Origin of the sequence: Pseudomonas citri (assembly GCF_025336485.1) — a bacterium.
Taxonomy (GTDB): Bacteria; Pseudomonadota; Gammaproteobacteria; order Pseudomonadales; family Pseudomonadaceae; genus Aquipseudomonas; species Aquipseudomonas citri.
This window is the reverse complement of record NZ_JAODAB010000037.1, coordinates 1-43751: the sequence shown is the minus strand read 5'-3', so window position 1 is coordinate 43751 and position 43751 is coordinate 1. Positions and strand designations below refer to the sequence as shown.

At 61.3% G+C, this 43751-nt stretch carries 34 protein-coding genes and 1 pseudogene; 8 read left to right on the top strand and 27 right to left on the bottom strand.

The window, feature by feature from the left end; all coding sequences use genetic code 11:
• Positions 1 to 2600, bottom strand: a 2600-nt coding sequence (locus N4Q37_RS26080) for a DUF5801 repeats-in-toxin domain-containing protein (RefSeq protein WP_260963072.1), incomplete at its 3' end; no start/stop codon positions are given.
• A gap of 247 nt (positions 2601 to 2847) precedes the next feature.
• Between N4Q37_RS26080 and N4Q37_RS26075 the strand changes: the two genes are divergently transcribed.
• Positions 2848 to 3651: a DeoR/GlpR family DNA-binding transcription regulator gene (locus N4Q37_RS26075; RefSeq protein WP_260963071.1), complete on the top strand. Its 804-nt coding sequence runs from the start codon at positions 2848 to 2850 to the stop codon at positions 3649 to 3651.
• Between the two features lie 43 nt (positions 3652 to 3694).
• Entirely contained in the window at positions 3695 to 4621 is a 927-nt protein-coding gene (locus tag N4Q37_RS26070) for a Gfo/Idh/MocA family protein (protein ID WP_260963070.1), read from the top strand.
• 56 nt (positions 4622 to 4677) lie between these two features.
• Here the strand turns inward: N4Q37_RS26070 and N4Q37_RS26065 are convergent, their stop codons facing one another.
• From N4Q37_RS26065 to N4Q37_RS26030, 8 genes are all read right to left on the bottom strand, one after another.
• The gene (locus tag N4Q37_RS26065) at positions 4678 to 5376 is read right to left on the bottom strand and encodes an outer membrane protein (RefSeq protein ID WP_260963069.1); all 699 of its coding nucleotides are present in this window, start codon (positions 5374 to 5376) and stop codon (positions 4678 to 4680) included.
• An 80-nt stretch (positions 5377 to 5456) separates the two neighbouring features.
• The gene (locus N4Q37_RS26060; protein WP_260963068.1) at positions 5457 to 5933 is read right to left on the bottom strand and encodes a polyketide cyclase; all 477 of its coding nucleotides are present in this window, start codon (positions 5931 to 5933) and stop codon (positions 5457 to 5459) included.
• 59 nt (positions 5934 to 5992) lie between these two features.
• Entirely contained in the window at positions 5993 to 9415 is a 3423-nt protein-coding gene (locus N4Q37_RS26055; protein ID WP_260963067.1) for a beta-ketoacyl synthase N-terminal-like domain-containing protein, read from the bottom strand.
• A gap of 75 nt (positions 9416 to 9490) precedes the next feature.
• On the bottom strand, positions 9491 to 10594 hold the full coding sequence (locus N4Q37_RS26050) for an acyl carrier protein (protein WP_260963066.1): 1104 nt from the start codon (positions 10592 to 10594) through the stop codon (positions 9491 to 9493).
• A gap of 112 nt (positions 10595 to 10706) precedes the next feature.
• Complete coding sequence (locus tag N4Q37_RS26045; protein WP_260963065.1) at positions 10707 to 12470, bottom strand: FAD-dependent monooxygenase; 1764 nt, start codon at positions 12468 to 12470, stop codon at positions 10707 to 10709.
• A 3-nt stretch (positions 12471 to 12473) separates the two neighbouring features.
• Positions 12474 to 13085 carry an HAD-IB family hydrolase gene (locus N4Q37_RS26040; protein ID WP_260963064.1) on the bottom strand — a complete coding sequence of 204 codons (612 nt, stop codon included), beginning with the start codon at positions 13083 to 13085 and terminating at the stop codon, positions 12474 to 12476.
• Complete coding sequence (locus N4Q37_RS26035; protein WP_260963063.1) at positions 13075 to 14595, bottom strand: class I adenylate-forming enzyme family protein; 1521 nt, start codon at positions 14593 to 14595, stop codon at positions 13075 to 13077. Before N4Q37_RS26035 ends, N4Q37_RS26040 begins: the two co-directional genes overlap by 11 nt.
• Positions 14596 to 14676: 81 nt before the next feature.
• On the bottom strand, positions 14677 to 15690 hold the full coding sequence (locus N4Q37_RS26030; RefSeq protein WP_260963062.1) for an SDR family oxidoreductase: 1014 nt from the start codon (positions 15688 to 15690) through the stop codon (positions 14677 to 14679).
• Positions 15691 to 16216: 526 nt separating this feature from the next.
• Here N4Q37_RS26030 and N4Q37_RS26025 point away from each other — a divergent pair.
• On the top strand, positions 16217 to 16813 hold the full coding sequence (locus N4Q37_RS26025; protein WP_260963061.1) for a TetR/AcrR family transcriptional regulator: 597 nt from the start codon (positions 16217 to 16219) through the stop codon (positions 16811 to 16813).
• Positions 16814 to 16845: 32 nt separating this feature from the next.
• On the opposite strand, the gene N4Q37_RS26020 is transcribed toward N4Q37_RS26025, so the two are convergent.
• Complete coding sequence (locus N4Q37_RS26020; protein ID WP_260963060.1) at positions 16846 to 17661, bottom strand: helix-turn-helix transcriptional regulator; 816 nt, start codon at positions 17659 to 17661, stop codon at positions 16846 to 16848.
• 93 nt (positions 17662 to 17754) lie between these two features.
• Between N4Q37_RS26020 and N4Q37_RS26015 the strand changes: the two genes are divergently transcribed.
• Positions 17755 to 18711 (top strand): threonine dehydratase, encoded by a 957-nt coding sequence (locus N4Q37_RS26015; protein ID WP_260963059.1) that lies wholly within the window; start codon positions 17755 to 17757, stop codon positions 18709 to 18711.
• 279 nt (positions 18712 to 18990) lie between these two features.
• Here the strand turns inward: N4Q37_RS26015 and N4Q37_RS26010 are convergent, their stop codons facing one another.
• The 12 genes from N4Q37_RS26010 to N4Q37_RS25955 all read right to left on the bottom strand — a co-directional run bounded on the left by N4Q37_RS26010 (position 18991) and on the right by N4Q37_RS25955 (position 34829).
• Entirely contained in the window at positions 18991 to 20046 is a 1056-nt protein-coding gene (locus N4Q37_RS26010) for a hypothetical protein (RefSeq protein WP_260963058.1), read from the bottom strand.
• A 32-nt stretch (positions 20047 to 20078) separates the two neighbouring features.
• On the bottom strand, positions 20079 to 21896 hold the full coding sequence (locus tag N4Q37_RS26005) for a hypothetical protein (protein ID WP_260963057.1): 1818 nt from the start codon (positions 21894 to 21896) through the stop codon (positions 20079 to 20081).
• Between the two features lie 3 nt (positions 21897 to 21899).
• Complete coding sequence (locus N4Q37_RS26000) at positions 21900 to 23201, bottom strand: hypothetical protein (protein WP_260963056.1); 1302 nt, start codon at positions 23199 to 23201, stop codon at positions 21900 to 21902.
• An 18-nt stretch (positions 23202 to 23219) separates the two neighbouring features.
• A complete protein-coding gene (locus N4Q37_RS25995; RefSeq protein WP_260963055.1) occupies positions 23220 to 24140 on the bottom strand; it encodes a hypothetical protein in 921 nt (306 codons plus the stop codon).
• 61 nt (positions 24141 to 24201) lie between these two features.
• Positions 24202 to 26580 (bottom strand): hypothetical protein, encoded by a 2379-nt coding sequence (locus N4Q37_RS25990; protein WP_260963054.1) that lies wholly within the window; start codon positions 26578 to 26580, stop codon positions 24202 to 24204.
• A 12-nt stretch (positions 26581 to 26592) separates the two neighbouring features.
• The gene (locus N4Q37_RS25985) at positions 26593 to 27732 is read right to left on the bottom strand and encodes a hypothetical protein (protein WP_260963053.1); all 1140 of its coding nucleotides are present in this window, start codon (positions 27730 to 27732) and stop codon (positions 26593 to 26595) included.
• Entirely contained in the window at positions 27711 to 29156 is a 1446-nt protein-coding gene (locus N4Q37_RS25980; RefSeq protein WP_260963052.1) for an alkaline phosphatase family protein, read from the bottom strand. Before N4Q37_RS25980 ends, N4Q37_RS25985 begins: the two co-directional genes overlap by 22 nt.
• Positions 29146 to 30375, bottom strand: a complete 1230-nt coding sequence (eboE, locus tag N4Q37_RS25975; RefSeq protein ID WP_260963051.1) for a metabolite traffic protein EboE — start codon at positions 30373 to 30375, stop codon at positions 29146 to 29148. The genes N4Q37_RS25980 and eboE overlap by 11 nt, the downstream gene beginning before the upstream one ends.
• A complete protein-coding gene (locus N4Q37_RS25970; RefSeq protein WP_260963049.1) occupies positions 30372 to 31256 on the bottom strand; it encodes a TatD family hydrolase in 885 nt (294 codons plus the stop codon). Before N4Q37_RS25970 ends, eboE begins: the two co-directional genes overlap by 4 nt.
• 44 nt (positions 31257 to 31300) lie before the next feature.
• The gene (locus tag N4Q37_RS25965; RefSeq protein WP_260963047.1) at positions 31301 to 32065 is read right to left on the bottom strand and encodes an EboA domain-containing protein; all 765 of its coding nucleotides are present in this window, start codon (positions 32063 to 32065) and stop codon (positions 31301 to 31303) included.
• Positions 32062 to 32961, bottom strand: a complete 900-nt coding sequence (locus tag N4Q37_RS25960; protein WP_260963045.1) for a UbiA family prenyltransferase — start codon at positions 32959 to 32961, stop codon at positions 32062 to 32064. The genes N4Q37_RS25965 and N4Q37_RS25960 overlap by 4 nt, the downstream gene beginning before the upstream one ends.
• The gene (locus tag N4Q37_RS25955; protein WP_260963044.1) at positions 32958 to 34829 is read right to left on the bottom strand and encodes a 3-dehydroquinate synthase; all 1872 of its coding nucleotides are present in this window, start codon (positions 34827 to 34829) and stop codon (positions 32958 to 32960) included. Before N4Q37_RS25955 ends, N4Q37_RS25960 begins: the two co-directional genes overlap by 4 nt.
• A 405-nt stretch (positions 34830 to 35234) precedes the next feature.
• Between N4Q37_RS25955 and N4Q37_RS28015 the strand changes: the two are divergent.
• Positions 35235 to 36002 (top strand): annotated as a pseudogene (locus N4Q37_RS28015) (PAS domain-containing protein); the annotation flags it as partial.
• A complete protein-coding gene (locus N4Q37_RS28010) occupies positions 35976 to 36590 on the top strand; it encodes a methyl-accepting chemotaxis protein (RefSeq protein ID WP_390897964.1) in 615 nt (204 codons plus the stop codon). The pseudogene N4Q37_RS28015 and the gene N4Q37_RS28010, both read left to right, overlap by 27 nt.
• Before the next feature lie 33 nt (positions 36591 to 36623).
• Here the strand turns inward: N4Q37_RS28010 and N4Q37_RS25945 are convergent, their stop codons facing one another.
• Together N4Q37_RS25945 and N4Q37_RS25940 are read right to left on the bottom strand one after the other, a co-directional pair.
• Positions 36624 to 37625 carry an NADP-dependent oxidoreductase gene (locus tag N4Q37_RS25945; RefSeq protein ID WP_260963040.1) on the bottom strand — a complete coding sequence of 334 codons (1002 nt, stop codon included), beginning with the start codon at positions 37623 to 37625 and terminating at the stop codon, positions 36624 to 36626.
• Positions 37626 to 37663: 38 nt separating this feature from the next.
• Positions 37664 to 38446 carry an SDR family NAD(P)-dependent oxidoreductase gene (locus tag N4Q37_RS25940; protein ID WP_260963038.1) on the bottom strand — a complete coding sequence of 261 codons (783 nt, stop codon included), beginning with the start codon at positions 38444 to 38446 and terminating at the stop codon, positions 37664 to 37666.
• A 137-nt stretch (positions 38447 to 38583) separates the two neighbouring features.
• On the opposite strand from N4Q37_RS25940, the gene N4Q37_RS25935 reads away from it, so the two are divergent.
• Together N4Q37_RS25935 and N4Q37_RS25930 are read left to right on the top strand one after the other, a co-directional pair.
• Positions 38584 to 39186, top strand: a complete 603-nt coding sequence (locus tag N4Q37_RS25935; RefSeq protein WP_260963036.1) for a TetR/AcrR family transcriptional regulator — start codon at positions 38584 to 38586, stop codon at positions 39184 to 39186.
• A gap of 420 nt (positions 39187 to 39606) precedes the next feature.
• Positions 39607 to 40236 carry a glutathione S-transferase family protein gene (locus N4Q37_RS25930; protein ID WP_260963034.1) on the top strand — a complete coding sequence of 210 codons (630 nt, stop codon included), beginning with the start codon at positions 39607 to 39609 and terminating at the stop codon, positions 40234 to 40236.
• A 183-nt stretch (positions 40237 to 40419) separates the two neighbouring features.
• Here the strand turns inward: N4Q37_RS25930 and N4Q37_RS25925 are convergent, their stop codons facing one another.
• From N4Q37_RS25925 to N4Q37_RS25915, 3 genes are read right to left on the bottom strand one after another with little or no spacing between them, the layout of a single operon-like run.
• The gene (locus N4Q37_RS25925; RefSeq protein WP_260963032.1) at positions 40420 to 41211 is read right to left on the bottom strand and encodes a transporter substrate-binding domain-containing protein; all 792 of its coding nucleotides are present in this window, start codon (positions 41209 to 41211) and stop codon (positions 40420 to 40422) included.
• Between the two features lie 35 nt (positions 41212 to 41246).
• Complete coding sequence (locus N4Q37_RS25920) at positions 41247 to 41879, bottom strand: response regulator (RefSeq protein WP_260963030.1); 633 nt, start codon at positions 41877 to 41879, stop codon at positions 41247 to 41249.
• A 28-nt stretch (positions 41880 to 41907) separates the two neighbouring features.
• The gene (locus N4Q37_RS25915; RefSeq protein WP_260963027.1) at positions 41908 to 43269 is read right to left on the bottom strand and encodes a cache domain-containing protein; all 1362 of its coding nucleotides are present in this window, start codon (positions 43267 to 43269) and stop codon (positions 41908 to 41910) included.
• Between the last annotated feature and the right edge of the window lie 482 nt (positions 43270 to 43751).

The following is a 43751-nucleotide window of genomic DNA, read 5'->3' as shown; positions in this document are numbered from 1 at the left end:
GCGGCCACACTGACGGTGAACACCAGCAGGTTGGTGGTCGCCGTGCGGCCTTCCACAACGCCGCCGTTGAGCGACAGATTGACCGCTTCGCCCGTAGCCGTGTCGACCAGCCCCGAGGCGCCCGCCACTACACCGAGGGCATAGGTGAGCGTACCGGCACCGTCAGCACCGAATGCCGAGGTGAAGTTCGCCGCAAAGTTCTGCGTGGCATCGGTCGCCAGCACGGTTTCATCGACCGTCAACGTCGGTTCCGTACCGGTGGTGCTGATGCTCGGTCCGTCGTCCTTGAACACCAGGTTCTGGCCAATGTTCAACGTGGCCTGGGCGCTGTCGCCGTCCTTGTCGGTCTTGGTGGCGACCAGGGTGACCAGGATGTCCGAGGTCAGGCTCGTGGCGTCATCCGGATTGGTCGCATCGGGATGAACCACCGCGCGGAGTTGATCGAGGGTGACGTCAGCGTTGGCGGCCACGGTAACAGTGAACACCAGCAGGTTGGTGGTTGCGGTGCGGCCTTCCACCACGCTGCCGTTGAGCGACAGATTGACCGCTTCGCCCGTAGCCGTGTCGACCAGCCCCGAGGCGCCCGCCACTACACCGAGGGCATAGGTGAGCGTACCGGCGCCGTCAGCGCCGAATGCCGAGGTAAAGTTCGCTGCAAAGTTCTGCGTGGCATCGGTCGCCAGCACGGTTTCATCGACTGTCAGCGTCGGTTCCGTGCCGGTGGTGCTGATGCTCGGTCCATCGTCCTTGAACACCAGGTTCTGGCCGATATCGAGGGTGGCGTGGACGCTGTCACCGTCGCCGTCGGTCTTGGTGGCGGTCAGGGTGACCAGGTTGTCGGCGCTCAGGCTTGTGGCGTCATCCGGGTTGGTCGCATCGGGATGCACCACCGCGCGGAGTTGGTCGAGGGTGACGTCAGCGTTGGCGGCCACACTGACGGTGAACACCAGCAGGTTGGTGGTCGCCGTGCGGCCTTCCACAACGCCGCCGTTGAGCGACAGGTTGACCGCCTCACCGGTGGCCGTGTCGACCAGCCCGGAAGCCCCCGCCATCACACCCAGCGCATAAGTGAGGGTGCCGGCGCCGTCGGCACCGAATGCCGAGGTGAAGTTGGCGGCATAGTTTTGCGTGGCATCGGTCGCCAGCACGGTTTCATCCACCGTCAACGTCGGTTCCGTGCCGGTGGTGGCGATGCTCGGGCCGTCGTCCTCGAAGATCATCTTCGAGCCGATCTCGGTTTTGGTCACGGACGCCTCGACCAGCGTGAAGCCACCGATGTCGAAGTCCGCGTGTTCATTGCCCCTGGCATCGACGGCCGCGCCGTTCTCGACCAGTACGCGGTTGTGATCCTGGGTGGTGGTGTATTCGATCTGGTAGCCGGCCTTGACGCCGGTAACGGTCGCAACGCCGCCGTTGAAGCTGATGGTGATGCTCGGATCGTTCACCGAACCGTCCGAGTTTTCGATCACCAACCCGGTGCTGATGTTGGTGACGCGCACATTGCTGATGGCAATCGATGTGTCATTGGCATAGCCGTTGATGAAGTTGACGCCGGGTTCGGGGTCAGTGCTGAAGGCGCTGATTTTCACCACGGCGCTCTTGCCGCTCTGCAACTGCACAATGTCGAAGTTGGCCACCTTCGTATTGAACATGGCAGTAAAGTCGACGTTGGCTTCAACGTCGGCTTCGTTCTGGTCCAGGTTGGGAATGGTCACGTCCTGCCGGGCCCCGGTGACGAAGGTGAAGCGGATGCCTTCCTGTTCCACGATCATCTGGTTGTTGGTGCCGAAGGTCGTGGGACCTCCGGCCTGGCTGGTGTTTACGGTGTCGCCGGTGTTGATGTTCGCGCCGCTGGACTGGTCGGCCGGGTCTTTACCGGTGGCGATGATGGCGGGATCGGTGATCCGGGTCACGCCACTGACCACTTCGGTGTTCGGGTTGGCCTTGGTGAACATCAGGAACAGGTTCTGCCCGGAAGGCGCGTTGGCGAGGCTGAATTCCAGGTCCTGGCTGGTGCCGATGAAGACCTTGTCCTGCAGGTTCAGCGGGTCATCGGGGTTGCTGGTGTCCGGGTTATCCAACGGTTGGTATTGCACGGTCCAGAGTTTGCCGCCGGAGGCGGGCGAACCGGTTTCTTCGATGTAGGCGGCGAACACGATCGCGCCATCCGGGCCGCCGGCCCGGCCCAGCACGATGTTGTCGTTGGTGTCGGTGTAAAGCAGGATGCTGGTGCCGTCGAGGGTATCCAGGCCGCTGTCCACGCCATCGAGCGGTGCGCCAGTGCTGTCGACGAAGCTGATGTTGGTGATGGTCGCACCGGGCGCGGCGTTGATGGTGAAGGCATTGCTGCCCGTATCACCCACGGCACCGGTGTAGCCACTCAAGGCCGCACCCATGGCGGTGCCCGCCCCAAGCGCCGTCAGGCGGGTGGAGAAGGTCGAGGGCAGGGCGGCCAGCAAAATGTCGTTATCGTCGGCGTCGCCCGCCGGGGTCGGCGTGGCGGTGGCGTTCTGCAAGCCGGCGGTTTCATCCAACGTCACATTGATGCCGGTGGCGACGACGCCGGATGTCGTTAATGAGGTTTGCTCCTGGATTGTCATGGTGCTCTCCTGGGCAATTGCGGTCATCGAGGCCTGACCGTTGACCTTTTGGTGGCCCACTATGGAAAAGCATCACTGATTGCGCATCGGCCGATACTCCCAGGCTGGCTAGGAGTTTTGGCCTATTCGGTGGGAGCTGGCGGGGGATGATGTGTCCTTCCTCCTGCGCGGTTTGACGGTTCGCGACTTAATCGGCATATTTGTGCTCGTTTGTGATTATTTTTGCTTATTTGTGCGAGTTTTAAGCATGACATCTTCCCACGAAGCGTTTCCCGGCGAACGCCAACGGCTGATCAGCGAACGCCTCGCCCTGTATGGGCGGGTGATCGCGGCGGATCTGGCCAGCGAATTCAACGTTTCCGAACACTCGATCCGCCGCGACCTGGGCGCTCTGGCCGCCGCGGGCTTATGCAAGCGGGTCTACGGCGGTGCCATACGCCTGCCCTCGGCGGAACGACCGTTGAGTGTGCGCGTCGGGCAAGACACCGCGCGCAAGGACACCCTCGGCCAGACGGCCGCCTCACTGTTGCGGGCCGGCCAGCATGTTTTCATCGACGCCGGCTCGACCAACCTGGCCATCGCTTGCGCCATCGACCCTCTGCTCACATTGACCGTGGCCACCAATTCGCCATTGATTGCGGTGGAACTGATGAAGTTGCCCGGCGCCGAAGTGATCCTGCTGGGCGGCCGGGTGAATCCGGTCTCCGGCGGCGTGATCGGGTTGACGGCTGCACGGCAGCTGCAGCAGTTCAGTTTTGACCTGTGCCTGCTCGGCGCCTGCGCCATCGATCCGGACAACGGCATCACCGCGTTTGGCCTGGACGACGCCGAGTTCAAGCGCGCCGTGGTCGCGGCGAGCGGTCAGGTGGTGGTGGCGGTGACCAACGAAAAACTCTCCAGCGTGGCGCATTACCAGGTAGCGTCGTGCGAAGAGGTCACCGCCCTGGTGGTGGAGCCCGATGCGCCCCATGAGCGACTGGCGCCGTTCTCCGGCAGGATCGGCACGATCATGTATGGCCGACCCATTGTCCGCCACTCAATTAACGTCTAGTTTGCTGCTCCAGCACTCACTACAAAAAAAACAGGAGTCATCGATGCAACCGATTCGTCTCGGTCTGGTGGGCTACGGCAAGATTGCCCAGGATCAACACGTGCCCGCCATCCGCGCCAATGCCGCATTCGAGCTGGTGGCGGTGGCGACCCAAGGGCAGCCTTGCGCTGGTGTTGAGAACTTCCGCTCGTTGGCCGAGCTGCTTGAGCGCGGCCCGCAGGTCGATGCGATCGCCTTCTGTACACCGCCGCAAGGCCGCTTCGGCCTGGTGCAGCAGGCGCTGGCCGCCGGTAAGCATGTGCTGGTGGAAAAACCGCCGTGCTCCACTTTGGGCGAAGCGCAGGCCCTGGTCGATCAGGTGCAGGCGCAAGGTGTCAGTGGCCTGTTCGCCTGGCATTCGCGTTACGCACCGGGTATCGAAGCCGCTCGCGACTGGCTGGCGAGTCGTACCCTGCAACGCGTGCGGATCGACTGGAAGGAAGACGTACGCAAGTGGCACCCCGGCCAGACATGGATCTGGCAACCCGGCGGCCTGGGCGTGTTCGATCCCGGTATCAATGCCTTGTCGATCGTGACGCATCTGCTGGCATTGCCGCTGTTCGTCGAGTCGGCCGAGCTGCGGGTTCCCGCCAACTGCCAGTCGCCGATTGCCGCCAGCATCCAGCTGTCCGACGCCCGTGACCTCGATGTCCGCGCCGAATTCGATTTCGACCACGGCCACGATGAGCTCTGGAGTATCGAGATTCGTTGTGCTGAAGGCGTCTTGCGCCTGGACAACGGCGGGGCGCTGTTGAGTATCGATGGCGTGCGCCAGGTTGTTTCGCAGGAGGGGGAATACGCAGCGGTGTACCGGCATTTTCAACAGCTGATCGAGGGCAAGGCCAACGACCTGGATTTGCAACCGCTGCGACTGGTCGCCGACAGCTTCTTTGTGGGCAGCCGCGTACCGGTCGAGCCGTTCCATGACTGACGGGTCGGTTGCCTTGCCCTGGCAAGGCAACCGACCTTTTCATTACAGCCAGTAACTTACAACCAGTAACGCAGGCCCAGCATCAACGACTGAGCGTTGTACTTCGTGCTCACGTCGCCCTGGGGCAGGTTGGGGATGTCGCCGAAGTGCGCTTCGCGCGTCTTGAAGTAGCGATAATCCACCGACATGGACCAATGCTCACTGAGTTCGTAGCCGACCCCGGCGCCCAGTTGATAGGCTTCGACGGTGTCGCGGTGAGTACCGCCAAACTGGACGCCGCCCGCTTCCAGGCCACTGATCGTCAGGACTGCGTAGCCCAGGCCACCGCCCACGTAAGGCGTGACGTGATTCAACGGGGCTGGCAGGTCCAGGACGTTGTACCAAAGGTTGGCCATGACGCTGCTGGCTTCCTCCTTGCCTTCACCGTCGATGCTGCCGCCGCCTTCGTAGACCCGGTGATTGAACTGGGTCAGGGTGTTCTTGCGGTAGCTGACTTCCAGTTCCGGCCTCAATCCCGTCGAGAACTGCCAACCCATGGCCAGCGCGGTGGCATAGCCGGAGTCGACAGGTTGGTTGTACTGCATCTCGACAAAATCGAGACCGTTCTGGCTGAGGTCCTGATCATCGACCCAGTTCACCCCGCCCAGGACGCCGACGTAAGGGCCGAGTGTGTCGGCGAAGCTGGACGCAGGGGCGAACAAGCCCATGCCAATGAGGCTCATAACCAGGTACTGAGTATTTTTTTGTAGATTCATGCTCGTTCCGAAGTGTCCCTTTATCAGTGAGTAGCAGAGTTTCCGAAAGAGGCCATTGAATGGCCCGGTCCCGGAAGGATTCACACAAGGTGCAAATGCGTCCCGGGTTTTTCCAACCCAGGGGGGGTGAGCGCATTCGTTCGTTGTTCTGCCAAGGTGCACAGGTTGTCCAGTGCTGTTGTCATGGCCGCGGTCAGTGCTTTGCGCAGCAGCCCACGGTAGAGGAAACTCAAGGGTCCAGAGATCTTGGCGCTATGGATCACTTGGGTTTCAAGCGGGGAAAGCCGGCGCATCTGGTGATCGAATTCGAGATCGATCCAGAGCAGCCGTGCAGTGTTTCGATAGCTTTCATGCAGGTGCACCGCTTCCAGTTTCAATGGCATGTTCAAGCCATTTCGCAGGATGCACTTGCCTCGGGTTCCGGGCTCGAACGGGCCATTGAGCTCACAATGGCGAACGTCGGTGTCCCATAGCGGCGCTTCTGGAAAATTGCTCCAGATCTTCCAGATTTCGGAAGGCGCTGATTTGACGATAACTTGTACTTTGACATCGTTCACGGCGACACCTTGGTGGTTAGGGGCTCGGTCATGGCGAAAGGGAAGGTCCATGGGTTGCCTCAGGCCGCGGGCGCGGATTGACTCAGCACCTGGGCGGTAATGCTGGCCTGGCCCATTTTTTCGCCCCGGTTGAACAGGTCGATGTAGATACGGTTGGTTTTGAACGCCTGCAACTGCGCATCGAAGCCGGCTTGCGGCGCCAAGGACAGTGGGCTGTTCCGCGGAATCGGCCGATCCAGCGTGAAGCTCAAGGACAGCAGGTTCATCGGGGTGTTGAGTGGAATCCGCAGATGGCTATGGGCAATCTGCATGTAGCACTGGCGGGCCACTTCAAGGAAATACACCATTGAATAGTGCACCGGGTCACCTTCCTGGAAGATGTGATCCGGCGGCACTTGCACCGTGTCCACGCTCAAGCCCTGGGCGACGCTGCTCATGTCGCTGACGATGACGTTCTGTGCCCTGGCCTTGTGCAGCAGGGCCTTGTCGCGGCACGGGGTGGCAGTGAACTCGCCAGCGGGCGCTATCTCGAACGCCGAGCTGTAGGCCATCCCGATGACGCAGGTGCACATCAGCTTCCCGCCTTGCATGACCTTGGCATTGAACACTTGCGGGTCCTGGCCTTGCTCGACATGCAGCTCGATCACACCTTCCTTTTGCACGTACTGCTGGAACTTGATGTTCAGGGTCTTGGCATAGGCGACCCGTCCACCCAGCGTGGGCATGGCCAGCTCGATCAATTGCAGGACGCCTTCAAGCAACAGGATGCCCGGAACGTGATCCAGCGGGTGATCGAAGAAGTAGGGGTGCGCTTCGTTGACCACCAGTTGGGCATGCAGGGATTGGCCGTTGCGCCGAGGTTGGCTGATCACGGTATTTTCCGCACGCCGCTGCCAGGGCGCCGGGCGCTGGGCTTGCGCGCCACGGTGCAAGGCGAAAAGCCCTTCCATTGCACGGACCCTGACCCGCAGTCCGGAAAGCATGGTGCTGGTCAGCATGTCGCTGAGTTGCAGCACATCGACGCCGTCGTGTTGCGGCTCGCGCACGATGCTGACCGGCCGCTCAGGCGTGACGACCGGTTGCAGTTCGTGGGACGCCGAGTGGGCAAAGCGCAATACGAACGGGTGCTTGATGGGCGCGGTGCTTTCATCCGCCGCGGCACTCCATTGGCGCAGTTTTTCGGTGGACAGCCACATCACCGGTTTGCCGCCGTCGCGCACTTCGATCACGGAGTGGGTCGCGCCTTGCAACATCACCGCCAGCAAGGTTTCGATGCCACTGGCTTCGGCGAGGAAGCCGGTTTTCTCCCGCAGGGATCCGCTGGCAGGCTGGGCTTCGGGTTGCAGCTCGCAGACGGCGACGTCGTGCAGGCCCGGTTCCTGGCCCAGTAGCTGACAAGCTTCCTGCAGCGAGTGGGCGGCATGGGCGAAGACCGCTGCGCGGATCACCAGCAGCGGCTTGTCGTCAGCGCCGGGGCGGTAAGGGCGCAGTGCAACCAGGCCGAGGCCTTCGCCTTGCACGGTGGGGGAACGTTGGGCGCGTTCGACTTCGATTTCACCACTGAGGAAACGCCCGGCACCGAGCAACAGTGTGTCGATGCCTTCGTTGAACCATTGCGGCGAGGCCAGCAAGGTTTGCCAGAACAGGCCGGCGGTGCCCACCAGGGTCTGGTGGAAACCCTTGAAGTCGAAGATCTGCGTCGGGTAGCCGGACAACATGTTCGGCAACATGGTCGCCACGTCCGTCACTTCCACGCCCGGTGCCAGGCCCTGGGACCGCGAGTAGAAATGATGGGCGCTGCTGTACGCGTTACTGAAGCGCTCGCCACCCATGTTGCAGCACATGACCATCGCGGTGCCGGACGAACCGGCCACACCGGGCAGGCGTCGGAGCAAATGGTTCACGCGATCGGTGATCAGCAGCTTGAACGGATCGACGTGGGCCAGGGGTTTGGGGCCCATGCCGAAACCGTCGATGTCGATGACGTGATCCTGCGCGAGGAATTTCCCCACCAGCGGTCGCGTCGCATTGGCGGTGTAATCGACGAAGCGGCCATAGGGGAAGACGACGTTGGGCGTTGCCGGTTGTTCGAGCTGCTGCTTGAACGACTGCAACGAGCGGTGGTTGCCCATCGCCGCTTCCGCCTCGACGACGGCCAGGTCCAGTCGCAGCACGCCAGGACTGGCTGAAGGCGTGGCCATGGCAGTGGCGGGGCGCTCGTCGGCCACGTACTCATCCACCACCAGGTGCGCGTTGGCGCCACCAAAGCCAAAGCTGGAGATGCCAATGCGGATCGCGGATTCGCGCTTGGCCAGCGGCTGCACGTGTTCGGTGGCGAGTCGCAGGCAGGTCTCGTCGACCTTGGTGCTGGGGCGGTAGCCGGGCTGTGGCGGGACACCCTTGTGTCGCAAGATCATCAAGGCCTTGGCAAGCGATGCGCCTCCGGCGGCGGCCAGGGGGTGGCCGATGACGGACTTGATCGAGCCGATCATGACCTTCTCGCCGTCCGCCCGATGGGGGCCGAAGAAACTGTCCAGGGAAGCCAGTTCGGTGGCGTCGCCCAGCGGCGTGCCGGTGCCGTGGGTCTCGATGTAGTCCACGTCCTTGGGATCCAGGCCCGCGTAGGCGCGTTGATAGGCCGAGTACTGGGCCTGTTTGCCCGGTGCGAACACCGAGCCCTCCGCACCATCGGCGGAAAGCCCCAAGGCCCGCAGCACACCCAGTGGTTGGCGTTGCGCGGTCAGGGCCTGGGCGAGTGGCTCGACCAGGAAGGCCACCGCGCATTCGCCCGGTACGATACCGTCGGCGTCCTGGCCGAACGCTTCCATCTGCGCCCGGGCGGAGAACGCCGTCAGTTGCGAGAAGCCCAGGAACAGGGCCGGCGGCAGCACGGTGTTGAGCGCCATGACGATTGCATTGTCGGCCTGTCCACTGTTGACCAGCGCCTGGGCCATGTCCAGGGCATAGGGGAACGAACTGCACGCGGTGTCCACCGACAGCGCCGGGCCGCCCAAGGCAAACGCCGAGGCCAGTTCCGCCACTTGTTCACCTGGGGTAAAGCCGATAGGGGTCTGCGCCTCTGCGGACATGCCGGTGACGAAATAACTCTCGTCACTCCAGGACGTCGCCACCACCAGGGCGGTGCGCTGGGTAGCCAGTGGCGAGCCTTGACCGGCCAGTTGGGTGAGGAGCGTCTTGAGCACCTTCTTGCCGATGGCGACCTGCCGTCCTTCATGCCGCGAAGGGGTCGACGGGTCATCGCTCAGGCAGAAGGCACTGTCCAGGTAGACGCGATCCTTTTCGCCGGCCTTGGCCGAATAAATCGAGTTCTTCTCCAACTCCCAACGGGTCGGCATCGATTCGATCGGAGCGATCTGCCCCTGGGAGAGCAATTGCCAGAGCGCATCCGTTGACGGCGCGCCTGGAAACTCGCCCGCCATCGCGCTGAAGCAGAAATCGCCCGCCATTGTTGTACCACTCATACCCTGTCTCCTGATCGCAAAATGCTGGGTGATCTCTCGATCACCCGGATTCCATTCCTTCTCCTGCCGCCCGGCTTAGCTCAGCCGGGCCAGCAGCGACAAGGCGTCCTGGGGCGTGCGACGGGACATCAGCGCTTCGCCGGCGAACTCGCTGGCGGCGCACTGTTGCGCCATGGATTGGCAGAGGGCTTCGCGGGCAAAGCCGTTGAGCCCCAGTTGGGCGAACGGTGTTTGCACGTCGATCGACTGAGTCGCATCGGCGATCAGGGGGGTGAGTGTATCGAGCAGCAGGTTGCTTTCCTGCGCCTGGGCCTCGGTGGTCGTCGGAGCGGGCGTTTCACAAGGCGCGGCACACGGCGCGGGGGCGGCCAGTGCGGCATTGATCAAGGCAATCGTTGCCTGCGGGGTCTTGGCGTTGGCCAGCTCGGAGCTCTGCGCCTTGAGTTGTGGCCAGAGGGCGACCACCGCCTCCAGGAAGTCCAGCTGCACCAGCGAGTCCAGGCCCAGGCTTTCGTAGGTCTGTTCGACGTTGATGTGCTCGACGGTAAAGCCGGTGATGGTCGCCAGTTGTTCGAGTACCCAGGCCTGGACGTCCACCGCCGGTGCCTGTGGATCGGCTTCAAGGCGCGCAAGCAGGACGGTCGGGGTGGGCGCGTCGAACAACTGCGAGGTAAGCGCTTTCTTTTCCGGGAAGTGCTGGGCCAGGGATTCGAAAATATCGACCAGACCGAGCGAATCGATGCCCATGCTCTCGAACGTCTGGTCGAAGTCGATCTGTTCCTTCTTGAACCCTGTCACGGTGCTGATTTCGGCGCGCAGCCATTGCCCGTAGCTCGGTTCCGACGCAAGTACCGGGGCGGCGACAGCCTCCGTTTCGGCCACCGCGACCGGGGCGAGTATCGCCGTGTTCGACGGCACCGATTCCAGCGCGACAACGCTTTGGTTGGCGGCCTCGAGCCCATGGCTGTAGACGCCCTCGAGAACTTGTTGGTGGGCGTTGAAATAATGGGCCGTGACGGTTTCGGCCTGCTCCAGCAAACGCAGCAATATCGCTTCCTTGGCGACATTGGATTCGCACAGCGAGTCGATGATTTTTTCCGAGAGAGAGAAATAGCTGTGGGCTATTTTTCCATTGGACGCGATGAATTCCTGCACGACATCGTTCAGTTGCAAGCGCATGGTGTTTCTCCTAACCAAGGTCGGTCGATCCTTCCTGGCATCAAGAAGGATAAAAGTCCTGGCCCCATGAGGGGCCTTGTATGAGTCATTGATTCAAACTGGCAGTAGCCATTCAGACTTGAAGTTGGAGTTCCACTGCGTCGATCTCGGAAGATGTTGTTTTTCTTGCTCCTTTGAGCAGCCCGGACCTTACGTTCAGATAAGTAACGAGTGTGACTGCATCGGCGCCCTGGAACGCGATGTAGCCGTCAGGACGAATCAGCATCAGGGTGCCTTCCTTGGCGTGATAGCGCTTGTGCAGGCGCCAATCAGGGTCCAACAGCGTCGGGCCAGGCAGCCCGGCACTGCTCAGGGCATCGACCACGCAATACGCCTTGATGCCCGGGTAGTCATTTGCCACCGATTCGGCCAGCGAGTAATAGCCTGGCAGCAACGGCGAGAACTGATCGGCCGCGCTGAAGATCAGCAACGTGAATGTTCCGTGGAACAAGTCGATCAAGCGTTTGGGCGGCAGACCTTGCAACTGCCACAGTTCAACGTCGGGTGCCAGTTGTCCGGCATGCGGTACCGGTGACTGGAACTCGGGTTTCTTACCTTTCTTGTCCCAGTTCTTGCGCTGCTTTTTGCTCAGCGATTCCTGGATGTAATCACTCTTGGCGTAGTGATACTGGTGGCCGGAGATCATCGATGGCAGCTTGCGCTGGACTTTCTTGCGGTTGCTCAACAGGGGCAGGACGTTGTCGCGCAGCCAGACCAGGGCGGGGTGCCGGAGGGTAATCAGGCTGGTCAGTCGGTGGGCGGTGTTTTCGACTTCCAGCGCCACTGGATAGCGTTCATCGTTATAGCTCTCCAGCAGCGACGGGTCCGCCAGCCCCTGGTCGACATAGGCCATTTTCCACGCCAGGTTGTAGGCTTCGGACACGCCCAGGTTCATCCATTGGCCGCCAATCGGGCTGCCGATATGCGCCGAATCGCCCACCAGGAACACCGAGCCTTGTTGCAGCGATTGCACACGGCGGTGCTGGAACGAGGCGATGGTGGTCGAGGAGATGTTCGACAACGTCATCTTCTGCCCGCGCCCTTCGCACAGGCGCTGGAAGTTCTCCAGGCTCAGGGACGGACGTTCACCTTCCGGCGGCAGGTTGTACGGCATCTCGATGAACAACCGGTAACGCGATTGGGCGCTGATCGGTGCCACGGCGACGTAGCCGTCCTGCGCGCCGAGGAAGAACGCGCCTTCATCCTTGCTTCCGGACCATTGGATATCGGCGTCGGCGAGCATGAAGAAGCGGTCATAGGACGATCCTTCGAAAGACATGTCCAGGCGTTTGCGAATGTTGCTGCGGGCGCCATCGCAGGCCACGACCCAGCGGCTGGTGAACGACTCGTCGTCACCCTCGGCATGGTGCAGCGTCATGCGCACGGAGCCTGGCTGGTTCTCGATATCGACCAGCTCCGTGTTCCATTCGACCTCGATCCCCAGCTCGTTCAGCCGCTCAAGCAGGATCTTTTCGGTCTGTGGTTGTGGCAGGCTCAGGAGCAGGGGATAGGTCGCGTCCAGGTAGGAAAAGTTGTAGTTCAGCACCCGTTTGGCGTTCGACTGCACGGAGAACTGGTTGATGGTGAAACCGTCGCTGACCGCTCGCTCGGCCACGCCCAGGTCCCGGAAGATTTCCAGGGTTCGGGAATGGAGAGCCATCGCCTTGGTGGCGGTGGAGGGGCCGGCGTTCTTTTCAATGATGCGAAACGAGACGCCCCATTTTTTCAGCATGATTGCCAGGGACAGGCCAATAGGGCCGGCGCCGACGATCATCACGGTCGGGGTGCTGCCAGGTCGCTTGAAGTGCTCGGGGGCCAATGTGCTCAGAGTGTTCATTGATCAGTACCAGTTTCTGTAGAAGGGAGAGTTGGCAATGCCGAGCAGGGCATCGTCGCCTGACGAGTCGCCGTAGGCATAAATGTAAAAGTCATCGAGGTTGCTCAGGCAGCCCTTGAGCCGGGTGACTTTCTCTCTCTCAACGCAGTTGGTACCGGAGATCCCACCGGTCAGTTTGTTTTTTGCCGTTGCCAGGCGGGTGCCGCAGACATAGTCGAAACCCACGGCCTGGCCCCAGGGAATCAGGTAGTTTTCCGGGGAGTTGCTGACCAGCGCGGTGACGTGCCCCATCGATTGGTGCCATTGCAGTCGGCGCATGGCCTCGGGCCGGAGCCAGAGCGGCAGCAATTCGCTGATGAAGTATTTGGCATGCTCGCGCTCTTGTTCCACCGACAGCCCGCCCAGGTAGCACTTGATGAAAGCCAGGCGGGCTTGCATCAACGGCGTGATGCCGACGATCACGCTGAGCATCTTGGGCAGCAGGGGAATGATCCTCAGCCAGAACGAGCGGGTGCCCACGATGTAGCGCATGTAGCGCCAGAACGTGTGCCGGTCGGTCAGTGTGCCGTCAAAGTCGAAAACGGCCAGGACGGGCCGTGCGTTATCAGCTTGCATGGGTTTCTTCCTTGAGGGGGATGATCTCGATGGTCTTGGGCAGTTTGAAACCCGAGAGGTAACGGGCCAGCAGTGTCGAGACCGTGTTCTGGGTCAGTTCGTCGCTGCCCTCGACACTCAGGTGCAGGACGTTGACTTCCTTGTTGTCCGGGACGATATAGGCCTTGGCGCGCTTGACGTCGGGGTGCCGCAGGGCGATGGACTCGATCTCCGTCAGGTCGACCATCTGGGCCTTGATCTTGGAGATGCGCAGGCGCTGGCAATAGAAGAACACATGCCCCTCGTCGTCGCGCCAGACCAGGTCGCCGGTGTGGAACCAGCCATCGCGGAAGAACCGTGCATTGGCGTCGTCAGCGTCGCTGTATCCGTCAATCACCATTGAGCCGCGTATCAGCAACTCGCCAATGCGTCCGGGGGCCACATCCTCTCCCTGGGCATCGACCACGCGCAATTGAACACCGCTGATCGCGCGTCCCATGGCGCCACGATGGACCTCGCCAATGGAGCTCTGGACGATCACCGGCATGCTTTCGGTGAGGCCATAGCCTTGCAGTACCGGATTGCATCCGAGCAGCTTGCCCAGTTTCTCCGCGTCGTCGGCCGGCAGATGGCTGCCGCCGGAATAGATCATCAACTGAGGGTGCAGGGGCAGCGGCGCGCCTTTGCGCTTGGCCAGTCGCGTATTGAAGTAGCGAATAACGTCGGGCACCAGGCAAGCAAACGTGACCTGATGTTCGGACAGCACCTGGGCCAGGTCCCGATTGAGCAGGGTGTTGGTCATGAGCAGGGTCGCGCCCACGCTCAAGGGAAACACCATCATCACCGACAGTCCGAAAATGGCGTACAGCGGCAATGTCACCAGATGAACCGATCCGACACCCTGGAGATGGAAGTGCTCATGCAGCCCATCGCTCGATTGTGTCAGGTCGAGGTAGCGGTGTGAGACGGCCAGGGGCCTGCCCATGCCTCGATAGGTGAACTGCACCGAGACGATAGGGTTGCCCTCGGGCAGCACCAGCGGTTCGCGCTCCCGGGGCAGCGCGGACACCGCCGTTGCGTGGGTGGGCAGGGTGGCTGCCGACGCGTTTTCGCCGGGCAATACCAATACCTGCCGAACGCCGTGGGTCGGCTGGAACAGCTCGTTGTGTTGCTCCAGCAGCGTGTCGGTCGTCACCACCTGCGTCGGCTTGGCGAGGCTGATGACGTTAGTCATTTCGAACGACGTCAGTTTGTAGTTGAGAATGACCGGAACAGCACCACGCCCGATAATTGCCAGGTAGTAAGCAATGAAGGCCACGCCATTGGGCAATATCAGCGCTACTTTGTCACCCGGCAATACATTCAGTGCTGTTAATGCACCGTTGCACTCTTGCGCCATGATGTGCAGTTCGCGGTAAGTGACGGTGTCTTCTTCCGCGTCCAGATGCTTAATAGCAATCTGATCGGGAAAAGATTCCGAAAAACCGACAAAACGATGCAGAAAACCTTCATTGCTTGAAAGGCTTTTCATTTACCAACCTCTCTCAATCCTTGGAAGTGTGGCCAGTCAAAAAAAGTACTACAGAGGCAGGCTATATATGAAATGTTTCAATTAAGCATCTGTGTAGTTATTGGTCCGATACCATGCCAGGGTATCGGTAAAGGTTTCGGCCACCGGACGGAACTTGCACTCCAGTTCTTTTGAACTTTTATGGTGGCTGAAATGTGTGCGGCCTTGCTCTTGTTCCATGAGCTTCACCGTGGAGGTGCTGATCAGTACCGGTTTTTTGGTGATCCGGTAATAAGTTTCATAGATGAGCGCAATAATACGCAGCATGATCAATGGCACTTTTCGCTCCGGCGCCTTTACGCCGCTGACACTGGAAAGTGCCTGGAAAATGCTCTTCATGTCCATGTGATTGCCAGCCGCCAGGTAGCGCTCACCGGACCGGCCACGGGTAATGGCTGCGATCTGATGTTCGGCCACGTCTCGGGCGTCGACCACGGAAAAGCTTGCCGGAAGTATGCCGGGCAGTTTTTTACCAACAAAATCGAGCAGGAACTGTCCTGACGACGTCGGACCGATATCCCCCGGTCCAAACATCCAACCCGGCAAGACCATGGTGATAAACATGTCCGGGTGGCGTAGCAGGAATTCCTGTACCTTGCGCTCGGACAAGATTTTGCTCAGGTAGTAATCGTCAGCCTCTGCTTCACTGCGAGACATGGTTTCGTCGATCACTTGATCCCGATTACCTTTCAGCACGGCAATGGAGGAAGTGTGGACCACCCGGCGAATACCGGCGGCGTAGGCAGCCTGCAACAGTCGCTCGGTGCCGGTCACATTGGTGTCATAGAGCATTTGCCAATGTTTGCCGCCCTTGTAGCTATCGCGGAAATACGCAGCGGTGTGGAACAGGGCATCGCAGCCGCGCAGTGCATGGCTGAAGGCGTCGACGTCGAGCATGTCACCTTCCACCAGCTCGACAGGCAGGTCGCCAAATTGTTTCCTGGCTTTTTCTACGGAGCGAACCAGCGCTTTTACCTTGATGTTACGTTTTAAAAGCGCGCGAACGACATTATTCCCGAGCAGGCCAGTAGCGCCTGTAACGAAGGCATATTCCATTAAAGTACCGCTCCCTTGAGGTAACCTGTCGCTGCGTCGAGATCGATTGCTGACTCGACGCTCCTTGATCAGGCGTTGGGCTTCACCAACGGCGCAAGTAGAAACCATTCGGTATCTGAAAATCAAGCGGTATTTCGTCGGGATTCTCGGTAAAGCCCTCTGGATCGGGCGTTGAGGCCAGCATTTGCGGGACTTCAGGCTATCCAAGGGAGGAGAAAAATAGCTTCGATCAGCTCAAGAACGATGCAGGACAGCCGATGTCCGATGATCTGACAGCGCTCCGACCAAGGGCCAGATCGCACGCAATAACAAGAAACGCTTTGCGGTCGAGTCCGTTTGCATTCGTCATCCTTGCGCCCCATATATGGGGGACATACAGGGCACTGTTGAAAGTTTAAATGCAGATGATTGTGTCGGACGCATATAAGATATGATGCGCACCGAAACGGGATCTTACACAGTGAGAAGGCCGATTGTTGCATCCAGTTACAAATAGAGGTTTTGTTTGGCCAGAGGAGCCGAGGGCGTGATTAAAAGAAGACTGGGTCGAGAAGAGAGCCAACAAGTAACCAGGGATAAATTGTTCGACACGGCCGTCGATCTGATCATTAGAAAGGGTTTTCATGCTGCCAGCGTCAACGCCATTTCCGAGGAGGCCGGTTTTTCCAAGGGTGCATTTTTTTCAAACTTTACCAGCAAGTCAGACTTGCTTCTGCAATTGGCCCAGCGCTTCAAGCGCGTCGAGCTCGAACGACTGAGCGCGACCCTCACGTCGGGCTATTCCTCGGAACAGTTGACCCACGGCTTGAATGCTTATATCGACACGCTCAAGGACAGTAGCAATTGCGCCGTCCTGGATGCTGAATTACAACTGATTGCTTTGCGCGACGAAGAGTTCGCTCCGCATTACTACGACTTGCACAAAGAGAACTGCGAGGCCTTGGGCAAGTTGATTGCCATCATCTTCAATCATGCTGGCAAGAAGCCGCCCTTGCCTTATGCTCCGCTTGCCAGGACATTTACCGCCTTGTCGGAAGGCTTGATATTACAAGGCCACAAAGATCCGGCGGTAGAAATAAAACTGGTATTGAACTCGCTTATCCAGACAGCCGAGCCGTTGTAAAGATATGGATGGAGTTCAGGCCTGGCTAATATCTACGCGCCCGAATGACGGCGTAATTGTGCCGGGCTGACACCAAGTCGCTGCCTGAAAGCCGCCGTCATGTGGGCCTGGGAATTGAAGCCACAGGCTTGGGCGATGTCTGACAACCTGGCGCTCGAGTCGCGCATCAAGGCTCGGGCCCTGGCCAGGCGCCGGTCGAGCAGGTAGCCGTGGGGGCTTTTGCCTGTCGCGCTTTTGAAGGCCCGCATGAAATAGCCTTCGGACAACCCAAGCAGCCTTGCCATCGCCTGGACGCTCAATGGATCGCCCAGACCTGCCTCAATGAACTCGTCGAGCAGGTGCATCCGGCGCCCGTTGAGGGCATTCGAGGCGATTGTCGATGGTATGGCGTCTCCCTCCAACCGTGCCGCCAGTTCCAGCGCCCAGGCCTCCCAATCGTCCTCTACGGTGGCGCGCAGCAACGCACCGCGCATGCGATGCGCCAGGACAATGGCCAGCGGATCGATGCGATTGTTGAACGCATGGTGACCCGCCAGCGCAACGGCATCGTTGCGCACCACCCGCAAGTACTCACCGCCCACAGGGGATTCGGAAAACACGTCGCACCCGGCCGGTACGAACGCCAGGCCGTTGGGCATCGCGTGGAAGGGCTGGATGCGATCGCTACCGATGGCGTGCACACCGCGCTGGCTGTCGAAGGCAAAGCCAATCGCCGGCTGGGACGCCACATAGCGGGCCGCGTAGGCGCGACCGGGCAACAATTCGATCGTCCATGGCCCGGCCTCGATCCGGCGGATCGGTTCGGAGGGAGGCGATGGCGGGCGGTTTCGAGGGTTCATGAACGCCATAGTAGTGAAGAGAGGGGGTGAAAGTCAGGTCAGTTTTCTGAAAGCCGACGTCAGACGTCGCGGGTTAGATTAGGGAAAACCTGGAGGCCACTCATGCATAGACTGACTCGCGACGATATCGAACAAGCTGCCCGCCACGTATACCAAGTCATGCCCGCCACCGCCCAGTACGCCTGGCCGCTGCTGGCGCAACGACTGGGATGCACGGTGTGGGTCAAGCACGAGAACCACACGCCGACGGGCGCTTTCAAGGTGCGCGGCGGCATCACCTTCATGCACTGGCTCACGCGCGCTCATCCAGAGGCGCAAGGCGTCGTCACGGCGACCCGTGGCAACCATGGCCAGAGTCTCGCGCTGGCGGCGGCGACCTCGGGTTTGAAGGCGTTGATCGTCGTGCCGCAGGGCAATTCGCAGGAGAAGAACGCGGCCATGCGCGGCTTTGGCGGCGAGGTGATCGAGTACGGTCGCGACTTCGATGAAGCCCGCGAAGAAGCGGCGCGCCTGGCCGACGTACATGGCCTGTACCTGGTGCCGCCGTTCCATCCCGAGTTGGTCAAGGGCGTGGCGACCTATGCGCTCGAACTGTTCAACGCGGTGCCGGACCTGGACACGGTTTATGTGCCGATAGGCTGCGGATCAGGCATCTGCTCGGTTATCGCCGTCCGTGACGCCTTGGGCCTGAAGACCGAAGTGGTGGGCGTGGTGTCCACCGAGGCCGCCGCGGCGAAGCTGTCGTTCGAGACGGGCGCGCTGTGCGACACCGCGTCGGCGAACACCTTTGCCGACGGCCTGGCGGTGCGCAGGCCGATTGCCGAGGCTTTTGATATTTACGGGGCCGGTGCAGCGCGGATCGTGTCGGTCAGCGATCCTGAAATTGCCGAGGCGATGCGGGTGTATTACACCGACACCCACAACCTGGCCGAAGGTGCGGGCGCTGCGGCGCTGGCTGCGCTCATGCAAGAACGTGAAACGATGCAGGGAAAGCGCGTGGGGGTGATTCTGTCCGGTGGCAATATCGACCGGCCGCTGTATGCGAAGTTGATCGGGTGAGGTGGGGGGCGCAGGCAGGCGGAGCGCTCATAAAAAAGGGCTGCTACGCCCGAGCGCGGACCGGCCCAGCGGGATCGGTTTGAGGTGTGAGTGCGGGGTGAATGGCAAGATGGCTATCGCGAGCAAGCTTTGCTCCCACAGGCGATTTTTGGGTGAATGCGGGATTTGTGAACACCAGGGATCCTTGTGGGAGCTGAGCTTGCTCGCGATGACGCCAGCCCAGGCACCCCGTAGCAAGAGAGGTCAAGTGCGCCCCATTGGCAGCGCACTGGCCGCTGTTCAGAACTGCACCCGCCGCAGCCTGCCACTGAGCGCAACGCTGTCGTGGCCGTGCGTGGGCAGGCGCCGACCGGTCAGGCCCATGCCTTCGCTGACCAGCACCGCATCCTGCACCAGGCACAGGTTGGACGGCGTGTCCAAGCCACGGGCGAGCACACTGACGTGGTGCGTTTGCAGGTTGCAATCGAGCAGTCGTCCGCTGAAACGGGTGAAACCGCCATGCAGGGGCTCGCCGTGCCAATCCGGCGGCAGGGGTTGTTGCAGGCGGTCGCAGAGTTCCAGGACCAACAGGTTGCCCTCGGGCCGCAGGGCCAGGCCGGTGGGCAGTTGCAGATCGCGAACCAGCACGTCGATCCTGCCGCTGGCGGGATCGACCCGGATCACCTGGCCGGCCTTGTCGGCGAAGTCGATGCCCTTGCGTGCCGGATCGCCGTGCAGTTCTCCGGAGAACAGGCTGATCAGCACCGCGTCGGTCGCCGGTTCGTACACGAGGGTCACCGGGACGGCTTCCTGACCGCGGTCCAGGCCAGGCAGTTGGACCAGTACGCGTTCCTCCTGGCCTGTGGTGAATTCCACCAACTGATTGGTGTCGGGCTTGACGGCCAGCCAACTGCGGCGGGTCGGGTGGTAACACAGCGCATTCAGGTTGCCGCGACCGTGAAACACCGGTTCTGGTGGCGTGTAGCGAAGATCCAGTAATTTGGAACCCCCGACGTAATCGGTCTGGCTGGCCAAACAGCGTCCATCGCCGCAAGCGATGTCCGACAGCCCCATGATTTCGTCGCGCAGCATGCGGGCCTGCATGTTCATGGCGCGAAAACCATCGGCTACGGTCTCGCGGGGCAAGTAGGCGCCGGGGCTTTCGGGATCCGGGCGCAGCCGGCTGATGCGACCGCTGAAGGTCTGGTCCGGCAGGCCCGAGCCGGCTTCGGCCAGCAGCAGGCTGCCGTCGGCCTGCAAGCACATGCCCCGAGGGTTGAGCAGGCCTTCGGCGATGACGGTGCTGGGACACAAGTTCTCAGCGGGTTGTGCAGGGATATGAATGGGTATGGGCATCAGTGTTTCTCCTGGCACGGGAAGAGTCGCGGTCATTGCGGCGGCTGCCACGGTTCACCGGTGAGATAGGCCCTCAGCAGTGCCCGCTGGCAGGGCGACATCGAACGCACCACGGGCATGAACAGCGTCGTGCCCTTGTAGGCGTCCGAGGTGCGAGCGAGGATCGGGTTCTTGGCGCCCATGACCGCGTCCGGCTGGTTGAGCGGGATGTAGCGCGACATGGCGGGGAAGGCCAGGTAATGAAAGCGCAGGACGTTGGGGTACATCAGCGGCCAGGTGATGGTGGTGCCCGCGGCAATGCCGAAATCGGTCTGGGCGTATTTGCGGAAGTTGGTGAAATAGGCGCTGCTGTCCAGGCCATTGGCAGTGCAAGTCAGGGCGACGAAACCCGCCTGGGCCGCAGTGCCCGACTTGACGGTGACTGGGAAGCTGACCGCCAGTTGACCGGCGTTTATCGTCAGCGATTTGGGGTAGTCGAGGAAATCCCAGTATTGCGGTTCTTTATAGGTGGGGGGATTAGCTGCCGGTATTGCCTGCAGGTCGATTTCGGTCGTGCTGGGGACCGCTCCGCCCAGGTACCTGACCTGCAACGTGATCGACACGCCATCGGGATGGTCGTCCAGGTAGACGTTGCGCTGGTCGGCGTAGATCCGATAGGTCGATTCGGTGGCACTCAGGGTGGTCCCGGCGACCTTGTCGGGGGCGCTGATCGCCAGGGCCGAGGTGCGTACCGCCTGCTGCTGGTTGGCGGTCATGGGCAGGTCGACGATGCCGCCGTACACGTAGTAGTCCACCAATGGGCGGCTGGTCGGGTCCAGTGTGCCCAGCGTTGTGGTGCCGGCGCTGATGGTCACGGTCCCATAGTTCGCGTTGGGCCCGATAGGGCTGGTGATGTCGTCCCTGACGGCCCTGAAGGTTTCCTTCGGAATGACGTTGACCATGTCGATGCTCAAGTAGCCGGTGTTGCCCAGGTCGGCATAACCGGCATTCCCCGTGGCCTGGTTGACCAGTTGCCGGCCCGGCTGGCAATTGAGCGGCTCGTCGGCGAACGCCGGAGCCAAGGTGCCGATGACCCGGCCGATGCTCGGGTTGGGCGTGTACTTGCCGGCGGCGTAGTCGGCGTCCAGTTGTTCGGTGGTCATCGTCGGGCACATTTCGAACATGACGAAACGCAGGACGATGCCCGTCGCTCCTGGCGCCTGGATGATCGAGCGCAGGCCGGCGCTGTTCTGGTTCCAGCTGACGATGCTGCTCATGGGAAAGGTCAGCTGGAAGGTGCCGCTGGCATGGAAAGACCCCGGCGCATCCATTTTCGCCGGCAACAGCACACGGCCCGCCATGTCGAAACTGCTGCACACGGTGTTATTGCGGATCAGCAGTTGGATGTTGTCGTTGCCGCCGATCTGCAAACCGCCGACGAAGATCTGGGTGGTCGTCGAGGAGGTGGGGTCCAGGTCCACCATCATCGGGCCCGACACCGGGCCTTGGCCGGTCACCGGGTCCACCGAGCCGAGCAGGTAGACGGCCTGGCCCACCAGATCGCCAGTGGTGCTGATGGTACCCGGGACGCCCTGGGAGCTGATCAGGGCGTTCTGCATGTCCACCACATGCTGCCCGTAGTGATTCCAGCCGCCGGCGGTGTAGTAGTTGCCGGTGGGGGCATTGATCATGTTGTTCAAGTCGTCGTCAGTGTAGGACTCGGCACTCGGTGCCAGGGTCGAGGTGGTCAGGTCGAAGAGCGGCCAGTCATCGTTGCCATCGTAGGGAATGGTTGGCGAGTTGTTTGGCAGGCTGACGTCCGTGCGGATGCCGCCCCAGAAGTTCAATCGTGGTCCATTGAGGATGCTCATGGTCTATTCCTTGTCCTGGGTGGTTTTGCCGGCCGGTGCGTTGGCGAACTTGAACATGTAGGAGAAGTCGGCCTTGTAGGGGCTCTTGACCGGTGTCGCCATGGAGTGGCAGTTCATGCAACTGCTGTTGGGCTGGATGTAGCTCTCCATGGTCACGTTGGCCGACAGTGCGGGTGTCGGCTGGCCGAGTGGGTTGCTGGGGTTGTCCGGCATCAGCGGACGCTGGGTGGTGATGAGCTGGTAGTACTTGAGCACGCTTTTTTGCAGGTCCGGGTCGCTGCGGTAACGGTTGTTGACCTCGTTGGTAATCTCGGCGATCGGAGTGACCCGGTTCAGCGGGTTCGGGGTCTGGAACGTGGTGCCGGGCTTGGGCACGCAGACCAGGTGTCCGGCCTGGGTCTGCCAGTCGCAGGGCGATTGGTTGAGGGCGGCGACCGGGGTCGCGGCGTTGAAATAGGAATAGGCCGTGCCGGGTGTGGGCTGGTCGACCCATTCACCGTGCGCCATCACCTTGGGCGGCACGTTGTCCACCTGCTCGAAGGTCGACCAGATCCACTGCGGATAGCCGCTGACCTTGGTGATGACGTGCAGGCCCACCAGCCCCAGGTAGGCTTCGGTGACCCCGGTGCGCTGGCCCTGGTCATCGAAGGTCGCGACGCGAGCGAGCATGGTCAGGTAGTGGCTGGCGTTGTCGTTGGAGGTGAGGATGCGCCAGCTCGATTTGATCTCGATGACGCCGTTGGGGAAGTTGATGTTGTTGGCTTTGGAAACCACCTCAGCGTTATAGAAATCGTTGGCGACGATGTAGTTGTAGGAGGCCTCGTTGGAGGAAATGTCGTAGTAGGTCGGGTTGCCGGCCTGATCGATCAGCCAGCCGCCCACCGCCTGGTCGACGGCGTTGACCTGGGTGCTGTTCTTCAAGGCAGCGATGTTGATGATGCCCAGGCTCTTGGCCCGCTGCGGGCTGTTCCATGGCCCCGGATTGACCGCGCCCGGCAGGAAGGTTTCCTCCACGCTCTTGTAGGTCTGCCAGACGGTGTAGCCCGGGTCCCCCGGTTGCTTGGAGCAGTCGGGATCGCCACGCTGCCCGGCCTGGGCGGGCCAGTTCATGGCGATGAACAGCTGCCAACTGTATTGATCGAACTGGTCCTGGCTGGCCGAGGCGGCGGGCGCCGTGGTCGGAGGCTGACAGTTCAGGCTCGTGGCCTGGGACGCCGGTCTGGCCTGTTCCGGGGTTTGCAGGGCCAGGGCCGGAAGGCTGGCCAGGCTTAGCAGCATCACGCTAAAACGGAATGAAGTGTTCATGGCGATCCTTCGCTTGGGTCAGGGTTTGCGCTGCATGAGCTTGTTCCACTGGGCCTTCTGGCCGTTGCTGAGTGACGCTGGCGGTTCGAACAGTTGGCACGGTGGCGGGTTGGCAGGGCACATCGCGGCCACCTGTGCCCAGGTCTGGGCGGCGTCGGGCTTGGCGATGCGGAAGTTGGTGTAGTTCTGGCTGACGATCGGCGCGTTGGCGACGCTGGCGTCACCGGAGAAATAGAACGACTGCGGATGCCGGTACGGCGGTTGCCCCGTGGCCTTCTTGTAGAAGGCGTAGCCGAACAGGATCGGACCGTCTGGCGAGTCGACGTCCACGGCATAGGCTTGCACGCTGCCATCGAGGTTCTGGCTGCGCGCGGCGCTGTAGGGCAGGTGCTGAATGAAATCCTGCCGCGGTGGATGGTTCATCGGCGAGAACATGCAGCAGGCCGGCATGTCCTTGGGCCGGTCTTGTGGGTAGGTCAGGAAGTAGGCCTTGTTGCCCAGGGACACGAAGGAGCAGGTGTAGTTGTTGTTCTTGATCGGGAAGATCGGCAGGCAGTATTTCTCGTAGTGCTCCATCATCGCGCCGAAACCATCGCCGTCGGCCGGGATATAGGTGGTGTCGTAGTAGCTGGTGCCCCGGGAGACGGTGTAGTCCGCCGGTGTGAGGGTGGAGGGTGGGTTGCTGTAGGGGGGCGGGTTCTTTTCGTAGTTGTGCATCACCCGGTACATGGTCCAGTCGCTGATCCAGAACGCCGGAAAAAATGGATCCGAGGGCTCGCCCGGCAGACGCTTGGCGATGCAATTGCCGTTCTGTTCGTTACAGCCCTCGGTGTTGTGGACGCCCATGGTGAAGTACACGGCGCCGCTGTCCTGTTGGGCGAACAGCGGCGGGCTCAGCAGCAGGATCAACAGCAACAGCCGGTTCAAGATGGTTTTCATAGGACACCTCCTGTGAAGTGCCGGGTGGCGGACGCGCCACCCGGTCATCCTGCGTAAAACGTCAAAGGTTGTTGTAGTCGCTCATCGAGAGCGTCTTGGGCGGAAAGTTGAGCTTCACCAGACGCTTGGCCCATAGCTCCAGTATGGCGCGACGGCTTTGCGACAGGTCACGGGTGATGGGCATCGCGAGGGTGCTTTCTTCCTGGTTCGGCTTGCTGATCAATAGGATCAACTGGTCGACGGCACCCTCCACGCGCGTGCGGGAGTCGAGCGGCATGTACTTGTTCATGATGGGGTAGAGGTAAAAGAAGGTCTGCAGGACTTTCGGAAAGATGAACGTGCTCCATATCTTCTCCGGGGCGTCCGTGGAAGTGCACATGCCGTTCCAGGTATCGATGAAGTCCTGTTGTAACTTCATGTCCAGCGGCAGGACCCGTATTGGCGCGAGGAAGTCGACGAAGGCCTGGGTGAGTGGAAAGCTGAAGGGAATGACCGGTTTTTTGTCGTTCTCCTGCACGAAGAAGCGCAAGGTCGGGAAGCCCGGCGCCACAGCCCGGCAGCCTATCTGGGCGATGCCTTGGGCGTTGGTGGTGATAACGGCGTAGGAATAACTGACGCTGGCCTTATTGTCCTGCAGCGTACCGGTGCCCGTGTGGGTTTTTTCGAAGACCAGGCAGGGGCGCAGGTCGACGGCGACCGGTGTACCGGAAACGTTGAGAAAGTGTTGATAACTAACCGGATTGCCCACGGGTTGGGGCACGTCCTGCAGGTCGGTCAGCCCGCGACCGCTGCCGGTGTTGCGATAGAGTGCGACCGGGGGCACGTCGGTGAACTGTGGCAGGCAGGCGGTGTTCTTGAGGCGGTCCGGCGGGTTGTCGTAGAACAGCGTGAAGTCGGCCGCGTTACTGAACGCCAGGTAATAGTTGCTGGTGGTCACCATGTAGGGGTTGCCGTACTCCGCCACATACAACGTGGTGTTGGCGGCCGGCTGACCATTTTTCTGCACCATGATGCTCAGCGTCTTGCGGTCACCGACATCGATGAAGCTGCCGCTCTCGATCACTTCGGCGGTCCACAGTTGCTGTCCGGCGGCCATTATCGAAGGGGTCGGGGCCGGGTTGCGCTGTTGCAGCAGCAGAGGACCGGACTGCAGGATGCTCTTGGCCTCGGCGCTGAGCGTGAGGTCGAGGATGCCTGAGCGTTTTTCAAAGGCAGATTGCTGGTATTGCTCGAAACCGAAGCCGGCCGCCGCGGTGAATTGTCCGTCCTTGCGGACCCCCAACAAGTAGCCGCCGGAATTGAATTTCTCCGGAACGAGAATGTCGGCGTTGGGGTTCACCGGATAGCATGGGAACGTGTTGCTCAGATCCAGCGACAGGACGTTGCCGGTGAACTGCGCCGAGATAACACCCAACTGCGCGTTTTGCTTGTCCTGCCCCGGCTGGACCATCGATACGGGCTGATTGGGCACCAGGCGCAGCCCGGCGGGGGCGGTGGGGTATTCGTTGGCGAACCACAGCCCCAGGACTGCCGAGGTGCGGCTGTAGGCGGGGTTGAAGAAGATCTGGTTGACGTTTCTCAAGCCTTTGTTGTACAGGTCACGCACATTCGCCATCACTAGCGGGTCGTTGGAGCGGGTGTTCAGGCGCTGCGGGTAATCGTTGAATATGCCGTTCTTGTCGTAGCAGGTCAGATAGACGGAAAACCGGAACATCAGGCCCTGCGCCCCTTGCTGCTCCATCTGCCGCTTCAGGTTGGTCAGCAGGGATGAGTTGCCGATCACCCATTCCAGGTTCTCCTTGGGGAAACAGGTCTGCCAGGTGGTGCTGACGTTCACCAGGCCGCCCAGGGCTCCCCAACTGAAGTTCAGGAAACGGTCCATCATCCGGTACTTGCGATTGAGGGTCAGGCCACAGGACGCATCCCCCAACACCAGTTTGTCGAAATACAGCGCCGTGAACGTGTTCTGCCATGGGCTGATATCCACGAAGCGCGCCGCAGTCGGGGCAGAGCTGCCCAGGGGGCTGCCGAGCAGTTGGTATTGCTTGCCGACCAGCGGATCATGATCGATGTAGGTATTGGCCTGCAGTTCGCCGCCGATGACGGTCGACGTGGTTTGCCCGTAGTTCACCAGGCCGCAACCGTTATCGCCGAACAGGTCCCATTCGGCGGGCATATACGGGTCATGCTTCAGATTGATATTGCCCGGCACCTGCTGTACGTAGGTCGGCATGTGAGCCATGTACTGCGTGGAGACGGTCCAGGGCATCAGTCTGTCGGGGGCATTGTGCTGGTCGACGCCGAAGTGCTTCACGAACGGCCAGTTGATGTCCATCTTCACCGCGTCATAGAGCGGGAACATGTCGTTGTTATTGGCCGTCGGCGGGTTCCAGAACATCTCGCCGTTGAGGTAGATGCGGGGGAAATTCAGTACGCTCATGTCATGCTCTCCTTAGCGTTGCCATTGGGCGCGTTTGAGCGACCAGACAAAATCCAGTTTGTTGTAGCCGGTGAAGTCCTTCTCCGGCAGCGGCGTGGTGGGGTAGGTGAGACCGCCTTGGGTCGGGATGGCGAAATTGAAGTAACCGTTGTTCTTCGAGTAGGCGGCGGTGCCGTGGCAGGCCAGGCAGGACGATGTGTCCTGGAACGCCGACTCCAACTGCGAGTTCGCCAGGACCTGGGTAATGGGCTGGAATTCCACGCCGATCAGCTCGTACTTCGACAACGCCGGGTTATTGGTCTGGAACTGGCTATTGACCGGTATGGCGGCCGATGTCGGTCCGGTGAGGTTTTTCATCGGCTTGGGTGGATAGTCCTTGGTCACGGTGTACTTGTGGTTGTTGACGTTTTCGAAGGTGGTCCAGACCCAGTTGGGGGTCAGCTTGTTGACCACGTGCAAGCCGCTCAACGCCGCGTAGCCGACCTTGTACCCGGTGCCCACTGGGTAATAGGCCTGGGCGACGTAGTAGCCGTCGCTTTCCAGTCTCTTCTTGTAGGCCATGTCCGCGCCGATCCACAGCCAGGCGGCTTTCACTTCCCAGGCGGTGGCCGGAAAGGTCAGGTTGCTCGTCAGGGCATCCTGACCGTTCATGTTGTACACGTTCTTCTTGACGATGTAGTCGTAAGTGTCCTGGGACATCAGCAGTTGAAAGCGCACGACATGGCCTTTTTGCGTCTCAGGTACGGCGGCGCCGCCCATTTCCAGGGTCAGGCCGTCGACCTGCTGGACCGCGTTGAGGTCGTGCAGGACGCGGTTCGGGTTCAGCCCCAGGGCTTGGGCTTGCCTGAGCACCTCGCTCGGTGGCGTCATGCGGCTGTCATACGAGCCGGGGTTGGCGCCATTGGGCAGATAGACCTGGTCGGAAGGTTTGAACAACTCCCATTGACGGTTGTAGCCCTTGGCGTCGGACTGGTTCAGGCAGACGAACCAGTTCCAGGCCATGGTCTCGGGACTGTTGTTGAACGCGGCCAGGGTCTGGTCGGCGTTGGTTCCGAATTTCAGGAAGTTGGTGCAATCGACATTGTTGGTGTCCTGCGCCTGAGCCAAACCGGCCAGGGCACTGAGAACAGTTATGGAAATGGCTCGCCGCATGGAATCTCCTTGGCATTGGCCGGATCGGTAGAGGAGCGCCCCAGGAAGTGTTCCAGGAGCAGTTGCTTCACCGCCGTGGCCGCAAGATTCTGGGGCAACGGCAGATCACAATCGGTGATGAGCAGCGGACCGGTCCGGGGGCTCTCGGGCAGGCGTCCGTGGCTGCCGCGTATCAGTGTTGTGTCCAGCGGGATCAAGTCCATGTAGTAGCGAAAGCCGAGCTTCTTTTGCAGCAGGCGGCGCGCCACTTTCAGTTTCGGGAAACGGATCGCCGGATCGACGAACAGCTCCAGCGGGTCGTAGCCCGGCTTGCGATGAATGTCCACGGTGCGGGCAAAATCGGGGGCCTTGCGATCGTCGAACCAGTAGTAGTAATCGAACCAATACCCTTGCGCCGCCACGGCCACCAGCTCGCCGCTGCGCGGATGATCCAGTTGCCAGCCCCGTTGCTCGGCTTTGTCCAGTACCCGGGCGATACCGGTCTGGCGTTGCAGTAGGGCCTTGACCCACGGGATGTCCTGGGGCCGTTGTACATAGACATGCGCAACCTGATGATCGACCACGGCAAAGGCGGCGCAGGCACCGGGGTCGAGCAGTTCCCAGGTCAGCGACTGGCGGACTTGCAACAAGCCTTCCGAGCGCAACACCCGGTTGATGGAGACGGATTGCCGGACGGCTTCGATGCCGTACTCGGAGAGCAGCATCACCGCCGCGCCTTGCGCCTGGGCAAAGGCGAGCAGGCGACCCACTTCGCCGTCGATGGCCCGCACCTCGTCGGCAATCGACGGATCGTCTGGCCCCAGTCGTTGCAGGCAGTAATCCAGGTGGGGCAGGTAGACCAGTTGCAAGTCCGGCCGATCGAGCTGGAATTCGGCGATGGCGCAATCGACGATCCAGCGACTCGACGCGATACCGGCGGCCGGCCCCCAGAAGCTGGCGAAGGGGAACTCGCCGATCTGCTGTTCGATCTGCTCGTGCAACGTGGCAGGTGCCGAATACAGGCCGAACAACTTGCGTCCATCGGCTGGATAATGGGGCCGTGGCGTAATGGCCGCCGTCACGTCCGCGTACATGTTGTACCACCAGAACAACTGGCTGCAGCGAAACCCGGGAATCTGCCGCTGGAGCGTCTGCCAGGCCTTTTCGCCTTGCATCAATGCGTTGGGTTGCAGCCAGAAACGTACCTCGGCCTGATCGCGAAAGTACCAACCGTTGCCGACGATGCCGTGCTCCGATGGCGGCAGGCCGGTGAGGATCGAGGCCTGGACCGTGGAGGTGACGGCGGGGAACACCGGTTGCAGGCTGGTCATCCTGGCCGTTTTCAGCAATGCATTGATGTGCGGCGTCGCGGCCCCCAGCAGTGCCGGTGTCAGGCCGACCACGTTAATCAACAGCAACGGCTGGCGCGGGCGTTCAGAGGACATCGGCGCACGCCTCCCGCGTTGGCTGTTGCAGCAATTGCCGCTGGCGCAACTGGTCCTCGACCCACTGCAACTCCGCGCCGATTCCCTGGAGCTGGGCGTGCTCGGTGATGGGCCGCAACTGGGCGGGCAGTACGCCCCAGCTGTAGGTTTCCACCTCCAGCACCGGACGGAAATCCCCATGCTCGGCGAGGAAGTCGAAGGTCTGCGCCAGGGCGACCTGACTGCCGCTGAGCTCGGGCAGGAGCAAGTGTTCGCTGAACAGCGGAATGTGGAAGTGGATCCTCAGTTCCGGCGGGCGTTGCAGGTTGCTTGCGCAGTCGTCCAGGGCCTCCGGCAGGTCTGCCCAGGCCGCCAGCCGTTGCTGTTCGTCGCGGGCCTTGACTTGATGCAGGTAGGTGGTTTCGGCGAAGCCGCCCAATGTCTGCAGCACCTGCGCGCGGCGCTTGTCGTCCTCGGGCAGGTGGCAAATCAGCGCATTGGACAGCTGGATCTTGCCGATGGGCACCCGGGCTTGTCGCAACCGCTCCAGCGACTGATAGCAGTCCTCGAACATCACGGCCTGGTGGCAGACGTCGAAACACAACGCCAGGTGTTCATGGTGCCGGTCCGTGGCTTGCCAGTGGCGGAAGAAGGCGATGGCCTGGTCAGTGTTTTCCAGCACGCAGTCGGGCTCCATTTCCAGGCAGAACACGATCTTCTTGCCTGTCTCCAGATACAGCCGCGCCAGCGACGCCGTGAGTTGGCGCAGCATGGATTCGGCACGCCGCTGCAACCGTGGGGACCAACTGGCGGCGTAGCCCAAAGGCACCGTGGATATCACCCCTTGATCAACGTCCGCCGGCAACGCCTCGGCCAGAATCCGCGCCAGGTCCAGGCTATAGGCCAGGCGCTCGGGCTCGGCCCAACTGGGCAGGTACACCTCGGCCTTTACCGCGCCCAGATGAAACTGACCATAGGGAAACCCGTTGAGTGAGGTCAGGCGCAGGCCGCTGCGTTGCAACAGCTTGAAAAACGCCGCGCGGGCCGACGGCTGTTGCAGTTCGGTCGCGGCGCGGGCACAGATCCACAAGCCGCTGTCCTGTTCTTCCAGCCCGCGCAATGTGCGTACACCCTGGAAATGCCGTTCGATGGATGATCGGAGCCCGACCAGATCACGGGTCGGGTGCACGTTGCTGCAATAGCCGATCTGCGCGGCAGCCCAACCCGTGGCGGCGCTCATTTGATCACCGGTTCCTGGCCGCGCAGGGCGGAGTTGTCCTGCCACTGGCGACGTTGATCGATCGGTAGCGGAGTGCTCACCAGGGTCTTGTCCAACTGGCCGCTCTGGGCGAAAAAATCCACCGGATTGTGGAACAGCACCTGTTCGACCTGAGCTTCGCTGAAGCCGGCGGCGAGCATGGCTGCGCCAGTCTTGGGCACCTTGAGCGGGTCGCTGATGCCCCAGTCGGCGGCGCTGTTGACCACCATTTTTTCCGTGCCGTACTCCTTGAGCAGCGCGACCATGCGCTGTTCCGACATCTTGGTGTTGGGGTAGATGGAATGGCCGCGCCAGCAATCGCTGTCCAGCACCAGGGGCAGGGTCAGTTCGTTGAGGTGGTCGATGATCACCAGGTGCTCGGCGATGCCCACTTCGCGAATGACCGCGAGGGTGCGCTTGGTGCCACCGATCTTGTCACGGTGCGGGGTGTGGACCAGCACCGGCAGGTTGAATTGCCTGGCCAGTTCCAGCTGTGCGGCGAGGAAGCGATCCTCTTCGGGGGTGATGTCGTCGTAGCCGATTTCACCCACCGCCACCACACCGTCCTTCACCAGGTAGCGCGGCAGGATCCTCAGCACTTCATCGGCCAGGGACAAGTCATTGGCCTCCTTGGGGTTGAGGCCGATGGTGCAGAAATGGTGGATGCCAAACATGCTGGCGCGAAAGCGTTCCCAGCCCAGCAGGGTGTCGAAGTAATCGACGAAACTGCCGACACTGGTCCTGGCCTGGCCCTGCCAGAAGGCCGGTTCGATCACCCCGGTGATGCCGGCGGCGGCCATGTTCTGGTAGTCGTCGGTGGTGCGGCTGACCATATGGATATGCGGGTCGAAATACTTGGGCATGGTGAATCCTCATCAGGGAAAAAAGCGACGCGACGTCCGTTTGATCAAGCGTCGGCCAGGTGCTCGCGCCAGTTCGGCGGCAGCCGTTGCTGTCGGTTCAAGCCCACCAGCCGTTGCTGTTGGGCGGGGCTGAGCAGGTTGAAGGCGATCACCACCGGCAGCCCGGCGGAGACGGTTCGTTCGGCGGCGAGTTGTTCGTCCAGAAGGTCCAGTGCCAATTGGTTGAGCGACACACCTTGGCGTTGCTCCAGACCAATCAGCCGGCGTACGTCCAGGCCCATGCCCAATGCCTTGAGCACCAGTTGGTTGAACGCCCGCTCGTCGTAGTGCCGCGAGGGGTAAGGGGTGTCCAGGGCGAGGGCGGCGAACACCTGGCTGTTGCTGGTGCGTCCGGCCTGCAAGGCCAAGTCCACACACAGGCCTTGGCTGTCGAACCAATCGAGGGCCTTCAGCAGGGCGATTTTTTCCTGATCGTCGCCCCACAGGAACAACTGGCGCAGCAAGGGCAATTGCGCGTCGAGGGCGTGTGGCTCCAGCACCCCGGCCAGCAGCAGCGCCCGTGCAAGCTGGAGCGTGCTCCAACCGGCGTTGTCGGGCATCGGCTGGTCCTTGATCTGGCGTTTGCATTGGCTGCTCAACAGCACGGTGGTATTGGCCGTCGGGTCCTGTGCCAGTTGCGCTTGTGCCGCCTGCCACCAGCGAAGCTCGGTGCCATCCAACTGTCGGGACAAGCGTTGGCGTTGTTCGTTGAGACACTCGCGCCGCATTTGCAGGGCCGTCGATGACGGCGTCGTGACGTTCATGTTCATGTCGGTTTGACCCAGCGTTGGAAGTGAGGGAGCAGGAAAAACACCAGGACACAGGCCAGGCTGCCCCAAGGCTGATTGGCGACGGCCAGCACCAAGGCATCGAACAGCGGCAGGGCCGCCAGCCCGGCGCCGATAAAGGCCCGGACTTTCCGTTGGCGCGGGTTGGCGAGGTGATGCCAGTAGTGCCAGCCCAGCCAGCCCAGCCAGCCCAGCCATAGCAGCAGCACCGGCCAGAACCAGGGGTTGTCGCTGTAGATCGCCAGGGTCAGCGGACTCAACATCAGCAGCAGGGGCAGGCGACTGAGCAACTGGTTGCGGTGTTCCTCGCGGGCCAGGTAGGTCAGGCCGCTGATGTAGACCCCGAGCAAAATGGCGCAGAGCCAGATCGGCTGCGGCGGCATCGCCAGGCTCGCTGCTGCGGTGAGATAGAGGGTCGAACGGCAGGCGCCCATCAACCAGACGCTGTGGGCGTACTTCTTGTGCAACAGGTTGTAGCCCAGGATGCAGCCGACCAGTACGGTGGCGCTGCCCAACAGCCAGTGGGGTTGCTCGATCAGTTGGCTAAGCCCCAGCAGCGCGGCGGCGGCTAGTGTCAGCAGCAACGCCGTCGCCAGGCGCACTTGTGTTCGAGTGACCAGGCCCAGGGTGATCGGGCGCGGGTTGTGGTGTCGCTGGTCCCAGTCGGCATCGAGCAGGTCATTGAGCAACATGCCGGCCAGGTACAGCAGCGACAGCGCGGCCAACAGCAGGAGCCACACCAGCGAGGACGGCGGCGCCAGGGCTCCGGCGCTGCTGGCGAGCAAGGTCGCGGCCAGGGCATTGGTCCACACCGTGGGCAGGTTGGAGACCCGGCCGAGGGTCATCCAGGTCTTGAGGTCGGACGATGTCTGGTTCATTGGTAGCTCTCGTTCAAGCCGAGCACCGGCGCGGCGTGGCTCGACAGCCGTTGCAGCGCCAGTTCCATTTGCGCGTTGTCGATTTCATGCACGTCCAGCGATTCGCCGATCCGGTTGAGCAGGGGGATGGAGAGCTGCCCGCCCAGATGCTGGCGGAACTCCTCCAGCCCGAGCAGCACCTGTGAACGCCCCTGGGCGTCCTTCAGGAACAGCTCCGGCGGGTTCAGGCAGAAACCGAGCTTGAGCAGCAGGGCCAGGACACGCACGGTATCGGCATCGCTCAACAGCCCCAGGGCATTGGCGTAGAGGCCGTCCAGGGCCATGCCCACCGCCACGGCTTCACCATGGCGCAGCCGATGACGACTCAGGTTCTCCAGTTTGTGTGCGGCCCAGTGGCCGTAATCCAATGGCCGTCCGTTGCCGCGCTCGAACGGGTCACCGGCACCGGTGATGTGGGCCAGGTGCAGTTCGGCGCAGCGGTGGATGGCGTAGCGACTGGCCGAATGATCGAAGCGGGCGAGGGCATCGGCGTTTCGCTCCATCCATTGGAAAAAAACCGCGTCCTTGATCAGTGCCACCTTGACCGCCTCGGCCAGCCCGGCGATCTGGTCGCGACGGGTGAGGCTGGTCAGCAACTGGAAGTCGTTGATCACCGCCGTGGCGGGGTAGAACGCCCCCAGCAGGTTCTTCTGGCCGAAGGCGTTGATGCCGTTTTTCACACCGATCCCTGCATCGTTCTGGGCGAGCACGGTACTCGGCACGCGGATCAGGCGAATCCCGCGATGGAACGTGGCGCAGGCGTAGCCCACCGCGTCCAGCACCGCGCCGCCGCCGAGGGCCAGGACATGGCAATGCCGGTCCAGGCCCTGTTGCAGCATGTCGGCGTAGAGTCGCTGCAGCACCTGGGCGTCCTTGCTCAGTTCGCCGGCAGGCACGGCGATTGGTGCGGTCTTCAGATGCAGGTCCGCAGCATGGGCGGCAAAGTAGGCCTCGATCTGCCCCGGCAGCTGAGAGGCGCTGTTGAGCAACTGCTCATCGGCAAACACCAGCACGGTCACTGGCCGCCGCTGTCCATGGGTGAGCTGCCGGTGCAGGCACGGATTGAGCGGATCGAACAGATGATCGGTGAACACCACCGGGTAGTCGTAGTGAACCTTGAAACGCCCGTGCAGCGACTGCTCGGCGTCATGTTTACGCAGGCTTTTGACCAGACTGTAGCCGGCGAGGAAAAGCCCGGGCAGTACCATGCTGGCGAGGAGGGTAACCAGCAAGGCGTTCTGCTCGACGAGAAAACTGCCGATAGCGCTGTAGGCCAAGGCCAGGCCCGCATTGGCCAGGGTGGTGACCAACAGGAACGCGGGCAGCGGATAACGTTGCATGCCGGCGGCCACCACCGAGGTCTCCGCCAATACCGGTATACCGCGCAGGCAGATCAGTGACAATGTGCCCAACCGGTAGCCCAGTTGTCCCGGCTGGCGCTGGTGCAGGCCGAGGCGACCCGCCAGCAGGCGAAAATAGCCAGCCCCCAGTGCGTAGCCCAATCCGGCACCGAGGCAAAGGCCGATGAAAATCACCAGGTAACCACCGAGGCTGCCCAGCATGGCTACGGCCAGGAGCGCAACCATGCTCGAAGGCACCGGCAACACCACGTCCAGTGCCAGCAAGGCGATCAGGAGCAGCGCCACGTTGAAGGTTTGCGTCGGTGTGGAGGGCAGGTACAGATTGAGCTGGGCCAGCAAACCCTGGATCTGCTGTTCAAACAGCAGGAAGCTGGCGATCACCAGGCCCGAAAAGCAGAGCAACGACAGCCAGAAGTGCGCGGCTGGTCCCTTTTGCGAGAGCGAACGAAACCCACGGCCATGCTTCATCAAGCATCCCTCTTGTTGTGAGTGACAGATTCCTTGTCAGTAAATAAAGCAATGCCCGGTACGTTTCAGATCTATGGATACGCTCGCTTCGAGGGGCTGTGGTGTGCGCAACGACTTGCGCGGCTGAAGACAATTTTGAATCTAGACGGCCCTATTGTTTTTGCAAGGCAGCCTAGTGGCAAAATGATTTTTAATGACTCACCAGGGCGCGTCGGTAGGCCTGATGTCTATTTCGAGACCGGCATGAAATGGCCTCGTCGCCAAAATTGCAGGCCTTTAGAACCAAGTTGACGGAGTCGGTCGGTTTTAGCGCCGAAACATGATGGGCACGCGTCATTCAGTCTCCGCCCCGGTAGCCGATACGGATATTAGGCTCTGTACTTCCGGGGCGGTCGAGGGTACGTCATGTTTAACACAATGCTAAAAAATGAACTGACGGCTAGGACAGCCGAATTGGCAACCTACAAGGGGTTGGTCGGTGCGCTGGAACGGTCGATGGCCGTGGTCGAATTCAGCACCGACGGCAAGGTCCTGCGTGGGAACGAGAATTTCTTGCGCACGATGGGCTACCGTGCCGATCAGCTGGCTGGCCTGTGGCACAAGGACTTCTGCGAACCGGGCCTGGTGGGCAGTGCCGAGTACCGCGAGTTCTGGAATCAGTTGCGCGCCGGCCAGTTCGTTTCCGGTACGTTTCAGCGCCGTGGCGCATCGGGCCGGCACATCTGGCTGGAAGCCAGCTACAGTCCGGTCGTGGACGAGCAGGGGCGTGTGGTGAAGGTGGTCAAGTACGCGCTCGACGTCACCGCCAAGGTGGCCAGTGAGGCCGAAATCCGTGGTCGGCTAGCGGCACTCGATCGTGCGATGGCCGTGATCGAGTTCGACCTGGGCGGCAACATCCTGACCGCAAACGACAACTTCATGAATGTCATGAACTACACGTTGGCTGAACTCAAAGGCAAACATCACCGGATGTTTTGCGAGCCGAGCCTGGTCGGCAGCCCGGAGTACAGCGATTTCTGGCGTCGGCTCAACAACGGTGAATTTTTCAGCGGTCAATTCAAGCGCATTGGCAAGAACGGCAAGGTCGTCTGGCTGGAAGCCAGCTACAACCCGGTCTATGACGCCGAAGGCAAGTTGAGCAAGATTGTGAAGTTCGCCAGCGACATCACCGAACGAGTGGAAAAATTCGAGGAAGACTCCCGCGGCGCCTCGCGGGCGTATCACATTTCCGCAGAGACCGAGCGGGTAGCCGAGCAGGGCGCGCAAGTCATCCATCAGACGGCCAAGGAGATGCGCCAGATCGCCGACAATATTGGTGCTTCCGCGCGCCTGGTCGGGCAACTGGGCGCTCGTTCGGAAGAAATCACCGCGATCGTCAACACCATTCGCGGCATCGCCGACCAGACCAACCTGTTGGCCCTCAACGCGGCAATCGAAGCCGCGCGGGCGGGCGACCAGGGTCGGGGCTTCGCGGTGGTGGCCGACGAAGTCCGGCAACTGGCCGGGCGCACCAGCCGCTCGACCTCGGAGATTGCCGAGATGATCGGCATGATCCTCTCTGAAACCCGCGAGGCCGTGACCAGCATGAACGTGACCCACGAGGGCGCATTGCGCGGCGTGACCCTGGCGGACCAGGCCGGATTGGTTATCGTGCAGATCCGGACCGGCACGACCGATGCCCTCGAAGCCGTGAGCATGTTCGCCTCCAAGCTCGATGAGTCCGACGTCATTCCCAAGACGGCTGTCGGCTGGGTGGGTTGATTGCGTTGACGCGAGCGCCGGGCGACGCAACGGTCACTTGATCTTGACCACCACCTTTCCTTTCGAGCGGCCTTGGGCCAGGTATTCCAGGGCTTGCCCGGCCTGCTCGAAAGCAAAAACCTGGTCGATCACCGGTTTGATATGCCCGGCGTCGATCAGCTTTCCAATGTCGTGGAGTTGCGCCCCCTGGGGTCGAACGAAGAGGAATGAATAGCTGACGTGGTTCTTCTTCGCCAAGCCGATGATCTTGCGACTCATCAAGCCTAAGACGAAGGTGAGCAACAGATTCATTCGACGAGCCTTGGCGAAGGCTTTGTCCAGCGGACCCACGAGGGAAACAATCTTGCCGCCGGCCTTGAGGATGCCGATGGATTTTTCAATCGCGTCCCCCCGGGTCGTGCCCAGTACCACATCGTAACCGCCCAGTACGTGTTCAAATGCCTGTTTCTTGTAGTCGACCACTTCGTCCGCCCCCAGGCTGCGAACCAGCGGGACGTTTGTTGTGCTGGTCGTCGTTGCCACCTTTGCGCCCAAATGTTTTGCCAACTGAATGGCGAAGGTGCCGATGCCGCCTGATCCGGCGGGGATGAACACTTTCTGGCCGGGCTCAAGGTGGGCGCGCTCTTTCAGCGCCTGCCAGGAGGTGAGCCCTACCATCGGAATCGACGCGGCTTGCACGAAGTCCAGGGCGTCGGGTTTTGGCGCGGCGACACGCTCGGGTACGGCGGCAAACTCGGCGATCGATCCGTTGCCCAGATCAAACAGACTGGCAAAAATGGCATCGCCGACCTTGAAGCGCGTCACCGCGCTGCCCACTTCAGTCACCACACCAGCCAGATCGCTGCCCATGATGGCCGGTAACTGGAACTTCAACACGGGTTTGAACATCCCCGTGGGAATCATGTTATCGATTGGATTCAACCCGGCGGCGTGAACCTCGACCAGCAGCTCATCTGCCTTGATGGTCGGCCGGGCGACTTGCGCGAGGTCGATGTCGGGCGACTTGCCGTAACGTTTGAAGGTGAGTGCTTTCAATTGCTCTGATTCCCACGTGTCTGAAATGAGGTCCGGTGTTATGGCTGGTAGCGCTCGGCGGCGTGAGCTTGTCGAATGTCCGACAGCAAGCCTTGGCGTGCCTGGTCCAGCGCGTCCCAGCGGCCCTCTGCATGCAATGGCGGAATGGTGACCGGCTCGCGACGATCAAAACCGAGCAGGGCCGCGTCGACCAGTTCCTCGACGTCCATCACCTCGGGGATCGTGTTGAGGTCGATCCCTGCGCGCTCCCAGATCTCCGTGCGGGTCGCCGCCGGCAGCACCGCTTGGACGTACACGCCCTTGGGCGACAATTCCAGATGCAGACCCTGGGAAAGGAAGAGTACGAACGCCTTCGTCGCGCCATACACCGTCATGCCGAACTCGGGAGCAAAACCCACCACCGAACCGATGTTGACGATCGAACCGCTGCCCGACTGGGCGAAACGCGGCGCCACCGTGGCTGCCAGGCGGGTCAGCGCAACGATGTTGAGGGAAACGAGTTTGTCGATGGCCTCGGCGCTTTGTTGCACGAACCCGCCGGACTGGGCGATGCCGGCGTTGTTGATCAACACGCCAATGCGATGGTCTTCACGCAGGCGCGTTTCGAGTGCACTGAGGTCGGCTGCGTCGGTCAGGTCGGCCTGATGCACCTGGACAGCGACGCCGTGTTCTTCATGCAGGCGAAGGGCCAAGGCATCGAGACGGTCTTTGTCCCGAGCGACCAGGACAAGGTCATGGCCGCGCCGGGCAAAGCGCTGGGCGTAGATGGCGCCGATTCCGCTGGAGGCTCCGGTGATGAGGACGGTTGCAAGCGCATTCATTTTGGATTTCCTGGTGTTTGGGTTGGCAGGGAAGTAAGTGTCTTTATGATTATGGTCGAACTCTAAAAATGTCAACAGTTTGATGTCGACTGACATCAATGTATAGTGTCGTCCTGTGTGAACCGGGTGAATGGACGATGAAAGTCAGCAAGCAACAGGTACAGGCGAATCGCGCGCATATCGTGGAAACCGCCTCGACGCTGTTTCGAGAGCGCGGTTATGACGGTGTTGGCATCGCGGATCTGATGGCCGCCGCCGGGTTTACCCAGGGCGGGTTCTATAAGCATTTCAACTCCAAGGCCGACCTGATGGCGGAGTCGTCGGCCTGCAGCCTCGGGCAATCCACAGCACTGATGGCCGGGGTATCGCCCGTAGAGTTCGTGGAGCTTTATCTGTCCCGATCGCACCGCGATGACCGGGCCACGGGATGCACCCTGGCGGCGCTGTGCGGTGACGCTGCGCGCAAAGAAGAGGTTCGCGCCACGTTTGCCGCTGGCATCGAGACTCAGCTGAACATCCTGCGTGAAGGCGAGGGGCAATCGAATGGCGGGGATCCTGCCCTGGCACGTGCCAAGCGCCTGGCGCTCATGGCCCATATGGTGGGCGCTCTTGTCCTGTCACGGGCTTGTCCCGACGACTCGCCCCTGGCCGATGAAATTCTGGCGACCTGTCGCGACGCCATCCTCGAGACCCTGATGCCGCCAGCGGTCGGATCAGGCGATGAGTCAGGTGAGAACTAGGCAAACCGGCGCGACGATTGCTCCCATCTCTCTATCTGTGATCCCACCGTTCCATTTCTTGAAACGGTGGATTGCAGTTAGTGCGTATTCCGGCGTTTTCACTTTAGGCCGAAGATGACTCCACTGACGTACACCCCTTGGCAAGAGAGGTGACGCAGCCCCCAACTGGTGCGCACGTGGATGCCCGACCAGCATCGCGAGTTTTACGCCCAACGCCTTGATGACCGGCAGCTGGAAGCAAGCCAGGCCCAGGGCCGTTGATGCTTGAGGCCTGGTGGCCTGTGTGGCTGGTGAGCAACTGTTTCAGCCACTGAAATACTGGATTGTAAAAGCTGGTTATTCCGCTACCTCGGCCAGGAGCAGAGGATGGCGCCATCGACGCGATCACCGCTTCGAGCGCCAACAACACGGAGTTCAATCATGTCTGAGCACGCAATCAAACTGTATCACCACCCATTGTCGGGCCACGCCCATCGCGTCGAGCTGATGCTTTCACTGTTGGGCCTGCCCACCGAATTGGTATTCGTCGACTTGCTCAAGGGCGAGCACAAGACCCCGGAGTTCCTCGCCCTCAACCGTTTCGGCCAGGTGCCGGTGATTGATGACAACGGCACCGTCCTGGCCGACTCGAACGCAATCCTGGTCTACCTCGCGACCAAGTATGGCAACGGGCAATGGCTGCCCAGCGATCCACTGGGCCAGGCCAGGGTGCAACGCTGGTTGTCGGTGGCGGCAGGCCAGATCAGCCAGGGACCGGCCACCGCCCGGCTGATCACGGTGTTCGGCGCCGGCTATGACGCCGAAGACGCCATCAAGCGCTCCCATGCCTTGCTGGCGGTGATGGAGCAGGAACTGGGACAAAGCCGCTTCCTGGCCGGTGAAAAACCGACCATTGCCGATGTTGCCGCGTACACCTACGTGTCCCACGCACCCGAGGGCAACGTCGCACTGACCGACTACCCGAACGTCCGGGCATGGCTGGGCAGCATCGAAGCCTTGCCGCGTTTCGTGGGCATGCAACGAACCGCCAAGGGCTTGCAGCAAGCTTGATCTGCGCGCCATCGCGAGCAAGCTTTGCTCCCACAGGGGGCCTGGGTGAACACCAGATCTGTGAACGCCCGCCAGTTGCTGTGGGAGCAAAGCTTGCTCGCGATAGGCGCCTCGGTTTCCTGGAAACCGCATCGTCTTCATCGCGAGCAAGCTGTTCTACGGTTTTTTCCGGCCAACTGACCGTCACTGCGCTCCGGGCACCGCCAACCATTGCCCGATGACTTTCTGGTAGCTGCCGTTCGCCTTGCTCAGGTGCAGCCACTGGTCGACGTACATTTTCCAGGTGGTGTCGTCCCGCGGCAGCAGGTAGGCCTTCTCGCCGTATTGCAGGTAGTGCGTGGGGTTGACGGCGCACAGGCCCGGCTTGAGTTTCTGCTGGTAGAGCGCTTCCGAGGCGTCGGTGATCATCACGTCGGCCTTCTTGTCCAATAGCTCCTGGAAGATGGTCACGTTGTCGTGGAAGCTGAGTTGGCCCTTGGGCAAGAAAGCGCGTACGAAGGCTTCGTTGGTGCCGCCCGCCGGTTCCACCAGGCGCACCGAAGGCTGGTTGATCTGTTCGAGGGTCTGGTAGCGGGACTGGTCTTCGCAGCGCACCAGCGGGATCTTCCCGTCCACATCCAGCGTGTCGCTGAAATAGGCTTTTTTCTGGCGTTCCAGGGTTACCGAGATGCCACCCATGCCGATGTCGCATTTGCCCGCCAGCATGTCCGGCATCAGGGTTTTCCAGGTGGTCTGCACCCATTGCACCTTGACCCCAAGGCTGGCCGCCAGGGTGCGCGCCATGTCGATGTCGATCCCTTCGTATTCGCCGGTTTCAGCCTTGTAGGTATAGGGTTTGTAGTCGCCCGTCGTGCATACCTTCAGCTCGCCGCTTTGCAGGACCTGGTCCAGGTGCGAAGTTGCCGGCTCGGCCAAGGCATTGCCGCAGAGCGCCAGCAGGCCACAGAACGTCATCGTGCTTGTTATGTTTTTCATGAGGATTGGACGTCTCGCAAGGATGAAGGGAAGGGTCAGCGCGAAATGATCCCATGATCGATGGCGTATTTCACCAAGGCGGCGGGTTTGTCGATGTTGAGCTTGCGGCGGATGCTCAAGCGGTGGGTCTCGACGGTGCGCACGCTGATGTCCAGTTCCCGGGCCATTTCCTTGTTGTTCAGGCCCTGGACCATCTTGGACAGCACTTGGGTCTCGCGCGGTGTGAGTTCGTTATCGCTCATCGGGTCGGTGGCGAGGCGCTGGGCGATTTCGGCGCTGTAGAAGGTGCCGCCGCTGATGATCGCTTCGATGGCCGCGAGGATTTCCCGCGAAGGGGCGTTCTTGAGTACATAACCGCTGGCGCCGCAGCGCACCGACTCGCTCACGTACTCATGATTGTCGTACATGCTGAGGATCAGAATCTTGAGGCCGGGGTATTGCTTGCCCAGCAACCGGGTCAGTTCCAGTCCGTTCATGTCCTTGAGGCCGATGTCCATCAGCAGCAGGTCTGGTTGGCAACGTCCGACCATCTCGATGGCCTGCGCGCCGTTCTCGGCTTCGCCCACGACATCCAGCCGGGGCATGACGGACAGCAGGGCCCGGATACCGTCGCGGACCAGGGAGTGATCATCGACCAGGGCGACGCGGATCGCGGGGGCAAGGCTCATCGGCAAGTACTCTTGGTGATGGGGAGCATCAGCTTTCCGTCGCCGACAGGTTCATGGGCAGCAGGACATCCAGTTCGCTTCGTCCCGGCACCGAGGTCACTTCCAGTCGGCCGCCGAAATGTTCCACCCGTTCGCGGATGTTACGCAGGCCGATGCCGGCATGGCCGCGCTCGACCTGGGGGACGTTGAAGCCCATGCCGTCGTCCACCACGGTCAGGCGCAAGGACTGGCTGGAGCCGAACAGGGTGATGCCGACGCTTTTTGCCCCGGCGTGACGCTCGATATTGGTCAAGGCTTCCTGGGCGATGCGAAACAGCGAGACCGGCGCACCATTTTCCAGGCGGCAATCGAACTCGTTGCTTCGGTAGGACACTTCCAGCCCGCTGCGCTGTTGGAACTCGGCCGCGAGCTGGCCGATGGCGGCGGGCAAGCCCAGGGTATCGAGCAGGGAGGAGCGCAAATCGTGGGAGATGCTGCGGATCTCGCCAATGGCGTCGCCCAGCCGATCCGTCGCGTTTTTCAGGATGCCCAGGCCGTTTTCCTGGCCGCTTTCCAGGACGTGGCTGGCGAGTTCGAACTGGAATTTTATCGACACCAGCAGTTGGCTGATGCCGTCGTGGAGCTCGCGGGACACCCGCGAGCGTTCCTCTTCTTGCAGGCTGACGATGCGTTGGTTCAGGCGTTGGAGCTTTTTATCGGCCAGGCGATGCTCGCTGACATTGAGGGTCATGCCGCCGGCAAACACCAGCAGGACCGCGACCAGGGCGATCGCGGCGATGGCCTGCATAGTGGTGTGGATACCGTTGGCGACTTCATCGCGGGCTTGCTGCGTGGCGCGCTCGACATCCTCCAGGTAGATCCCGGTACCAAGCATCCAGCCCCAGCGATCGAGCATCACCACATAGGCCAGCTTGTCGGTGACCTGGCCGGAGGAGGGCTTGTTCCAGGCATAGCGCTGGAAACCTTCGCCGGATTCCGCGCTCTTGATCAGGGCCTGGATGACGGGCAGGCCATGGGGGTCCTTCATGTCCCAGAGGTATTGCCCCACCAGTTCCGACTGGCGGGCATGCATCAGGCTGCGGCCCTGGCGGTCATACACGAAAAAATAGCCATTGATGCCGAAGCTGAGCTTGCGCAGCTCTTCCAGCACCTGCTGTTGCGCGCGTTCGTCGCCCTGGCCGTTGTTATACAGCGGGGCGATCAGGCTCTGCGCCATTTCGACGTAGTTCTTCAGCTCGGCGCGTTTGCTCGCCAGGATGCTGTCTTCGATCAGTTGTGCCTGCTGGTCGCCCAACTGGCGATTGAGCGAAATGACCAAGGCGCAAATGACAGCAATCGCCAGGACCAGCGGCAGAATCCCGAGGGCGACGATCTTGTGTTTGAGCAGCATCTGCACTCCTGTCGGGACTCGACGCGACGGTGGTGAATGCTCGGCATCATATGTCAAACCTCCCACTGAATAGGAGACATAAAACCTGAGAGCAAAGCTTGTGGGAGCAAACCTGTGGGAGCAAAGCTTGCTCCGGGCGGCGATCCGACGATGCAGGCGCCGCGGTCTATGACTCTCCCGCGGACAAGCCCCGCTCCCACAGGCGCAATTGCGCGTCTACGTAGTACTACGGATTTATTTATTGATGACTTACCCGGATATTAGGGCCGCTCCGAATAGCCGGGGCGAACTATAAAAACAATCGCCGCAATCCACTGGATATCGGCAGGAGACATGCAATGACAACCCGTCTGGTTAAACACCTCGCCTGGTTTGCCGTGGCTGTTCTGGGAGCCTGTGCGTTGAGTGTCGTGGCCTTGCGCCGCGGCGAAGCCATCAACGCCCTCTGGATCGTCGTCGCCGCCGTGGCCCTCTACCTGGTC

Bases quoted from the DNA above. Each gene is read 5' to 3' on its own strand.
- N4Q37_RS26075 (WP_260963071.1), top strand. From the start codon at position 2,848: ATGACATCTTCCCACGAAGCGTTTCCCGGCGAACGCCAACGGCTGATC.
- N4Q37_RS26070 (WP_260963070.1), top strand. From the start codon at position 3,695: ATGCAACCGATTCGTCTCGGTCTGGTGGGCTACGGCAAGATTGCCCAG.
- N4Q37_RS26065 (WP_260963069.1), bottom strand. From the start codon at position 5,376: ATGAATCTACAAAAAAATACTCAGTACCTGGTTATGAGCCTCATTGGC.
- N4Q37_RS26055 (WP_260963067.1), bottom strand. From the start codon at position 9,415: ATGAGTGGTACAACAATGGCGGGCGATTTCTGCTTCAGCGCGATGGCG.
- N4Q37_RS26050 (WP_260963066.1), bottom strand. From the start codon at position 10,594: ATGCGCTTGCAACTGAACGATGTCGTGCAGGAATTCATCGCGTCCAAT.
- N4Q37_RS26045 (WP_260963065.1), bottom strand. From the start codon at position 12,470: ATGAACACTCTGAGCACATTGGCCCCCGAGCACTTCAAGCGACCTGGC.
- N4Q37_RS26040 (WP_260963064.1), bottom strand. From the start codon at position 13,085: ATGCAAGCTGATAACGCACGGCCCGTCCTGGCCGTTTTCGACTTTGAC.
- N4Q37_RS26035 (WP_260963063.1), bottom strand. From the start codon at position 14,595: ATGAAAAGCCTTTCAAGCAATGAAGGTTTTCTGCATCGTTTTGTCGGT.
- N4Q37_RS26030 (WP_260963062.1), bottom strand. From the start codon at position 15,690: ATGGAATATGCCTTCGTTACAGGCGCTACTGGCCTGCTCGGGAATAAT.
- N4Q37_RS26020 (WP_260963060.1), bottom strand. From the start codon at position 17,661: ATGGCGTTCATGAACCCTCGAAACCGCCCGCCATCGCCTCCCTCCGAA.
- N4Q37_RS26015 (WP_260963059.1), top strand. From the start codon at position 17,755: ATGCATAGACTGACTCGCGACGATATCGAACAAGCTGCCCGCCACGTA.
- N4Q37_RS26010 (WP_260963058.1), bottom strand. From the start codon at position 20,046: ATGCCCATACCCATTCATATCCCTGCACAACCCGCTGAGAACTTGTGT.
- N4Q37_RS26005 (WP_260963057.1), bottom strand. From the start codon at position 21,896: ATGAGCATCCTCAATGGACCACGATTGAACTTCTGGGGCGGCATCCGC.
- N4Q37_RS26000 (WP_260963056.1), bottom strand. From the start codon at position 23,201: ATGAACACTTCATTCCGTTTTAGCGTGATGCTGCTAAGCCTGGCCAGC.
- N4Q37_RS25995 (WP_260963055.1), bottom strand. From the start codon at position 24,140: ATGAAAACCATCTTGAACCGGCTGTTGCTGTTGATCCTGCTGCTGAGC.
- N4Q37_RS25990 (WP_260963054.1), bottom strand. From the start codon at position 26,580: ATGAGCGTACTGAATTTCCCCCGCATCTACCTCAACGGCGAGATGTTC.
- N4Q37_RS25985 (WP_260963053.1), bottom strand. From the start codon at position 27,732: ATGCGGCGAGCCATTTCCATAACTGTTCTCAGTGCCCTGGCCGGTTTG.
- N4Q37_RS25980 (WP_260963052.1), bottom strand. From the start codon at position 29,156: ATGTCCTCTGAACGCCCGCGCCAGCCGTTGCTGTTGATTAACGTGGTC.
- eboE (WP_260963051.1), bottom strand. From the start codon at position 30,375: ATGAGCGCCGCCACGGGTTGGGCTGCCGCGCAGATCGGCTATTGCAGC.
- N4Q37_RS25970 (WP_260963049.1), bottom strand. From the start codon at position 31,256: ATGCCCAAGTATTTCGACCCGCATATCCATATGGTCAGCCGCACCACC.
- N4Q37_RS25965 (WP_260963047.1), bottom strand. From the start codon at position 32,065: ATGAACATGAACGTCACGACGCCGTCATCGACGGCCCTGCAAATGCGG.
- N4Q37_RS25960 (WP_260963045.1), bottom strand. From the start codon at position 32,961: ATGAACCAGACATCGTCCGACCTCAAGACCTGGATGACCCTCGGCCGG.
- N4Q37_RS25955 (WP_260963044.1), bottom strand. From the start codon at position 34,829: ATGAAGCATGGCCGTGGGTTTCGTTCGCTCTCGCAAAAGGGACCAGCC.
- N4Q37_RS25940 (WP_260963038.1), bottom strand. From the start codon at position 38,446: ATGAATGCGCTTGCAACCGTCCTCATCACCGGAGCCTCCAGCGGAATC.
- N4Q37_RS25935 (WP_260963036.1), top strand. From the start codon at position 38,584: ATGAAAGTCAGCAAGCAACAGGTACAGGCGAATCGCGCGCATATCGTG.
- N4Q37_RS25930 (WP_260963034.1), top strand. From the start codon at position 39,607: ATGTCTGAGCACGCAATCAAACTGTATCACCACCCATTGTCGGGCCAC.
- N4Q37_RS25925 (WP_260963032.1), bottom strand. From the start codon at position 41,211: ATGAAAAACATAACAAGCACGATGACGTTCTGTGGCCTGCTGGCGCTC.
- N4Q37_RS25920 (WP_260963030.1), bottom strand. From the start codon at position 41,879: ATGAGCCTTGCCCCCGCGATCCGCGTCGCCCTGGTCGATGATCACTCC.
- N4Q37_RS25915 (WP_260963027.1), bottom strand. From the start codon at position 43,269: ATGCTGCTCAAACACAAGATCGTCGCCCTCGGGATTCTGCCGCTGGTC.